Below are 57,671 nucleotides of genomic sequence, written 5' to 3' on the forward strand. Positions count from 1 at the left end.
ACTTAATGTATCTCTTTAGCAAACTATGTGACGCTTGTATGAGGTCGGTAGTAGATTCATGACCATGACGCATGGCTCTAATAGACTGACTAGTAAGAAATATTAGCATTGCATAACAGTACGTTTGATAATATATTGTTATCAATAATTAAGTATGCCATAACCTATAGGTCGGATTTTAACATGTTATAGTGGCGCTTAACGCTGCTAAAAACGACTGGCTTGTATACTGACTTGTTTACAGATTGTTGTAGACATTATCTGTTTTTGGACTTGTTTATAAGGGAAGTGTATAGTTAGGCTAGTTTTGAGGCGATTTACTAAATTTAAATAATGACGATGTCAATGTCTCTATATAATAGATTCATTGCATTTTTTATTATTATACGAATCATTAATTATAAGGATTATATTATGTCAGACCGTTATGGTGATTTTGTTCAATCTTCTATTGGCAAAAAAGTAGCAAAAAACTTAGGTTTGCCAATGCCAACGACGCTTGATCGTTTCGAAAGCGGTGAGCGTTTGGTGCGTGGTAGCGTATTGGTTGGCCGTGCTACTGGTGATGACAAGAGTGTCAGTGAATCTGTTGCCCGTATCCTGTCAGATGTCCATGCTGAAGTATATGTAAACAGCAGCGATGATATCAAAGACGCACTTGCTGATGCAGGCGTAGAGGCAAAAGCCAACACGGGCGGCGATGATCAATTCAAAGTACTGCTTTTTGATGCCAGTAATATTAGCAATGCTGAACAGCTAAAAGAGCTTTATGAGTTTTTCCATACAGTTGCACGCCGCGTAGAAAAATCAGGCCGTGTGGTCGTGGTTGGTCGTACGCCAGAGAACATCACTGATATTGAATCTGCAATGGCTCAACGCTCGCTTGAAGGTTTTGTGAAGTCAGTGGGCAAAGAGTTTAAGCGCGGTATCACAGCGCAGCTGATTTATGTTGAAGAAGGCGCAGAGCAAAACCTAGATTCAACCTTACGCTTTTTTACCTCAGCTCGTTCAGCTTACGTATCAGGACAAGTAGTACGTGTCAGTAAAGGCAGCTCGGTCGATGTTGACTGGAACCAGCCTTTGGGCGGCAAGACTATGCTAGTGACTGGCGCAAGTCGCGGTATTGGCGAAGCTATCGCTCGCGTGTTGGCTCGTGAAGGGGCTCATGTTATCTGTCTAGATGTACCACAGCAGCAAGCTGACCTACAAAAAGTTGCTAGCGAAATCAGTGGCTCTGCTTTGACGGTAGATATCACTAGTGAAAACGCTGGTGCAGAAATCGCTGACGCTGCCCAAAAACGTGGTGGTCTAGATTCAATCATCCATAATGCTGGCGTGACTCGTGATAAGACATTGGCTAAGATGGATGAGAAAAAATGGAACATGGTCATTGATATCAACTTAGGCAGTATCGCTAGATTGAATCGCTACTTGTTGGACAATGATGTACTGAAAGAAAACGCACGTATCGTATGTGTGTCTTCAATTTCAGGTATCGCGGGCAACATGGGTCAGACCAACTATGCCACTTCTAAAGCTGGGGTAATTGGTTTGGTTAACGCAACTGCCAAGCAATTAGAAGACAATGCTAAAGGCATGACGATCAATGCAGTCGCTCCTGGTTTCATCGAAACCCAAATGACAGAAGCCATTCCGTTTGCTATTCGTGAAGCTGGTCGCCGCATGAATTCAATGAGCCAAGGCGGTTTGCCAGTAGATGTGGCTGAGACTATCGCATGGTTCGCGTCACCTGCGTCTGGCGGTCTAAATGGCAACACGGTTCGCGTCTGTGGTCAAAGCTTACTTGGTGCGTAATGTTGATTAATTGACAGGTATATGTGAGAAATAAGGTGCAGATAGAGACAGTAGTTGTATCATATGGCCTATTATTTCTCGTTTGTATCACATATGCTTACGAAATAATCTCTGATAAAGTGTAATAAAGCTGCCCAAGGGTGGCTTTTTTATGATAAAAACACAAGAACCAATAGCCAAACTATTTTTTGCTATTAAAGATACTCATGAGGTTGATTAAATTTAATGCTTATTAGATGATTTAATAGTAGGCTTTAGTCAATGACTGCAGATTGTATTTATATACGTTAAAGAACTTGTTCAAGCCACACTTAGGATGTACTTATGTCAGACAAACATTATGATGCGTTGCCAAAAGCGCACACCACTTATGCCAATATTGTCAAAAGCTTATTGCCTATCGGTAATGGTGGCAAGGTCAGTAGAGACCAGTTGCCACAATCTACTTACTATGTAGATGACTTGCATATCGATCAAGAAAACCTAGATGACTATCGCAAAATTTGCGGTTTTGCTGATGATGGTAAAGTGCCAGCAACTTACTTTTCAGTATTGTCACAGACGCTGCAAATGAACATGATGGTCAAAGAGCCATTCCCATTTGCCATGTTGGGTCTTGTCCATGTCGATAATAGCGTCACCCAGTATCGCCCGATTGGGGAGCGTGAAACGGTAGCAATGTCGGTCACTTTTGATAACCTGCGCGATCATGCCCAAGGTCAGCAGTTTGACTTCGTGACTATCGTAAAGTCAGAAGATGAAGTTATCTGGGAAGGTACATCGACTTATTTATCACGTAGCAAAAAACCTAGCAGTAAAGATAAGAAGAGCGCGCCGCGTCCGGTCATGGTCAAGCCTGAAGTAAACGAAGCAGGTGTTCATAGCATTTTTGAAGTGCCAGAAGATATCGGTCGTCGTTATGCCTTTGTCTCAGGCGACTTTAACTTGATTCATTTGCATCCACTATCAGCACGCGCGTTTGGTTTTCCTAAAGCGATTGCGCACGGTATGTGGTCAAAAGCTAAGTGTCTTGCTCTAATGGGTGACTTGCCTGATGCTTACACGATTGATGTCGCATTTAAGCTGCCTATCTTTTTGCCAGCTGAAGTAGAGCTGATTGCTGAGCCAGTAGCCCAACTTACAAACATAGATGATACTTGTGAGTTTGGATTGTATAGCTCTAAAAACAATAAACCGCATTTGGCGGGTGTTATGACCTTAAAGAGCGACAGCAAGTAATATAAACATCATAAAGCTTCTATTTTAATAGCCATATTTAACGTACATATTTATTATTATGACTTCACAAAACATGCCTTCAGAAGAAAACGCGATAGACGTAGATCAAACAGATAGCTCGATAACGACTGATACGGTCGCTGCTAATGATAGCGGCGCTAACATTCATGTTAGTGCTGATAATGGCATTGATTTGGCCGATATCTTTGAGCCTTATTTTCGTCCAGACGCAAACACTATCGTATGCGGTGCATTAGATGACGAAAAAGTCGCGGCTTTAGCGAAAGCGGGCGTCGAGCTGGTCATCAACCTGCAGCCTGATGACGAATTAAGCTTTGATGAGGCATCGGCGGTTGAGCAAGCAGGTATGCACTACGAACAGCTGCCTATCAGCGGTGCCAAAGAGCTAAAGCAGCTTAAGATATTGGCATTTGATAATGTATTACGCCAACATCATGGCAAAAAAGTCGCTATGCACTGTGGGTCGGGCAATAGAGTAGGAGCTGCAATAGCGCTACGGGCAGGATGGTTGCGTGGACGTAAGATGGATACGGCTATGGAACGTGGTCGCAGCCATGGTTTGACTAAGCTTGAACAAGAAGTTCATAACCGTTTACTAGTACCGCGTTAACTAGATTTGTGGCATTGAATATTATTGCTGTCTTAGACGTTAGCAAAATTTAAAAATGTTATCGGAATAAATAATAAAAAAGGCGACCAATAGGTGGCCTTTTTTATTGGCTCACAATTCATTTATACTGGTTCAAATATTTTATATAGTCAAAGAACTACTTGTGCAATCTGTAATCGGCTACCTTGTATTCGTTTTAGCCCTCTTTGACTATAGCTTACATATAGCTATCATTTTAAAAATAGAATAATTCATATCACTGGAGTAAGGTAATAATAATGGATCATAATACAGAAAATTCTAATACATCTATAAACGCTGACTTTCAAAAAAACTTACAGCAATTACTGACAGATTTACAGCTTGATGATGCACCTGCTGGCGGGGCTGTGGCCGTGTATCAAGCAGGTCAATGCATTGCGCAAGCCAGTACAGGTATGGCGCGTCCCGATATGTCGTGGCTACCCGATACGTTGGCAATTAACTTTTCTACTGGTAAAGGGGTATTGGCAACGTTGGTTCATGTGCTGGTTTCGCAGCAACTGATCGAATATGACAAACCTATTGCCCATTATTGGCCAGAATTTGCTGCAAACGGCAAAGACCAAATTACGTTGCGACAAATCATGTCACATCAGGCTGATTTGTTTTCGATTCAAAGTATCGATGTCGATAGCGAGACGGTACTCGATTGGAATACGATGCTGCGTCACATTGCAGCGATGCCTATTACCTCTCCCGAAGATGCGCCCAAATATGACAGCGCTTATAGTGCATTGATCTATGGTTGGATATTGGGCGGCGTAGTAGATGCGGTCACGAATCTATCATTCGCTGAAGCACTGCGCCAGTATCTAACAGAGCCTCTGGGTATTGCCGACAGCTGCTATTTTGGTGTGCCAGATAGCAAAGTAGATCAGGTGGCAAAATTGGCCAAAGATTTTGAAGAAACAGAGGATACGAGCTCCCAATTAAAATCGAGACGCCAAAAACCAACCTTAAAAGTAGACTCTCAAGAGACTTTACGTACTTATACAAGCTTACCTAGTTATCATTACTGGCAACAGAAAATGCTAAATGACAAGCGTGCAGCTGAGACGCAAAGTAACCTTGATGACAGTCTAAATAACCCTGATACTGACAGCATACAACCTATCTTGAATACGGCGCGTATCAATAGCTTATATTTCAATACCAGTCAGCTCAATCTAAAAAACTATAAGGCGGCGCTGATACCTGCTGGCAAGCACGCGCTTGATTATCATAAGCGTCAAACATTACAGGCGGTCATTCCAGCGGCAAATGGTGTCGCTTCCGCTAAAGCACTGGCAACGATTTACGCAATGCTCGCTAATGGCGGTGTATGGCAAGGAAAAACGCTGATTGATAGTGCTACTTTTGAGCAGTTATCTACGCCGCAGGTCGAGGGTTTAGATGCGGTTATGCCAGCGGCTATGAAATGGCGATTGGGATACCATAGATTATTTAGCTTGTATGCTAACAACGATGATACGGATAAGAGAATGAGTCCTGCATTATCAGGATTTGGGCATATGGGATATAACGGTTCGGTTGCTTGGTGTGACCCTGAGCGCCAATTATCATTTGCTTTTATCCATAATTTTGATGCCACTATGCTCAATGACGTTCGTCAGTTTGCGCTGACAGAAGCCGTCTTGAGCTGGGTAGAAGAGATACTTTAATAATGCTAGTTTTAATCGCGAATTGATTCTGTTTCAAATAAAAGCAGCATTAATTTTAATGCTGCTTTTTTGGTGTCATTTTAAGCAATCTTGATGCGCTGAGACCATGGATAAAGATAGAAGTCAAAATAACAATCGAACAGACAATCCATAGTTTAAGCGCATCTTCATCTGCGAAGAAACTTTGATTGAGCGCATAGGACAGATAATACAAAGTACCGATACCGCGAATACCCAAAGCTGATATTGCGTATTTCTCGGTATGGGGTAGGTTCAATCCTGATAAGGCAATAAATCCACCAATTGGACGTATAAGTAATAAGAAGGTAAAGCTGACGATATAGACGCGCCATGTCAACTCGACACCTGCCTGCAGCCCTTGACCGAGGAACATGCCGAAGATAACCAGCACTAATGACATTAATAAGCCTTCTGATTGCTCAGCGAAATCATGCAGTTTTTGATGATAGGTATGCTCACACTCCGAGCGACGAAACGCAAATGCGGCCACAAATACAGCGATAAAGCCATAGCTGTGTACATACTCGGCAAGACCATAGGCTAGTAGCGTCAATGCAATAACCACATAACCTTGCGAGATGGTAGTCTCGCGAGTGTGTCTAGAAAACACGATTTTGGCCAATATTTTACCAACCAGTACACCTACCACTACGCCTGCGCCAATCTTCCATAAGACATCATGAGTAAACCACGACCATAGCATCTCGTAAGTAAAGGCTTTGCCTTCACTGAATGCTTCCGCAATTTTAATCGCTAAATACACAAACGGAAAAGCCAGGCCATCGTTCAACCCTGCCTCTGACGTCAAGGTAAAGCGCGGTGTGTCTTCTCCTCCTGTATTGGGAGGTCCCACCTGAATGCTAGAAGCCAACACGGGATCAGTGGGCGCTAACACTGCACCTAATAAGATAGCTGCACCAAGGCTCAAACCAAACGCGTAATACCCCAAGACTGCCATCGCAAAAATACCAATAGGCATGGTAATAAGTAGTAGCCTTACTGTTGGTCGCCACAATCGCCAAGACAGCTCTGTATCGATTTTAATACCAGCACCAACCAATGAGACCAGTACAACAATCTCAGTCAGTTTTTCGATGAGTAAACCGTTATCAAGTGGGTCTAAAAAGGATAAAGACGTCCACCAGTAGCCCATCATCAGACCGAAGCTGACTTGGAGCATCGGTAATGAGATAGAGGTGCGCTTAAAAATAACAGGAAACAAGGCCCCGAGTAAAAAGGCAATCCCGCAGATTAATAAGAATAAGTTATATTTTTCAATCATAAGGTTTACGCACGTCGTTATGTTTTAAGGGTCGATTTTAAAAAAGTAGTTTTAGATATCGATGATAATTAATAGCAATAGTTGATAGTCAGTCACTGATACTCTTTATCATGACGTCAAAATAAAATAATTACCGCAAAAAATAGTTATCAAAACGACAGCTACGTTGTTTTTTGGTGAAAAAAAAGCCTGCATTGCGCAGGCTTAATATGTTTTTATCAGTATGTTTGAAATATCAATAGTATATGGATTAACGCTCCACTTGGCTCACGTCACGTACGGCACCAGTATCAGCACTGGTGGTCATAGCCGCATAAGCACGTAATGCTGGCGAGACATGACGATCACGACTGACGGGTTTCCATGCATCACGACCACGCGCTTCCATAGCTTCTCGGCGAGCGGCTAAGTCTGCATCACTCACTTTCATGTTGATGGTACGGTTTGGGATATCGATATGAATACTATCGCCTTCTTCGACCAAACCAATCGCCCCGCCTTCAGCAGCTTCTGGGCTAGCATGGCCAATTGATAGACCTGATGTACCACCAGAGAAGCGACCATCAGTCAGTAGGGCGCATTCTTTACCCAATCCTTTTGACTTCAGATAAGTCGTTGGGTATAGCATCTCTTGCATACCAGGGCCGCCTTTAGGGCCTTCGTAGCGAATGATGACCACATCGCCTGCAACGATTTGATCAGCCAATACCGCAGCAACCGCATCGTCTTGTGATTCAAATAGACGTGCACGACCAGTAAAGGTCAAGATGCTTTCATCAACGCCTGCGGTTTTGACCACGCAGCCACGCTCGGCGATATTGCCATATAGTACGGCTAAGCCGCCATCTGTAGAGTAGGCGTGTTTGGCACTACGGATACAGCCTGACTCACGGTTGACGTCGAGGTTTGACCACTCTTTTGATTGTGAGAACGCTTCTGTGGTACGTACGCCACCAGGTGCTGCAAGGAAGCGTGCGCGAGCTTCATGGTTGTCAGGGTTCATGATGTCCCACTTACCGATCGCTTCTTTCATCGTTGCGCTATGGATAGTCGGTACATCAGTTTTTAGTAACTCGGCGCGATCAAGTTCAGCAAGTAATGCAAAGACACCGCCAGCACGATGCACATCTTCCATATGGTATTTCTGTGAGGCAGGGGCTACTTTTGCCAGACAAGGTACACCGCGACTTAGACGGTCAATGTCAGCCATCTTAAAGTCAATCTCTGCTTCATTGGCCGCAGCAAGTAGATGCAAGATGGTATTGGTAGAACCACCCATGGCGATATCTAAGCTCATGGCGTTTTCAAAAGCAGCTTTGGTAGCGATAGAGCGTGGTAGTACAGAGTCATCATCTTGCTCATAACGACGCTTGGCTAATGAGACAATCGTACGACCCGCTTCTAAGAATAGCTCGCGGCGCAATGAATGAGTAGCTAGTAGTGAGCCGTTACCTGGTAAAGCTAGACCTAAAGCTTCGGTCAAGCAGTTCATCGAGTTTGCTGTGAACATACCAGAGCATGAGCCACAAGTAGGGCAGGCTGAAGCTTCGATAGCGGCGACGTCTTCATCACTGATGCTATCATCAGCAGCGTCCATCATCGCATCGACAAGGTCAAGTTTGCGAACAGCACTGCTGTCACTACTATCGGTATTGTGGCTCTTACCAACGGTACTGGCTAAGATTTTGCCCGCTTCCATTGGACCACCTGAAATAAACACCACTGGAATGTTAAGGCGCATGGCGGCCATCAGCATACCCGGAGTGATTTTGTCGCAGTTAGAAATACAAACTAGTGCATCTGCACAGTGGGCATTGACCATATACTCGACAGAGTCAGCGATCAAATCGCGGCTTGGTAGCGAGTACAACATACCGCTATGGCCCATCGCAATACCATCATCGACCGCAATGGTATTGAATTCTTTTGCAACGCCGCCTGCTTGCTCAATCTCACGGGCGACCAGTTGTCCAAGGTCTTTTAGATGCACATGGCCGGGTACAAACTGGGTAAAAGAGTTAGCAATCGCAATGATTGGTTTGCCAAAGTCGCCGTCAGTCATGCCGGTTGCACGCCATAATGCGCGCGCGCCTGCCATATTACGACCGCCGGTAGAGGTTTTTGAGCGATAATCCATGTGATATTCCTTACAAATAGGCGGGGTTGTTAAAATGTGCACCCTTAGTTTTAATAGGGATAGTGTGCTTTTTATAGAGAGTGAGTACTAGTGAATAATACTAATTCGTTACCATACCATTAGATATGAATAACTAAAAACAATATGCTAATAACAGTGAATTAATAATAACGAATTAATAACCACAAGCGATGAGCGAAAAAACCGTTATTCAAAATATCTATTCAATACGTTCTAATATGGCTTTGTCAAACCAAGGAAGATCGGCTTTGTCTGCTTCTAATTTTACAATGGCTGCAAGCGCATGAGTAGCCAGTAGCTGTTGATAATCGCCGCTAGCTTCAATCGTCAACAGTGACTCGGCAGGTAGTGCTTGCGTGTTAGGGTTTAGCTCGTCAATACTAATTAATATTTGCTTATTGTTTTTATAAAGGACGTCTACACGACCAAAAAACTGCCAGTCTTTAAAAGCGGCAATAATAGCGTCGGCAGCATCCTTGGTATATACCTGCTGCGTCTCTTTACCCGTATTGGTCCAATGTAGCCGTACGGCCAATTGTAATGCCTCACTAAATACGACCAACGAGCCAATAATTTTCACATGCCAAGGACTGGTCAGCAGTTCCTCGTCAATGCCAATTAACTTGGCAGCCTCATGAGCCGACATGGGTGTATTGAATTGAAGCAGTAACTCAGGAGTGAGCGGGTGCGTTTGTTTGATCGCATCATCTAAACTGTCATAGTGATACAAAAAAGGCAATGGCAAATCTTGCGTAACAGTCTTCTTTATAATTTTACAATTATGTATCTGCCAGCTGATGGCTTTATCAGTCAATGCTTCTGCTAATATGATAGCGTTTGGATCGATGGTTTGAGTACCACTTTCCCTCTCAATATCAGAGTATTCTTCCTGATTATCAAGGGTTACAGCAGTATTATCCATATCTGGTTGAGTTGGCAAAGTAGGCAAATCCATAAGCATAGCGTTATTAAAATAGAGGGTTAATATAACATTTTAAGGGTACGGCCTGCCAATAAATTAGTGAGCTAGCATGGTTGGAATATGGCTTGATATTTTTCAAATTCGATTGTCATACTGACTTGTACTAAAACTATATTTCGTCCACTATATGACAGACACTTTTATCTATTTTTGATAGCTATTAAGCTATTAATTAACTAATAATAAAACTCTTAAAGGAAGAAATAATGACTGAAGTAAATCCACAAACTGCTTATGATGACAATAACATTTTTGCCAAAATGCTAGATGGTGATATTCCATATCACAAAGTATATGAAGATGATAAAACGCTCGCCTTTATGGATATCATGCCACAAGCAGAAGGCCATGTATTGGTCATACCAAAACAGAAAGCCGTTGATTTGGCGGATCTTGAGCCTGAATATGCTGCTGCGGTGCTAATGACGTCTAAAAAAGTTATGCAAGCTCAGCGCCAAGTATTTGAGCGTGAAGGCGTTATCCAAATGCAGTTGAATGGCTCACAAGCAGGTCAAACAGTCTTTCATTATCATGTACATCTCATTCCATCAAGTATCCATGAATTGGGTCGTCATGCAGTAACCCAAGCTGATAATAATGATTTGGCAAATATTGCGCAGAAGTTGGCGGCAGTGATTGATGCTTAGTTAGGAAACAGATTGCTTCTGTTTAGGTACAACAAATACTGGTATTTATGAATTAGCGAGCATTTATAGATTATAAATTACCAAAGTAGAGTACATATACAATCCAAAGGCAGCTAGCAAGCTGCCTTTTTTATTTTCTTGGTAATAGTCATGTAACATTCGTTAAAGTCATGTTACGAGTTGAACGCTTGTCTAGGGTTTTGGAAAAGAGTGTGATAATTATTATAACCATTCACACACATTTTCTAATCTTTGCCTTAATTAAAAATTTTCATAAAAAGGCATCGTCAACTTTTGAGGATATTATCTTTCATGAGTAAATTACCTCGTTCGACTATTTTATTACCAGTCTTTGTACCTGCAGCCATTATTATGCTGCTATTGGTCATTGGTACGGCTATTAATCCTGAAGCAGCGGGTGCTCTGTTTAGTGATGTGCTTAGTTTTACGACTGAGACATTCGGCTGGTTTTATATGCTGGCAGTGGCACTGTTTTTGATGTTCATTATTGTACTGGCGTTTTCGTCTTATGGCAGTATCAAGCTGGGCCCTGATCATGCTGAGGCGGAGTACGGATTCCTTGAATGGTTTGCCATGCTGTTTTCGGCAGGTTACGGGATTGCGCTACTGTTTTATGGGGTAGCGGAACCAGTAATGCACTTTTCTAGTCCGCCAATGTCGGATCCGCAGACTATCGCCGCGGCAAAAGAAGCGATGCAAATTGCGTATTTCCATTGGGGTTTTCATATTTGGGCAATTTATGGTGTCGTTGGTTTATCACTAGCTTATTTTGCGTTTCGTCATGGTTTACCACTATCAATACGCTCGACGCTATACCCGATTATCGGTGACAGGATTCATGGCCCTATCGGTCATACGGTTGATGTGTTTGCGATATTAGGTACGATGTTTGGTATTGCTACCAGTCTTGGCTTATCAGTGTCGCAAATCAATGCGGGACTCAATTATCTATTGCCAGATATCATTCCAGTGAATACGACTGTACAGGTGATTGCCATTGCTTTGGTGACCGCCGCGGCATTGGTATCGGTGTTGGCAGGGATGGATAAGGGTGTAAAACGTTTATCTATTTTAAATATGCTGTTGGCAACTGCGTTGATGCTGTTCGTATTTGTTGTCGGTCCGACCATTTTTATCTTGAATGCCTTTATGGAAAATACAGGTAGTTATTTGGGTAATATCGTTGAACGTACCTTTAGCTTGCAGGCATACGAGAATAGCAATTGGATCGGCAGCTGGACTTTATTTATTTTTGCATGGACGATTGCATGGGCACCTTTTGTAGGTCTGTTTATCGCTAAGATTAGCCGTGGTCGTACTATTCGTGAGTTCGTATTGGGTGTGATGCTAGTACCGACTTTCTTTACGTTCTTCTGGTTTTCGGTGTTTGGTGATACCGCGCTACATATGATTATGGTCGATGGTTATACCTCATTAATCAGTGAAGTACAAAACAACCAAGCGATTGCTTTGTTTAAATTATTAGAGCGGTTACCGTTTACCGAATTTGTGTCGTCATTGACTATTTTGTTGATTATTACGTTTTTTGTGACGTCATCAGATTCTGGCTCATTGGTAATCGACTCGCTAGCGGCAGGTGGTCGCAGTGATACGCCATGGTGGCAGCGTAGCTTTTGGGTAGTGACTGAAGGTGCTGTCGCAGCAGTATTACTACTTGCAGGTGGTTTAGAAGCCCTACAAACAGCGGCTATCGTTAGTGCGTTACCATTTGCGATTATTATTCTTATTTCAATGTTTGGTATGTGGCGTGCGCTGCGTATCGAAGGACATCGTAATCAGAGCCTTGGTAATGACAACAGACTGCCGCCGCATTTACTCAAACCGTCTGCATGGCGCGAGCGTATTGATTATATGACCGATAAGCCAACGCGTGACAAGGTCTTAAGTTATATCAAAGAAGTGGTTATGCCTTCGATGATGGAGGTGTCGTCTAAATTTGCAGAAACCGGCTGGACGACTGAGGTCAATTATGATGCGGTCAATAACCGAGCTGTATTAGAGCTACAGCGCGGTGACGATGTCGAGTTTTGGTATGAAGTTCGCTTATCTGAACATGATGCGCCTGATTATTATACTGAAGACAGCGCAGATACCTTGCCACAAGAGCATCATCATCGCGCTGAGGTGTATCTACGCCGTGGTGGTCAGACCTATGACTTATACGGCTACAAATCTGAATCAGTGATTAATGACATCATTGATCAGTTTGAGAAGTATTTACATTTCCTCAATATATCGCCTGATAGTCTACCGTGGCGCATGCAAGAGCATGATGATGACATCACACTAGAGCAGGGCAGTGTGCTTGATAAATAATGCATGAAATGTATCAAAAATGACCAATGCTTATGCAAGCTATTCACGTGAATAGCTTGCAATAAACGCAGGAATCCTTAGAATAACGGCTTGTTTTCCTTACAAATCAAGCCGTTTTTTATGTCTACTGATTCTCCCGCTTTTCCTTCGTCCTCGACTTTGTCTGATCATCCGCTATTACAGCCATTAAATATCGGTGGCCTGACGATTGAAAATCGTTTGATGGTCGCACCGATGGCAGGCGTGACGGACAACCCTTTTCGTCGATTGTGCAAATCATTTGGCGCAGGTCATGCGGTCAGTGAAATGATCATCGCTGATACGGCCCTTTATGCGCGCAAAAAATCCTTATACCGTGCCAATTTTGACAATGAGATTGCGCCTATTTCGGCACAGATAGCAGGTGCTGAGCCGGACAAACTGGCTGAAGCGGCACGATATCAGATTGATAATGGTGCACAGATTATCGATATCAATATGGGCTGTCCGGCCAAAAAAGTTTGTCGTAAGCTGGCAGGCTCTGCATTGTTGCAAGATGAGGATTTGGTCGCGCGATTACTAGATGCAACGGTCAATGCCGTTGATGCACCTGTCACGCTAAAGACACGTCTGGGTTTTGAAAACGGTCGTGAAAACATCTTACGAGTCGCCAAGCGTGCTGAGCAGGCCGGCATTGCAGCAATTGCTATTCATGGACGTACGCGTGAAGACATGTACACAGGCAGTGCACGCTATGAGCTAATACGCGAAGTCAAAGAAAGCATTAGCATTCCTGTTATTGCCAATGGCGATATCGATAGCGCACAAAAAGCTCAACACGTGTATGAGATGACTGGCTGTGATGCGGTGATGATTGGGCGTGCTGCACAAGGTCAGCCGTGGATATTTCGTGATATTGAGCATTTTTTGCGTACTGGCGAGCGCCTAGAGGCACCGAGCGTTAGTGAGATAAAAGAGATCGTACTGGCCCATTTGCAAGAGCTTTATGATTTCTACGGGGAGTACTCAGGCTGCCGCATCGCTCGCAAACATATCGCTTGGTATACGACAGGCATTCCAAATTCTAACGCCTTTAGACAGGCGATGTATGGTGAAGAAAGTACGGTTGGGCAATTTAAAGTGGTCGAGACTTTTTTGCAGGCGCACGAATAGCAAGAAAAAACGGTCAGTTTAAGCAATACACTTGATAATAAATACCTAACTGCTAATATTCATGATATTAAATGCATTTTACGGCTTATTTATTAACTTCAATCCAATTATATTTGTTATGCTTTAGGCGAACATTAACGGAAGTATCATTTACGAAAAGGATCTTTTATGGCCAATCCCTCAAAAAAAGCAATCAGCAAAGCAGTCAAAGATAAGCATGTTATTATCACAGGGGCATCAAGTGGTATTGGTGAGCGTACGGCCTATTTGCTCAGTGAATGCGGTGCTCATGTGATTTTGTTGGCACGTACTGAAGACAAATTAAAAGCCGTGAAAGACAGTATCGAGGAGCTTGGTGGTAGAGCTACTTATTACCCTTGTGATCTGACCAATATGGATGATATAGAAAAAGTCAGCGCGCAAATTTTGGCAGATTTCGGTCATGTAGATGTCTTGGTTAATAACGCTGGTCGCTCAATTCGCCGCTCGGTACACGAGTCTATAGATCGCTTCCATGATTTTGAGCGTACCATGGATATCAATTACTTTGGCGCGGTTAAAATAGTGCTTGGATTTTTGCCGACGATGATTGAACGTCAGACTGGTCAAATTGTTAATATATCATCGATTGGTGTGCTGGCGAATAGCCCGCGCTTTGCCGCTTATGTCGCTTCAAAATCGGCATTGGATGCCTTTAGTCGCTGCTTGGCTGCTGAAGTAAAAGGCGATAATGTCACGATTACCAATATCTTTATGCCGTTGGTGCGTACGCCGATGATTGAGCCAACTAAGTTATACCGCTACATGCCTGCGCTTATGCCGGATGAGGCGGCGATGATGGTTGCCAAAGCGATTGTCCATAAACCAAACAGTATTGCCAGTAACATGGGCAAATTTGCCTCAGCGACTTATTCATTAGCACCAGCTATTAACGTTGGTATTCAATCGATGGGTTATCGTATTTTCCCAAGTACTCGTGCTGGATTGACGAGTGATAAAAAACCAAATATTGCTCAGCGTGCCTTTGCTAGAATTTTACCGGGTGAGCATCACTAGAATCGATTTATTATTAGCTTTGAATACGATGAAAAAGGATACTACGGTATCCTTTTTTTATGCCTCAAATACTCTTAAGCAGTATAAAAGCCTTCTTCGCCGCCAGTATGGGAAGGGGTTAGTTATACGTTAAATGAATTCTCAAAACTTCTGCTATTCAATTTCCTTTATATATCTAATTTTCAGGAAGATGAATGAAATTCATCTTATGTTTAAATTGTATCGTTTTTATTCATGTTTAGATTTCGGTATGATTCACCTCATACAAAGATTTGGTTTTATCTCAGATAAATAAGGTAGCGGATCACCATGAGTAAAGAATTCAATTGTTCAATTAAGCACATTCGTTTTGACGAAAACTATCAGCCTGCAGATAGCACGCGTTTGACGACTAACTTTGCAAATTTGGCACGCGGCGAGCACCGCCAAGAGAACTTACGCAAAACGTTAACCATGATCAATAACCGCTTTAATGCATTGGCGCATTGGGACAATCTGACAGCAGATCGTTATTCTGTTGAAGTTGATATCATCTCTGTCGATCTAGATGTTAAAGGCAGTGGTCAGACGTTTCCTATTATCGAAACGCTAAAAACAACGATTGTGGATCACAAAGAAAACAAGCGTATCGACGGTATGGTTGGCAACAGTTTCTCATCTTATGTGCGTGATTATGACTTTAGTATTGTGTTACCAGAGCATCGTGACAAAAACCTAGCATCCATAACGCCAGATAATTTTGGTGAGTTGCATGGCAAATTATTTCAGTATTTATTAAATTCAGAGGCTTACAACGCTCATTTTCACAAAAAACCAGTGATTTGCCTGAGCGTGTCAACCAGCAAGACTTACTATCGTACTGTCAATCAGCATCCTGTATTAGGTATTGAATACAAGCAAGATGAATACTCGTTGACCGACGACTATTTTTATAAAATGGGCTTAACGGTACGTTATTTTAAGCCTGAAGGTAGCGCCGCGCCATTAGCCTTTTATTTTGCAGGGGACTTGCTCAGTGATTACACCGATCTTGAGCTGATTAGTGCAATCAGTACCATGGAGACCTTTCAGAAGATCTACCGTCCTGAGATTTACAATGCCAACTCAAGCGCTGGACAAGTGTATCAACCTAGCCTAAATTACCAAGATTATTCATTGACTCAAGTAGTCTATGACCGCGCCGAACGCAGTCAAATGGCAGTGACTCAAGGCAGATTTACTGAGACACATTTTATTAAGCCGTATCAAACCATCCTTGAAGAATGGGCTGCAAGCTATGATGTAACAGGCGATACTGCTCAAAAAGAAGCCGCTGACAAGAAAACGGCTAGGAAGCAAGCTGCTTAACTGAGCATCACTCATCAACATAATAAAAAATAAATTAATCAGAAGATAAATCGTATGAAACTACTATTACCGACGTCTACCGCTGGCAGCTTACCAAAACCTTCTTGGCTAGCAGAACCCGAGAAAATTTGGTCACCTTGGGCGTTAGAGGGCGAGCAGTTGCTTGAAGCCAAGCAAGATGCGCTGCGTGTATCATTGCAAGAACAGCAGCATGCAGGGATTGATATTGTGAGTGATGGCGAGCAGACTCGTCAGCATTTTGTGACGACATTCATCGAACACCTTGATGGTGTCGACTTTGAGAAGCGTGAGACGGTCAAAATCCGTAATCGCTACGATGCGAGCGTGCCATCAGTCATTGGTGCGGTGAGCCGTCCAAAGTCCGTGTTCGTTGATGATGCCAAGTTTTTACGTCAGCAAACCGATCAGCCAATTAAATGGGCGCTGCCAGGGCCGATGACGATGATTGATACGTTATATGACGGTCATTATAAAAGCCGTGAAAAATTGGCTTGGGAATTTGCTAAAATCCTGAACCAAGAAGCAAAAGAATTAGAGGCGGTTGGCGTTGATATTATCCAGTTTGATGAGCCAGCATTTAACGTGTTCTTTGATGATGTGAACGACTGGGGTATTGCAACTTTAGAGCGTGCCATTGAAGGTCTAAAATGTGAGACAGCTGTGCATATTTGCTATGGCTACGGCATCAAAGCCAATACCGATTGGAAAAAGACACTGGGCTCAGAGTGGCGCGAATACGAAAAAGCGTTCCCTAAACTGCAACAATCAAAAATCGATATTATCTCACTGGAGTGTCAAAACTCACGTGTACCCATGGATCTGATTGAGTTGATTCGTGGTAAAAAAGTGATGGTCGGTGCCATTGATGTGGCAACCAACACTATTGAGACATCAGAAGAAGTGGCAGATACGCTACGCAAAGCGCTACAATTTGTCGATGCTGATAAGCTATATCCTGCGACCAACTGCGGCATGGCACCTTTATCTCGCCAAGTCGCACGTGGTAAGCTCGCGGCATTAAGCGCTGGTGCTCAAATCGTTCGTCAAGAACTGACTGCTTAGAGTTTAGCCGTTTAGGAAATTCTATTTAAAGAATTTCCTTTGCAAAACTAAAATTGAAGCACAATTTTTTAACGTTATTTTTTAACGTTTCTCGGGATTGAAGCAATGATTAAAGATAGGATTGACGCGACCGACTTTAGAGATGCCATGTCTTTGCTAACGACTGCGGTCAATGTGGTGACCACATCAGGCGCGACGGGCATACATGGGTTTACAGCATCGGCAGTATGTAGTGTCACAGACACACCGCCGACCTTGCTTGTCTGTATGAATCAAACGTCTCGGTCACATGGCTACTTTCTGGAAAATAAGATTCTAAGTGTCAATGTGTTAGGCGCGCAACATGAGCAGCTATCCAATGCTTTTGCCTCTAAACTGTGTTCAGAAGAACGGTTCGAATATGGTTCTTGGACACAATTACAAACAGGCGCTCCTGTATTGGAGGATGCCTTGGTCAGCTTTGATTGTGAGATTGAACAAATTCAAGAAGTCGGCACGCATAGCGTCTTTATGTGCCGCGTTGTCGCAATCAATCAGGCTGAGCCACAAGGCGGAACTGATGAAGGGTTGGTTTACTTTAACCGTGCCTATTCTAGAGTTGGGCAAGTGGAACTTATTTAATCCAGTATTTATAGTCCAACCCCTGAGCCTATGGGCTATTGCTCGTTCAACATTAAGCAGTCGTTTAACTATAATTATCATCTCATTAAATCTAAATAAGAAGTAACTATCCTGTGGAATTAATAACTTTTTTAGTAATAGGGGCGCTAGCAGGATTTGCTGCGGGGCTATTTGGAGTGGGCGGTGGGACTATTATCGTACCACTGCTATTTATTGTCTTTACGCAAATGGGTTACAGTCCTGACAGTATTATGCACTTGGCCTTGGGTACTTCACTGGCAACCATTATTGTCACGTCCATAAGCTCGCTCATGGCGCATAATAAGAAAGGCGCAGTCATGTGGCCTGTCTTTAAAAATCTGACGCCAGGCTTAGCAATAGGCTGCTTTTTAGGAGCAGGGATCGCAGGACAGATATCTGGTTTATATCTGCAGTTGATTGTTGGTGTGTTTTTGCTTTGGGTCGCTTATAAAATGTTTATGGGTGGTAAAAAGAAAGCAAATAGCGATGCTGGTAATGTTCATATAGCTTTGCCTTCAAAACCTAAGCAATTAGCAGCAGGGGCTGGCATCGGTATCGCTTCTGCTATTTTTGGGATTGGCGGTGGTAGCTTAACCGTACCTTATCTCACACGTTACGGTGTGGTTATGCAAAAAGCAGTTGGAACCTCAGCCGCATGTGGATTGCCGATCGCCATTGCAGGCGCGCTAGGGTTTATGTTCTTTGGCATGCAAGCTCAAGTCGACGTACCCAATACGATTGGCTTTGTTCACATCTATGCTTTTTTAGGCATTAGCATTATGAGCTTCTTTACCGCCAAGCTAGGCGCAAAAGTCGCTCACGCATTATCGCCGCAGTTGCTGAAAAAATGCTTTGCAGTACTGTTGACCGTCGTAGGCTGTTACTTCTTATATAAAGGATTGCTCTAAGTAATTTGAGATTAATTGACACTTGAAAGGATTCAAAGGCAGGTTTTCAATGAACTATTCGACTAGCTACATTCTTAAATTATAGCTAGTCGGTATGTGGCTATATGGGGAATATGTTGAGCCAGTTTCTTATTTAGCTAAATCACTTAACCAAATACTCGCCACAATATCCAAAATATTCCTATCATCAAGACAGCGATCGCGAGTAATCGTTTTAGCCAATAAGGCAGTAGAGGTTTCTTGTAGCCTAAGTCATTTAGCTGACTATCGACACCGTCTTGCAGCCCCTTAAACCCTTGACTCTGTTTGGTGGTTTTAACACGATTTTTTACCAATGGTCCAGGCTCGTCTTCCTCTTGCTCTCTATCAAAGCTGATGGCTTGATTTGGAATGCCTTGTTTACTAGCGATGATGTTGAGCTTCTGTTGTTGCTTTACTTTCAGCTGGGTCTCATAAGCATCAATTCTACTTTTGGCTTCATCCATACTGATGTTTTCGTCTGCTGCCAAAGTTTTAATAGCCATTACTAGGTTGTTTTTTTCGACCATCATAATGACGTCTCTTGGCAACTTGGTATTGACCGTTTTTGCGCTAGGGTCGGGGTTAAACATGACTGTCCTTATTACGGCGTATAAGTGTGAATGAGTGATATGCTCATTATAACCATGTTAGATAAGCAATGTTCAAGCAAAAAAATACCGCGGCCACTATGGTGACTGCGGTATTTTATTATTTATCGTTACTGGCATTTTTGCCAATATTTGATAATTATAGATCTTTCCAGCGTTGGATAGACTCTTTGATGACTTCTTTCGCTTCTGCGACATCGCCCCAAGATTCAACAACCGTCGTACCAGCTTTTTTCAAGTCTTTATAATGACTGAAATGGAACTCTAACTGGTTGATCAACTGCTTTGGTAGGTCTTCTAAGCTGTTGTAAGCATTGCCTGTGTCACGGTCATCAGCAGGTACGACAACGATTTTGTCATCTACTTCGCCATCATCGACAAACTTCATCACACCGATAACTTTGGCTTTTAAGAAAATACCAGTCGGTAGTGGCTGCTCAGTCAATAGCAATACGTCAAGCTCATCGCCGTCTTCGTCAAGTGTTTGTGGGATGAAACCATAGTTACAAGGTTTGGCAAAAATCTGTGGATCAATACGGTCAAGCTCAAATACTGCTAATTCGCGATTCCACTCAATTTTATGGCTGCTACCAGCTGGGATCTCTACTACTACGTTGATGATGCCGCCGTCTACGTCGCCTGCGTCCAAAATTTTGTTAAAATCTGCCATAAAATGCTCCAATTTGCTTTTGTTTTAAATGTTTGAATAAGGGGTTGAGCTAGGGAGACAGCGAGGATAGTTGCTGCGTCCAATTTGTACTGCATGCGATTATAGCAAGTTTGTACTGAATTTTCTCTTAATGCTTAAGTCTAAGCGTGCAAGATATTATGCAAAAAAAGATTATGCAAAAACGGACTCAAAATTTACTTGGGCGCGATAGCTCGCAACTCAATCAACCCAGCATGACGCTTGGCGATGTTATCAATAAGTTTTTGAGTGACTGTCTCATAGCTGAATGAATCGCTCATTTGCTGCTCGGTCTGCGCCTCTGGCTCTGTTTGCTCTGAATCTGTCTGCATGGCTACAAAGTCAGACAATCGCAACATTTGCATGCCAGCATAGCCACAAGGATTAATGGCGTTAAATGAAGACAAGTCACAATTTAAATTAATCGCAATACCATGGTAGCTAAAGCCATGCTTAATCTTAAAGCCTAGCGAGGCCATTTTGCCAAGCATAATCTTATTATCAAGGGAGTTGTCATCTGTAGAGGTGCTGTCATCTGTTGCAGCAGTATCTGCATATAAGTAGACACCAGGGGCATCGCGGCGCGCATGAGCACTGATATTGTCACTATTAGATGGTGAGCTACGCAAACAGTCATTGATGACGTCTTCTATCGCTTGCTCAGCATGGGAGACGAGATTGCGTACACTCCATTTGAGACTGTCCAAGTCAAACAACCAATAGAGCACTAACTGTCCATGACCGTGCCATGTCACCTGACCACCGCGATCGGTCTTAATGATAGGAGTGTCAGTGCGCTGTAATATATGCTCTTCTTTGCCTGCCTGTCCAAGCGTGTAGACATCGTTATGATCAACAATCCACAATTCATCAGGCGTACGCAGCCCTTGTTGTTTTTTTAGATCGATACGTTCAAGGGTGCGTGCCAGCATCGCATCGAGAGTAGGGACATAATCGGCCGCTGAGAGAGATTTTCTGACAAGCGTGCCATTAAGGGGTTGTGTGTCATTTTGCATGAGAGTATCTGTCTTATTATTATCAAGTTTAAAATAAATAATGCTCATCGGTAGTGTAGCAGTTTTGGCGACTATCGCCCAAAATTATATACTGTTGTAATGTCTGCAAGTGGCGTAAATGCTAATAGCAATCAGCTAACAATGGACGAAGAAGTAACTGGTATAGAACAGTGGTAAGTCGCTTATAAAGGTACTGCTAGTACAGACGCAGTAGTCAACCAAAGATGCTGTTCATTGCTCAGTCGATGCGCTACATTAAAGTATGATGAATGGAATCTGATGAAATTTATAGTCAGAGTAGGTTATCAAAGAGCGCACCTGACTAGAAAGATAGAGCCTCTAACCCAATATAATGTAGTGACTACAAACCTTATGACTATTACTATGATTATGACAAGGAAGACAAATGACAGATAGCAACCAAAGCGCCCATGAGCAGCCAGTGACCGAGACCGGTTTTGCGCTGCAGCGTGTGCCTGAAGCCCTAAGTACGGCGACGACTATCGATGAGATGAAAGCGCAATTTTCACGCTTGCAAATGTTAAGCCGTACCCAGCCAATCAATGATTGGGGCACTCGTACGACGCAGCTAGACAATCTAGAAGTGATGCTTAGCGATAACCAAGAGAGTTTTGCAAAGGCGATTAGTGCAGATTTTGGCTATCGTAGCCAGTCAGAGACGCAGTTTGCTGAGTTATTTCCTAGCTTTACCGGTATTAGCCATGCCAAAAAACACGGCAAAAAATGGATGAAAGCACATCGTGCGCCGATTTCAGCGCTGTATATGCCAGCCCATAATGAAATCCAGCCTCAGCCATTGGGTGTGGTCGGTATTATGGTGCCTTGGAACTATCCGTTATTTTTAGCAATTGGCCCGATGATTGATGCAATCACCGCAGGTAACCGCATTATGGTCAAAATGAGTGAGGCCGCGCCGCAATTTGCTCAGACGTTTGCTGACGCCATTGCTCGTTATTTTTCGCCAGATATGATCTGTGTGGTGCTCGGTGAAGTTGAGATTGCCGCCGCCTTTAGTGAGCTACCATTTGACCATCTTCTATATACCGGATCGACTGCGGTGGGCAAAAAAGTCATGGCTGCCGCTGCACCAAATCTAACGCCAGTGACGCTTGAGCTTGGTGGCAAATCACCAGTGATCGTACTAGATGATGCCAATCTAGAGTCTGTCGTCAATCGAGTGATGATGGGTAAGACACTAAATGCTGGACAGACGTGTATTGCGCCAGATTATGTCTTGATTCAGCGCCAATACCATGACCAGTTTATCCAACTCGCAAAAGAGTGGATGACCAAGCATTATCCTAATATTGAAGAAAACCCAGATTACTCTCGCATTATTAATGGTGAGCAGTTCAAACGGGTAAAAGGCTATCTAGATGCGCTAACAGGTGGCGAGGTACATGCGTTAACTGGCGCCGAACCCAATATAGAGACCCGTCTCATGCCGCCAGTCATCGTCAGCGAGCCTGCGACTGACAGCGACCTCATGCAAAATGAAATTTTTGCTCCGATATTGCCGCTGATGCATTATGAGACGCTTGATGATGCCATTTACTTTGTGAACTCGCGTCCACGCCCATTGGCGCTATATGTGTTCAGTGATAACTACAGCAGTATCGAAAACGTGCGTAATAATACGGTCTCGGGTGGCTTATGTATCAACGAAGTTTTGATACATGTGGCTCAGCACGATTTGCCGTTTGGTGGTGTGGGTGACTCTGGTACTGGCGCGTATCACGGTAAGGCTGGTTTTGAACGTCTCAGCCATATGAAGCCAATTTTTGTACAAACCAAGCTCAATGGTCTGAATTTATTATTGCCGCCTTATGGTGGACTGTTTAAAAAGGCGATGGCGCTGTTTTTAAAATAACTGTTCTTGAAATAAAGGTCTTTAAAATAACCGCTCTTAAAAGAGTTGTCTTTAAAGTAACTATTCTTGAAGTAGACGTTTTATAGTAGCTATAGAAAGTAATAGTGACCTTTTTTAATCGATACCATAACCAATAGCACCTACCCAGATAGGTGCTATTTTTTTGTCTAAAATATGAATTTATAAACATGGATTTCTAAAATTAAGAGCGACTTATCTTAAGAGCTTTATCAAAATTATCGTAAATTTATCTAATGCGTTAATCGACAAATAAGCGTTTGTCATCACTTCTATAAATCGCTACACTTTGTAGTAAGTCTAAACAACAGTAGATAGTAGCTGAATGGTCTATGGCTAGCCTTGGTAAACTTGTTATAGCGACGTTCAGCTTTTTTAGCTCTATTGTTTTAATAGTGATTTCATGCCGATACAACATAATAATAGGAAAGAGTATGCGCCAATGGATTGCATTAAGCTTACTGTGGATGAGCGCGATACTACTGCCTGTATCGGCGTCAGCGGCATGTGAATCACCGATCAAATTTGGGGCACTGACATGGGAGAGTGGACAATTTACCTCCAGCGTACTCAGACATATCGTAGAAGATGGGTACGGCTGCACAGTAGAGGAAGTACCAGGAGCAGGGCCTGCACTTGATACAGCGCTCTCACAGAATGACATTCAGGTCATCGGGGAGCAGTGGGTTGGTCGCTCGCCAATCATGGAAAAAGCCATTGAGCAAAATAAAGTAGCCATCATCGGCGATACGCTAAAAGGTGGTGCAACTCAAGGCTGGTACGTCCCGCGATACGTCTTGGAAGAGAATCCAGGACTTCGCAGCTATCAAGATTTGCCTAAATATACTGAGCTATTTAAAGACCCTGAAGATCCTGGTAAATCTCGCTTTATGAACTGCCCCTCTGGTTGGACGTGTGAGATTTTTAACACACGTTTGCTAAAAACCACCGGTCTAGACAGCCTTTTCAACAACGCACATCCTGGTACGGGTGCTGCTCTCGATGCCGAAATTGCCTCTGCTTTTGAACAGCATAAGCCACTGTTGTTTTACTACTGGCAACCCACTGGGCTAATGGCAAAATATGACCTTGCGCCATTAGAGTTTCCAGCTTATGAGGATGCTTGTTGGCAAAATCTGCTGCTCGCTGATGGTAAGATGGATTGCGTGTCAGGATTCCCAGTATCGCCGTTAGGTATTGCCGTTTCTACCCCATTTATCGAATCCAATCCTGAACTAGCAGCTGTCTTTGAAAAGGTGCAATTTACCTCTGATGAGCTAAACGGTGCTATCTTGGAGATGAGCGAAAGTAAACGCACTGGCGATGAGCAAGCCATGGTGTTTTTGCGTGACAACCCAGAGGTTTGGCAAGCATGGTTATCCGATGAGGCTGCTACCAATCTCGCTACCAAGTTAGGTCTTAGCTCAACGGGTGCTATTTCTACAGAAGCAACTGCATCTAGTATCAATGTGTCAGCGCTCGCCTCAAGCTTTCCTTCATGGTCGCTTGAGACCCCACTCAATAATGCTTTAGCAAATTTGGTCCAAAACTATGGTGATGTATTTCGTACTATTAGCACGATGGCGCTTACTTATCTGCTACTACCTATTGAACGATTATTAACGGTTATCCCACCTTGGCTGATTATTGCATTTGTGACTGTGCTTGGCTGGTTCGGTGTCCGTAAGATTTGGTTCGCGCTGGCATGTGGTGCAGGGTTGTTTTTGATTGGTGCTTTTGGCTTATGGGGCGCATTAATTGACACTCTAGCGCTGCTTATCGTATCGGTACTGGTCACGGTGGTGATTGGTATTCCTATTGGTATCGCTATGTCAGGTAGCAAACTGCTACGCAAGACTGTGACGCCAGTGCTAGATATCATGCAGACCATGCCGAGTTTTGTATATCTTATACCAGTGCTGATGTTGTTTGGTATTGGTAAAGTGCCTGCGTTATTCGCGACTGTGATTTATGCACTGCCACCCTTGATTCGTCTGACGACATTGGGGATTACGCAAGTCAATCATGAAATGGTCGAAGCAGGACGATCCTTTGGTAGTACCCACCTACAGCTGCTCCTTTGGATTAAATTGCCACAAGCGTTGCCCAGTATTATGGCAGGTATCAATCAGGCCGTAATGATGTCACTTGCCATGGTGGTATTGGCCTCAATGATTGGTGCTCCTGGGCTTGGTGAAGATGTATTGCAGTCTATCCAAACGCTCAATATCGGTCAGGGTCTACAAGCAGGTACGGCCATCGTTATCGTTGCTATTATCATTGACCGTATCACGCAAGCATTCGGTCAAGGTAAGCGTACCCGTCAAAAAACCATCGAAGCAGGCAGACGTCCGATTGGATAGAAAATTATCTAGTGGTATACGATTGAACCCATGGTAATTGACCGAAGCCCTGATAATAAAAACTACGTGAATAGTGAGAGCACCGATGAATCATATTCAATTAAAAAATATCAGTAAGATTTATAATGCCAATAGCACGCAGGCACAGTCTGCATTGGCATTGCTGGCTGAGGGTATGGATAGCATCAAAGTAAAAGAGCAAACGGGCTATTCAGTTGGTCTTTATGATATCAATCTAGATATCAAGGTAGGCGAGTTGCATTGTATTATGGGGCTATCAGGCTCTGGCAAGTCAACGCTGATACGTCATATTAACCGCTTGATAGATCCAACCAGTGGCGAGATATGGGTAGATACTGTTCTGAATAGAGAACATGCGAGTCATACAATGACTGGTAGGCAATCAGCGACAGCTAATACAAGTACGGTAGTAGAAGAGAGTTCTGCTACGGCTATTAATATTTTAGCGCTCAACGATAAGCAGTTGCAGTATTATCGTCAGCAGACAGTCAGTATGGTTTTTCAGCATTTCGGCTTAGTGCCACACATGACGGTCATACAAAACGTCGCTTATGGGCTGCGTGTCCGAAAAATGAGCGCAAACGAGCGACACGAAACGGCTCGACATTGGCTGAATGAAGTCGGTCTATCCAATTTGGAAAACAGCTACCCTGATGAGCTCTCAGGGGGTATGCAGCAGCGCGTTGGTTTGGCTCGTGCCTTAGCGACGGATAATCCAATTTTGCTAATGGATGAAGCGTTCTCTGCACTTGATCCGCTCATTCGCGCTCAACTGCAAGACCAATTACTCGAATTGCAAGAGCGATTGAACAAAACCATTGTATTTATTACCCATGATATTGATGAAGCTGTCAAAGTAGGTCAGCGTATCAGTATGCTAAATGGTGGTCGACTCATACAAACGGGGACACCAAACGAGTTGCGGCATAATCCTGCTGATGATTATGTGGAGCAGTTTATGAGTGCGAAAGCGTAAGCCGTGTTAACCATCCATGAATAGGTTGTCTGGATAGACTGATACGATGTTTTTATGAATGGTCTGAGTAATTGTTTTATTGGAATTTTACTGTTCTTTTTCGGCAATCAAAAGTGAACTCTGAAATAAATACCAAACTTCGTTATACTGAACGGTTTATCGATGGCTCATAATGAATGAGCGTGTATTGTTTATCGTCCACATATGATGTCGCTTTGTCTATCAAATGACGTTTGTTTCTTATTTTGCACTTTTAAGGCCATAGCATGACTGTTTCTTATGCACCTATTATTACTTCATTGCTTGATAATGATTTGTACAAATTTACGATGTTACAAGCCATGCTGCATCAGTTCCCGCAAACTCATGGTGTTTATCGCTTTCGCTGCCGTAATAACAAAGATGCCGCCTATCCATTGGCTGATATCCAAAAAGATCTAGAGCAGCAACTAGACAGCTTATGCGAATTGCGCTTTTTGCCAGATGAGCTAGAGTACTTACGTAGCTTACGCTTTATTCGCTCAGATTTCGTTGATTATCTAGAATTATTTAAGCTAAAACGCCGCTTCATTACGGTAAGTACAGACGATAAAGGTCGCCTGTTTATCGACATCGAAGGGCCAATGATTCAAGCGATGTTCTTTGAAGTATTTGTACTAGCCATTGTCAATGAGCTGTATTTTAATGCGCTATCTAATGACAGCGTGATTGAAGAAGGACAACGTCGCCTCGATGCAAAAGTAGCGCTATTACATCAGTATGCCGAAGAGCAAACCCAGTACGATCAGGATACACCGCCATTTATCGTCGCTGATTTTGGCACGCGTAGACGTTTTAGTCGACGCTGGCAGGCACATGTAGTGGAGACGCTACATAAAGCCGAGCCAAAGATAGTCGGTGGTACATCTAACGTGTATTTGGCCAAGCAATTAGGGATGACGCCAATAGGCACCATGGCACATGAGTTTATGCAGGCGTTTCAGGCATTAGATGTGCGTCTGCGTGATTCACAAAAAGCCGCACTTGAAGCGTGGGTGCATGAGTATCGTGGCGACTTAGGTATTGCATTGACAGATGTAGTCGGCATGGATGCGTTCTTACGTGATTTCGACTTGTATTTTGCTAAGCTATTCGACGGTCTGCGTCATGATAGTGGCGACCCTTACATCTGGGGCGATAAGGCGATTGCCCATTATGAGAAGTTAAAAATAGATCCAAAAACCAAGATTCTAACTTTTAGCGATGGCTTAAATTTAGAGAAGGCGTGGGAGCTGCATCAATACTTTAAAGGTCGCATCAGAACCAGTTTTGGTATTGGCACCAATCTGACCAATGATATGGGCATTACGCCGATTAATATCGTGCTTAAATTGGTAGAGTGCAATGGTCAGCCAGTCGCCAAGCTGTCTGATAGCCCAGGCAAGACCATGATCAATAACGACACGTATCTTGCCTATCTGCGCCAAGTCTTTGAGGTTGACGAACCAGAGTAAACCGAATGTCAAACTGTTGCGTTGTCAAATGTGCCAAATGAGATTGATGCGCTTGGTTTGGCCAAACAGCTGCTATTTAGTGGCTGTTTTTTTAACTATCAACACTGCTGGTAGATTTTTCTTCGGCAAAGGCCGCATCTAGTGCTTGCTGTACAGCATTGATACGAGTCTCGCAAACGCGATAAGCGGCAATAGATTCTTCGACCGTTGTCATTAGATTATCAATATCAGGCTCATCCTGTTGCTGTAGTTCAGCCGCATTGGTTTTTAAGATATCGTAAGCCGCCTTAAAGGTTTTTGGGGCGGCTTTTTTGCGTCTGCGAGTAGGGGTAGTCATAAAATTTCCTAATTTTTAAAGGTAAGTAGATGAGTAATCTGTAGATATTATTATGTGGTTAAGTTGGAGTGTCTGAGTTTTTCGTCGCTTCTTTATCCATATTGACATCGATAATCTGTGCTTTTGCATTGCCATCTTTTAAAATAATATTGACGGTTTGCTCAGGATACAGTTGGGTACTACTAGTGAGTATTTGCTTGTTTTGAGCATCCGTGAGCATGGTATAGCCCTGCTTGAGCACGCGAGAGGGGCGATGTAATAGCACGATGTCACGTAGATGTTCGCTATCGCGCTGTGCTTGCACAATTTGCTGCTGCGCGTTCTGCATGATCGATTCTTGATGACTTTTGCTATTAGTCGCGGCTTTTGCGAGCTGTTGATGCGCTAAGGTTTGCGTTTTTGTGTATCGCTCAGCCGTCAGTCTGACTGCTTGCTTTACTTGGCGCTGGGCACTTTGTTGAATACTGCGCCATGCATAATCACTGTCTTTTCGTAGAGCGGTCAGTTGCCCAATCGTTTGCGACTGCATTTGGCTTAACTGGCGTGCGGTTTGTTGCTCAGAAGTATTCAATTGGCGCTGAGCCGCTTGCTTGATTTGCGCTTGATATTGTAGCGTCTGAGTGACGAGCTGGGCCAAGTGGCTATGGATAGCAGCAATTACTTTTGAAGGTGTATCAAAACTGGTATGTGCCACTTCATCTAAGATGACTTTGTCACGCTCATGACCGATGCCCACCCAGACAGGGACAGGCTGCTCAGCAACCAGAGCGGCCAACTCATAATCGTTGAGATAAGCCAAATCCCCAACCGCACCGCCGCCGCGAATAATGACCAACAAGTCTGGTAGACGCTGATAAGTATCGTAAAACTGCTGCTGGGCATTAACGATGGCTTGACGGATTTCAGCGGGCGCATGATTGCCCTGAAAAGTCGCATTATGGTAGTGGAAGTGACACGCACCTGTACTGGCTAAGCGATCCGCATCTGCTTGAAAATCACCCAATCCAGCCGCCTTTTCAGGAGCGATGACCAGCACATGCTCGATATCAAAAGGAGCGGGTAGCTGCTGATTAAGATGTAATAGCCCTTCACCTGTTAGGCGGTCAACCATTTCTGCATATTGCCGTGCCAAGTCGCCTAGCGTATAACTAGGGTCGATATCTTCAATCGTGATTGAAAAGCCGTACTGGGCATGGAACCCTGCCGATACTTTGAGGAGTACGGTCAAATCACGCTCAAGCGGCATGCCAGTTGCACGTTCAAACTTAGCTAATACACGAGCAGCTTTAAAGCGCCAGAGATTGCCACGACAACTGGCGACAACCTTGCCATCGTCATCTTTTTCGGCCAGTTCAAAATAGTAATGACCACCTTTGCTCGACAGATTACGAATTTCAGCTTTTACCCAGACACGGTGGTCAAAAGTTTGTTTGATGACCATCTCAACCGCTGACAAATAATCACTTAGGCGTAGGACCGTATCCTCTAGATGGTCTTCCTGCTCAGCGAGTTCCGCTTCCAAGGTAGCCAAATCTTTGGCAGGTGCTAATACTTTGGCCTGTTTAATACTTGAAAGATTGGGTTTGCGCATAATATTAGACCAAAGATAATGAAAATATAAAGACTGACGAGGATGTGCTGAATACGATAGCGGATAGTTTAACTTAAAAAGAAGAGTACAAAAAGCGAAGCCAACAAGCTTTGATTGATATATTATCTATATCGCAGTTTGTTGGCTGTTTAATCAGAGAAAGATTGTATGTCACTTAATGTTAGCGGTTAGATCGTAAACCTGTTTGCGTCTAAAAGAGATTGTCGTGTAGAGAAAATTAGATAGATATTTTTAGCTAGATATAGTCGGTTCAAGATAATTCAGATACAAGGAAGGCAAGTGAAAGTGCTACAAATAATAGACTGAGTGAGCCTGACACTGTATCTAATTTATATGGTATTGACGATATTTATTGGCAACGGAAGTTAATGGTGTATTCGTAATCATCGCTGCGTGACAAATCTGGTGTACCCGTGCCAAATATCGAGCCAACAACAGCACCTACTTGACCAACCATACGGCCAGTACGCTCGTTTAAGATGCCATTATATTTTACATTATCATCAACGATAATCACTTGCTTGCTTCGACAGGTTTTTTGAGCACTGTCGATCGCATTTTGTTGTGCCTTGACCTTGGTATCAGCGATACCGGTTGTCTCATAGATAGAGTTGGCACGCTGGATCACTGGTGAAGAAGGTGTGCTTTGACAGGCGCTCAAAGCAAGTACAGCGGCTAACGTTGCCGTTAAACTGGCAGTTTTATTAAAAGTATTCATAAATAATTCCTGATTTATATAAGCAGAACGTCTTAGCTATAGGCAAAGCTTTATGAATGTAGCTTATCTAGATATTACCTGTCTAGACAGTTATTGTGTGCTGTATTACGGGTATATTGCCGATGAACATTGCCCTAGATATAAATCAATTTAAAACTTCAAGAACAGCAATATTGCAAAACTGTAGCTAACCGTTACTGACAAAAAATAAACAAGTCGCATCCGTACACAGCAAATCACTTGAAATATAAATTGTATCTAGGATAATTGAGCCATTCATTTTTTATTAATAAGTAATACTATGCAATTGATTCCTGCTCCTGCTGGCGTGCTCGAGGTTGACGCACTGTGGCAAAATGACAATCCCAATGATCCAAATACAGACACGGTTGCGCTGCTGTGCCATCCCAATCCGTTGTTTGATGGTACGATGAATAACAAGGTGGTCACCACCATGTATCGCTTTGCCCGTGATAATGGTATGCATGTGGTGCGCTTTAACTTTCGCGGCGTTGGCCAATCGACAGGCGAGCATGATTACGCGGAAGGTGAAGTGGTCGATGCAATGACCGTGCTACAATGGATTGCTGAACAAACCAATGCTCGAAAGCTATGGCTGGGTGGTTTTTCTTTTGGTGGTTATGTCACGGCACGCGTTGCTGAGCAAGTGCTTGAAGCCGCGCATATATGGGGATTGGGTGACTTTGAAGTAACGAAAATTGCCCTGATCGCACCATCAGTCGAAAAAAACGACAGTACTGATATTAGTTTGCCTGCGGATAGAACTTTTGAGATTTATGGTAATGCGGATGAAGTAATTGAACCTGATAATATGCAGGCATTTGCAGACCGATTAGGCATTGAAGTCAGCGTGGTCGATGGCGCGGGTCATTTCTTCCATGGTCGCTTATCAGAGCTCAAAGGCTTATTAGACAAGCATAGCTTTGGGTAGGATAGCTAATTTATTTGCTACCTAGCTCAGCTTGATAGCTTCTGCTTTGATATGGTTTAGCATGGCTTGCTTGGCAGCACCAGCATTATGCTAAATTATCCTACTATTTTGATATTTATTTAATCCAACGATGAGTCGTATTATGAGTTTATCTCCATTGCAACGTTACGAGAAAGCCGTCAGTACAGATGAGTTTACTCGGGATGAGCAGCAATTTCAGGCCATGAGCTATCTTGATGAGATATACCATCAGCTCATTAATAGTGCTCCGCAAAAAAAAGGTTTTTTTGGCTTTTTAAAATCCAAGCCAGTCGCGCCAACGGGTCTTTATATGTGGGGCGGTGTCGGCCGCGGCAAAACATGGATGATGGACATGTTTTATGACTCGTTGACCATCGAGCGCAAGATGCGTCTGCATTTCCATCATTTTATGCAGCGTGTCCATAGAGAGCTTAACAAACTACAAGGTGAGAGCGATCCGTTAGAGAAAGTCGCTGATATTATTTATAAAGAAGCGGTTATCATCTGTTTTGACGAGTTTTTTGTTTCTAATGTCTCTGATGCCATGATATTGGGCGATTTGTTCACTATGCTGTTCAACCGCGGCATTACTTTGGTTGCCACCTCAAACATTGAGCCAGCTGGACTGTATAAAGATGGCTTACATCGTGACCGTTTTATGCCTGCCATTGCGGAAGTTGAGCGTCATACGACGGTAATGAATATTGACTCGGGAATTGATTATCGTCTGCGCGTATTGCAACAAGCTGAGTTATACGAAGCGCCGCTTACTAAGGCGAACTATCATTGGTTAGCCAACCGTTTTGCGAGCTTGTCGAATAATCAGAAAATCAGTAAAGAGCCCATTACTATCAATGGACGAGAAGTAAAAATCAACGCTTGTACCGAAGATATCCTATTCTGTGACTTCCGTCATCTCTGTATGGCGCCGCGATCAGCCGCTGATTTTATTGAGCTTGCCAAACGATTTAGTACTGTTTTAGTTGACTCCGTGCCAGCGCTAGATGACGACTTGCGTGATCCAACGCGCCGTTTCATTTATCTCGTCGATGAATTTTATGATCGCCGTGTAAAACTATTGGTACGGGCAGAGCAGCCGATTCTAGACTTGTACCAAGGAGAAAAATTGGCGTTTGAGATTGAACGTACTCGCTCACGTCTGCTTGAGATGCAGTCAGAGGACTATCTACGCATGGACCACCGAGTCGAAGATGTTGCGTAGTTTATCGCTGAGTTGAGACTGCCTATGTGTAGCTCTCAACTGCTCTATAGCGGTTAAAAAATAAGAAAGTGATATTATAAATAATAAGTAGTGATAGATAATAATAAATAAGGATAAAACAATGACTACATCTGATAATGAAAGCCAAGAAATAGAAGACAAAAAACTGTCCGTGAAGAACGTAGCAGCGAATGATATCTCATCTACCAGTGACGAGCTGATAGGTTGGATCAATTCAAGACGCAGTATGGGCAATCTAGATGAGCCAGCACCAACGCGTGCGCAGATTGAATCTGCCATTGAATGTGCGGCAACTGCGCCAGATCATAAAAAATTGCGTCCGTGGCGCTTCATCGTGACGCAAGGTAAGGCACGCCATGAATTAGGCCGTGCCTTGCTCGAAGCTGCCCAAGCAAAAGCGCTACAAGATGGCGAAGAGTTGTCTGAAAAGACCATCACTAAAACTAAAAATATGCCGCTGCGAGCGCCGCTGATCATAACGGCTGTGACTCAAATGCAAGAACACAAAAAAGTGCCACCTTTTGAGCAGATGCTCAGTGCGGGTGCTGCTGTACAAAATCTAATCTTGGCATTAAAAGCTCAAGGATTTAGTACGGTTTGGCGCACTGGGCTGCTATGTAATGAGCCTGCGGTAAAAGCGTATTTCGGTGTAGGCGCAGATGATTATGTGACCGCTTTTGTTTATACTGGCACAAGCCCCAAGGATGAGTCCAAACGCAAACCTATTGATATCGAATCGCTAGTTCGCTTCGAGTCGTAATGTAGCTCAGTACTGTCTATTAATAAGATTATAATTTCACAAAGTTGTAATTTAAAGATAATGAGGCCAGTAGCTGAGCACGATAGATTCTATTGATAATACGTCAGTCAACACGGATAAAAGAACATGACAAGCCCTAACAATAGTAATAAAAACAACAGCAGTGCTAATAATGAAACGGACAAAGAGTCGTCTGAAAAGCAGAACGGTATGCTTGCAGGTATTTTTGAGCGGGCAACCAAGTCAAGTCTCGGCCGTAAAAAGTCAAATCCTAGTCCTGTTGAATCAGCTGTGGCAAAGGATATGGCTGACATTCATAGTAATCCAACCAAGCTGCGTTTGGCGTTTTTAGGTGGTGGTAGCTTTGGTACGGCAATGGCAAATTTAGCTGCACGTAATGGCTGTGATACCACGCTGTGGGTACGTAATAAGCGTACGGTAAAAGCGATGGCGAAAACACAGACCAATAAAAAGTATCTACCAGGCTATAAGCTTGATGATCGACTGAAATACAGCCATGATTTGGCGGCAAGCGTCAAAGACAAAGACATTATTTTTATTGCTGTGCCAGGTTTGGCCTTTCGTGAAACGCTAAAAAACATCGCGCCTTTTATCAGCGGTCAGTCTATTGTATCGTTGACTAAAGGTATGGAAAAAGACACCTTTGCGATGATGAGTGATATCATCAAAGAAGTGTTGCCAGAAGTGAACTTTGGCGTTATGTCAGGGCCGAACCTCGCTATAGAAATCATGAAAAATATGCCGTCTGCTACGGTTATCGCAAGTGAGTCGGAACCGTTGCGTCATGCCGTGCAAGCAGCATTGCACAGTGCTTTCTTTAGAGTATTTGCTAGTGATGATATACGCGGCGTCGAGCTTGGCGGCGCGCTAAAAAACATCTACGCAATTGCCATGGGTATGGCGGCAGCTTATGAAGTAGGTGAGAATACGAAGGCGATGATTCTTACTCGTGCTTTGGCAGAAATGAGTCGTTTTGGTGTTGAAGAAGGCGCCAATCCGCTCACTTTCTTGGGCTTATCTGGCGTAGGCGATTTATATGCTACTTGTAGCTCAGAGCTAAGTCGTAACTATCGTATCGGTAATATGCTCGGTCGTGGTATGAGCATTGATGCCGCGGTCAAAAAGCTTGGCCAAACTGCTGAAGGGGTAAATACCATTCAGCAAGTACATGAAAAGGCGACCAAAGCGGGTATCTATATGCCAATTACCCATGCGCTCTATGCGGTCATTTATGAGGACAAGGCTGCTTTAGGCGTTGCGCTACATCTGATGGAAGCTGGGTTCCGTAGCGATGTTGAGTTTGTCATGGCGCATGATCATAGCAATGCTGCGCTTACGGCTCATATGAAAACCTCGGGCAGTAATACCAAAAGCAAAGATGGCGATGCTGATAAGTAAGACACACCATTAAAAATCAGTATTAAGAAAGTCGAACTCAGCGCTCCAAGGAAGGTTATGAAAATTATATTAGTACGTCATGGTCAAGCAGAAGACGAGACACGTCCAGATAGCGCACGTCAGCTGACGGACTTTGGTCAGCAGCAGGCAGCACAAACGGCAGAATATGTGACCACTCACTATAGCCCAGATCGTTTTGTGGTCAGCCCTTATACGAGAGCGCGGCAGACATTATCTGCGTTCCAGTCGCGAGCGCCGCAAGTCGCCTCATCTGTGCAGGACAATATCACGCCCTCTGATGATGCGCGCCAAGCTCTGATAGATATTGCCAATATTGAAGCTGAGTGTTTGGTCGTTGTTTGTCATATGTCGATCGTCGCCTATATCGCGGGATTGCTTACAGGCGATTATCCAGAGTCGTTCTCTCTAGCGGAAGCCAGAGTGTTTGATATGGAATTTGTGATGACTGGCATGGCAACGGAAGTTGATCGTTTTGTTCCTGATCAGCCTTATTAGACTAGACTTCTAATATCTTGCTTATATGTAACTTGTTAGAGCATAGTTGATTGAATATAACGGATTTGAAATGGTATTTGCGAGAAGCATGCCAGTTATTAATCGTATAAAATCATCCATTTCTTTCAAAAACCGCATCAATCCTTAACGATATTTTGATAACCGCAGCAATAATTGAGGACACGTTTAGTGTTACATGTTTGGTTACGAGCGCAGCATAGCCCGCTAGCTGTTTGGCACGAAGATGTACAGCAATGGCAAATGGTTGACGGTTGGCAACAGCTGCAAACAATCTATGGTAACTATAAGTCCAATAGCCAAAAGGCACTTTGTCTATATTTTCCCTCAAGTCATGCATTGCAAGTGGACACGGCGCTCAATGCTGCTCAGCTTAAACAGCTGGGTAATAGCGGCAAGCAGTACTTATTTGAAGAAACGTCATTAACGCCTATTGAGCAATTGAACATCCGTCAATTGAGCCATGCTGATACGACGCAACTGTATGCACTGGCACAAAACGATATTGAGTCGTGGCAACAAAGCGCGCAGCTAGCCGGTATGAATATAGTAGCGTTACTGCCAGATTTTTTATTGTTGCCACCGCCAGAAGAGGGCGCAGGTCAACAAGTAATCCTTTATCAAGATTCGCAGACTATGCTGCTGCGCCAATCATTGCGTCAGGGTATGGCCGTCAGCTATTTGCCGTTAATGTTTGAGCGTTTCCCGCATTTAAGTGAGGTAATGGTGTTGCCTTCTATTGAGGCAGCTATTGACGTATCGCTTGACTCGCTAGATTCCTCATCGACGCTAGAGTTAGTGGCGCAAACTAAAACGTTGATCGCTGATCATCAGCTATTGCTGACGACCCTACCTACAGTACCTAAGCCAATTGACAGTCCCGAACGTCACGCGCTTAATTTCTTTATGAAATCTACTGACTCACAATTATCACCATACCTACGGGTGGCGATGATGGTTGCGCTATCAGCGTTAGTACTGCAAATGGCAACCGATGGTGTGCAGTGGTACAAGTATAATGAAGCGACCGCAGCAACCAAGACTGCAATTGCGGCACAGTATCAATCTTGGTTCGCCGATGAGCCACTGAGTACGCGCACCAAACTGCAAGTACAGCTGCAACCAAAACTGCGTAGTGATAGCCAAGCGCCTGCATCACATATGGCCGCACTGTCGCGCATATCACCATTGATTAAACAGTCCTCATTGCATGCACAGTCACTGGTCATGCAGCCATCAGCGCTCAGTTTCACCTTGATTGCCCCAGATCGCGGTAGTCTTGATAAATTTACGAGTACACTGGTAGCACAAGGCTTAAATGCCAAACTTGCGCAAGTGAATAGTAATGAGCAAGGTCAGTTTAGTGGTCAAGTCACCGTCAATGTGGTAGAAAACAATATTGTAGAAAGCAGCGACATGGCAAATAATGCGGCAGCGTCGTAACTCATCAAGGTATTGGTAATAAAGGTCAAAACATGAAACGATTACAACGCCGTACCAAACGTAATGCAGCTGTCTCTGCAACCAGTACTAAGGCTCATGTATTCTCAGAGCGTATGAATAATTATCAAAATATACTCACGACGCGTTGGCAAGCATTACCTCCACGTGATCAGCTAGCATTAGCTATATTGTCTATATTTTTACTGTTGTTTATAGGCGGCTATGGTGGCTATAGCGTTCATCAAGCAGCGAGCGATAGTAAAAACGACTATCAGGAGCAAGTGGCGGATTATTTTTGGTTGCGTGCTCAAGCAGGTAATATTGATAATAGTGCATTGAATTCTGGGAATAACGCTACTGGAGAGGCTGATATGCCACCCGCTAGTCGTATCAATGCGCTGCTCAATAACTCAGGTATAGCAGGTGCTCAAGTGGTTGCGACTGGCGATGCAGTGCAATTAAGCTTTACGCATCCTAGTCAAGCGGTTGTCAGCACTGCACTGGGTAAGCTTGAACAGCAAGGTTGGCAATTTACACAGCTATCTATGCAGCAAGACCTGACCAATAAATCTATTCAGGTACAAGCAACGGTTACTTCTTAAAACGTGTCAGACTGTGATAGCAATTTTAGATACTTATAACACTGTGTGTCTAGTATTCGACACTCAAACCTCGACAGCAAAATAATGCTTTATCATTGGTATCATTGAAAAGCCATTTATCCGGCTCCATTAAATAGTTAATCATATGACTATTGAATAAAAATATTACCAGTAAGGAAAACCTCACATAATGCGGGACAGTATGAGCAACGATAAGCGCCGTTCGTTAATTACTTATAACCACATCACTTATTTCTTATATGTGATCAGCTACTTTACTGCGGGTTTACTGTGGATTGTGCCGATTGTCATGAATTATGCCAAGCGCCATGATGCTAATGGGTCATGGTTAGCCACGCATTTCGATTGGCAAATCAAGACCTTTTGGTACAGTATCGTTTGGTTCGTCATTGGCATTATTTTGATTACCTTCGCACTAGGCGGCTTTGGCGTTAGCGTATTGGCGGATAGTGGCAATATCGCTATTGGCTCAATATTATTAGCTGGTCTTGGTTTACTGATTATGACCTTCACCTTTATCTGGCATTTATATCGCATTATACGTGGTTGGATTGCGTTAACTGATGGACGTCCAGTACCGTAGACGTTTAATAGTACCTTTGTGCTATGTCTTTAGCTTAGAAAGCGGCAGCTTATCGTTATGTAGCAGAGACTCATCAGTATTGGTTACTGCTTAAATGTAGAAATTTAGCGACTGAAACTTTGCTCTTATTTCTGTTAAGCTGATATAATCGCTGCGCCCGATTTCATTCGCATTTTTTATTCACTATTTCTTCCAAGCAGGGTCTGCCATCACTATGTCTTATGCCTTACTTCGTCCTTTTTTGTTTAATATGGATCCTGAACACGCTCATGAGATGACACTATCTTTATTGGATAAGGCGCATAAAGCGCGTGTTTTAGGCTTGGCGTATGGTCAGTCAATGCAACCAACAGACTGTATGGGTTTGCAGTTTTCTAATCCAGTTGGTCTGGCAGCAGGCTTGGATAAAAACGGCGATTATATTGACGCGCTGGCTGAGCTAGGGTTTGGTTTTATAGAAGTAGGAACCGTCACGCCAAGACCGCAAGTAGGCAACGACAAGCCAAGGCTGTTTAGAATCAAGCAAGCAGACGCGATTATCAATCGTATGGGCTTTAACAATGAAGGCGTTGATTATCTAATCGACAATGTTAAACGCTGTAAATATAAAGGCAATATTGGTATTAATGTTGGTAAAAATGCCGCTACGCCGGTAGAGCAAGCCGCCGATGATTACGTGTATTGCTTAGAGCGTGTGTATCCGCATGCCTCATACATCACGGTCAACATCTCATCGCCAAACACCAAAAACTTACGTGATTTGCAAAGTGGTGAAGCACTGACTCAGTTAATGGATACGATTAAAAACCGTCACAGTCAGTTAGCTACTGAATATGGTTTTTATGTCCCATTAGTGCTTAAGGTTGCTCCAGATTTAGAGCCATTACAAGTTGATTATATCTCGCAGCAATTAATAGACTTTGAGATTGATGGTTTGATTGCGACCAATACAACACTAAGCCGTGTAGGTGTCGAAGACTTGCGTGATGGCGACCAAATGGGCGGCTTATCTGGTCGTCCTGTGAGTCATATTAGTACTCAGATTTTGCAACAGTTCTCTGATCAGTTAGATGGTAAAGTCGCTTTGATAGGCGTGGGTGGTATCGATAGTGGTGCCAAAGCCGTCAAAAAAATCGAAGCAGGCGCAGACATGGTACAGCTCTATACGGGGCTTATTTATCGTGGTCCTGGGCTAGTGCAGTCTTGCATTCAGGCAATCGGTGGCTATTACGATGCCATGGAAAGTTAATCCACTAAATAAGGTAATAAGGCGTAAAGCATGAGTGGTTTAGATATTGTGATTGCTATCGTTGTCTTGATTGGCTTATGGCGCGGCTTTCAAGTAGGACTGATTAAAACAGCAATAGGCTTGGTAGGTTGGTTTATCGCCCTTATCGCTGCTACTAGGCTGGCAGGAGTAGTGTCGCCCCAATTAACGGGTATCGTGCAAAACCCTGTGTTACAGATGGCAATGGCCTTTTTATTGGTAGTGATTGCCATATTGGCAATCATGCATCTGATGGCTTTTGTATTCTCAGGCGTGCTCAAAACCTTACGTTTGGGCGTCTTGGACAAAATGGCAGGCGGCGTACTGGGTGCTGCCAAAAACGTACTAATGGTCTTGGTTGTATTGAGCGTCAGTGCGCCATTGCTAGTGCAGATGCCGCAGTGGCAAACCTCCGTACTAGCGCCAGAGCTAATGCCATATGCACCGATGGGCAAGGCGTTGGTATCAGATATATTAGGCATGGCTTGGGATCAGGTCAATCAGTCGTAATTGTTTAATTGCCTATTATTTTATCTGACTGTCTATTATTTTACTTCTTTTTATACTTCTAAATTTTTGCACGTGTCACTGATAATCAAACATAGATTATCGAAAAATCTCGTTAAGTTTCTTACAATATCATCAGGTTAGCGGCGTGCGACAGTGAATGATTTTAGCAAGATACTGTCGTTAAGTTTGCCGTTATTGTCGTACTAATGTATGAGTCAAAATAGGATATAGCTATTATGTGTGGAGTCATTGGAGTTGCAGCTCACGAACCAGTCAATCAGATTCTTTATGACGGTTTGACGATGCTACAGCATCGCGGGCAAGATGCAGCAGGTATTGTCACTTTGCAAGATGGGCGACTCTATCTACGTAAAGAAAATGGCATGGTACGTGACGTATTTATGAATCGTCATATGATGAAACTGGTTGGTAAGTTTGGTATCGGTCACGTTCGTTACCCGACAGCTGGTACTTCTAGCAGCGCTGAAGCTCAGCCATTTTATGTCAATTCACCTTATGGTATTACCCTTGCGCACAATGGTAACTTGACCAATGCTGAGAGTTTGGCCAAATCTTTGTACATCGAAGATCGACGCCACCTTAATACTGACTCAGATTCTGAAGTACTGTTAAACGTACTGGCACATGAGATGCAGAATCTAGGCAAAACGCATCCAACGGCTGATGATATCTTTGAAGCAGTAAAAGCTGTATATAAACGCTGTGAAGGCGCTTATGGCGTGGTCGCTCTGATCACGGGTCATGGCTTACTTGCATTCCGCGATCCAAATGGTATCCGTCCACTTATCTTTGGTAAACGTATGGCACCGAATGGCGGCACTGAGTATATGGTTGCCTCTGAATCAGTTGCATTGACAGGTTCTGGCTTTACTATCGTTCGTGATGTAAAACCAGGCGAAGCGATTTTTATCGATTTAAACCATAAGCTGCATACGCATCAATGCGTCGAGCAAAAAGAATACACGCCTTGTATCTTTGAATATGTGTACTTTGCTCGTCCAGATTCGATTATGGACAATATCTCAGTTTATAAATCACGCCTACGCATGGGTGAAAAACTGGCAGATAAAATCCTTGCTGAATGGGGTGAGGATCATGATATCGACGTGGTCATTCCAATTCCGGATACGTCACGTACTTCAGCGATGGAGCTGGCGTTAAAAATGAACGTTAAGTACCGTGAAGGGTTCATGAAAAACCGTTACATCGGTCGTACGTTTATTATGCCAGGTCAGCAGCAGCGTAAAAAATCAGTTCGCCAAAAGCTGAGCGCTGTGCCACTAGAGTTCAAAGGCAAAAATGTACTGTTGGTTGATGATTCTATCGTTCGTGGTACGACCTGTCATGAAATCATTCAAATGGCACGAGATGCTGGTGCTAACAAGGTGTTTTTTGCCAGCGCTGCGCCACCGGTGAAATTTCCAAACGTATATGGCATTGATATGCCAGTACGTAGCGAGCTTATTGCTTCGGGCAATAGTGTTGAAGAAGTGCGTGATATCATCGGCGCAGATCGTTTGATCTTCCAAGATTTGGATGATTTGATCGACGCAGTAAAAGATACCAAACATAGCCGAGTGGAAGGTTTTGATTGTGCGGTATTTAACGGCTGCTACATCACTGGTCAGATCAATGAAGCGTATCTTGATCACTTGCAAGAGCAGCGTAATGATACTGCCAAAACTGGTAAAAAAGGCGTACAAATAGTGGCTGATACCCCAGTTGATATGATGGGTGTAGAAGAACTTTAAGTAGTATTGAAGTCATTATTTTCAGATAACAAAAAGCTAGATTCTATTTAGAATCTAGCTTTTTTATGTTTAAGGTATAGCTAAGAGTACTGACGTTTATATAAATGGTCAAAACAGTTTTAGCCTAGAAAACTGCTAAATAACCAAAACAGACCATTGATTGCTGCTATACCAACAACCATACTTACCAAAAGCTGACGGCTGATATGATAAATAAATAATACCAAAATAAGTGCGCCGATTTGTGCCATTAATAGATGTAATTCAGTGTCGCTTAAAGTAACAGTCGTCGATATGTCTTGATAGGAAAGGCTAGTCAAAATTAGCAGCACCATCACTGATAATGGCAAGCTCTCATTTAACCGATGTAGCCAAGGTGTGTCTAGTAGCTTTCTAGGTATCAGCGCGGGTAGCGCACGAGTGATAAAGGTCACTGCTGCCATGGCCAGCGTAGCAAAAATAAGATAACTACTGGTCATAATGTTCTCCAGTCTTTTGACGCTCTATCCAAAACCCACGTACCAAAATCATAAACATACAGATAGTGATGGCTACTAGTAACAACCAGTCACTGGTAAATAGCGAGGCAATGATTAAGCCAAGCACGGCAATACCAATCGGGAAGTAGCGTTTGATACTTTGAAACTGCTCATAAGCAAGAATCGCAAACAGACAAACCAACGCAAAATCTAAATTTGGCACCAAATCACTGAGCGTACTACCAATCATTACGCCAACCGTACTCGCGAGCACCCACCAGCTTTGGTTAAATAGGCTGATAGGAAGTATCAGCGCTCGTCGCGACTCATTTGGTAAGCTGGTCATGATCGAAAAAGTCTCGTCGGTCAAAGCAAACAGACAATACGTCTTGGCCAGCTTATTTTTCGGTAAATACTGTAATAACGGCATACCATAGAATACATGACGTAGATTAATCGCGGCAATATTGGTGGCGATATTACCAATCGGTAGACCAGCGCTCAGCATTGGTAGACAAGCGTATTGAGCTGCACCAGCATAGAGAACGATACTGAGCATAATCGTTGCCCATATCGGGATACCTGCTACCTGTGCGAGTACACCAAAGGCAATACCGGCAGGCAGATATCCCATAGCAACTGGCAAGCTTTTTTTAAAGCCCTCAGCCCAGTGGTAGCGGTTTGCATGTTGATGGCTTAATTCATTTGAATGAGTATTCACATGACATCCTAAATTTTTCTTATGATATTTTTATAAATCTATCGATATAAAAATTATTGATTCAAACGGTATTGCTGCAAAATTAAAAAGTAAAAAACGAGCTTAATAAAAACGTTCTATCGAAAATTGATAGAGCAAATATAATATAAAATTAACTAAGCTTCAGGTTGTAGTTTCTCATAACTGCCAGTCTGATTAGCACAGTACAAAAACCCGCCTAGGATGACTAGTCTCAATAATAATAGACACCACACGCTAAGCCAAATACCAGTCATATCCCATTGTTGATAGAGCAGCCAGCTTAACGGGAAGAAAATAGCAGCCAGTATCAGCGCTGCATTGCGGATCACGCTACCAGCCGTTAAACCAAAAAATATCCCATCTAGCCAATAGGCACCAACGCCGACAAGAGGCAATAATACAGCATATAAATGGTAGTCATAGGCGAGGGCAAACACTGACTCAATGTTAGTCATAAATCCCAAATACGTAGGCATTGCAAGCCACCAAATGGCGCTCAACATGATAGCAAGGCCATAACTAACCACGCCTGTACGCTTTATGATAATACGAAAACGTGGCCAATCACGTCGCCCTGCAGCTTGTCCACTTAGCGTTTCAGCAGAGACAGCGACGCCGTCCAGAGCGAAGGCAGATATACTTAATACTTGCAATAAAATAGCATTGGCAGCCAATATGACATCACCGCTTTGAGCAGAAAGTCGAGTAATCCAAGCAAAGCTTAGCGTTAAGATAAGAGTACGTACAAAGATATCTTTGTTTAAAGAAAATAGCCTAAGCATTTTTTCTTTCGTAAAATACTGTCGATCCGCTTTGAATAATGCTGTCCATGATATTTTTAAATGTTGGCGGCTCAACCACAATGCCATCAGTATTCCAAACCAAAATGCGATAGTCGTTCCCAGTGCGACACCAGCCAATCCCATTTGCATTGCAAATACAAAAAACAGAGTCAGTACGATATTAAGTACAGCAATAAAGCTTTGCTGATACAGCATGTAACGGGTCTTGCCTTGTCCTGCAAACCAACCGATAAATGCAAAGTTCATCAGCTCCGCAATCACGCCCCAAAAGCGTACGTCTAAATAGGTTTTCGCCGCGCGTCCACTCTCAGGATTGGCTGATAGTGCTTGTAAGCCAAAATCAATCAGCCATGGCTTTGCCAGTAGCAATATCGCTCCGATCACAAATGCTAATAACAAAGCACGCTGCAAAATAGACAGCAAAGGTGTGGGCACTGTTACGGCTGATGCATTGCTAGTATTATTCGCCAGTTGTCCCAATGCCTGCGCAGCAAGCCCAGATGATGCATACTGCAAAAAGTTAAAGCTAACAAGCAATAGCGACAGCAGTTGTATGGCCAAACCCATACCAGCAAGTTTCGCTGTGTCATTCATGTTGCCTACAATGGCCGTATCAATAACGCTCTGCAATGGCATAGCCAAATTGGCTAGCAGTACAGGCAGCGCAATCGCGACAATACGTTTATAGCTTGTATCAATAGGTGGCATCGCGTGAGAAGTTGCTGAATTAGCTGACATGGGTGACTCGTTTATACGTGAACGATAAAGAGGTATATTCGTTAAATGGTAATAGAATTGTAAGGCAGTACATTTAATATAAGAGACAAAATAGCTATAAAGACAAAAGCACCTAGACTCATTATTCATGAGTCAGGTGCTCTTATTTAAACGTTGTAGCTGTACAATCAGTAATTATATAAAGTGTGATAACACGCTAGTTCAACGTATCAATCCATCTAATATACCTTACTAGACGTTGTCTTGCTCAAACATTTTTGGATCATTGAAAGTAACGATTTCTTCTTCAAACTCTGGTTTTACTTTTACGATAAAGTCATCACGCGACAGACCCATGCGCAGCGGAATCGAGCTGGCAATATAAGTCGATGAGTAAGTACCCGCAAGCAAACCAATAAACAGAGCTACTGAGAACCAGTACAATCCATCACCGCCCAAGAAGAGCATAGCTAGTACGACCAACAAAACAGTTGAGATGGTCATAATCGTACGGCGTAGTGTCTCGGTCAATGACAAATCAATCGTCTGTTCTGGTGTAATTCCGCGAACACGGCGGAAGTTTTCACGGATACGGTCATAGACAACAATCGTATCGTTCAATGAATAACCAATCAATGCCAATACCGCAGCCAATACCGTCAGGTCAAATGGGAAGCCAAACAATGCAAATACACCGATGGTTACGACAGCATCATGAAATAGTGACAGTACGGCACCTAGAGACAGTTTGAACTGGAAGCGTAAGGCAACATAGCCAAGCATGCATACCAGTGCCAATACCAATGCCATGACTGAGTTTAGATAAACCTCATTACCAACTTGGCTACCGATGATATTAACGTTGCTAATCGTAGCGGTGTTGCCAGGTAGGGCCAATGCTTGCGTCAGATTTGCGCTTAGCCCATCGACGTTATCAGACTGAGGAGGCAAACGTACCAATAGCTCTTCACGCGTACCTAAGTACTGTACAACCGCATCATCGAAACCATTGTCTGCCAGCGCTTGTACAACAGCAACTTGCTCAACAGGCTGCTCATAACGGACATCAGCAGAGACACCACCAGTAAAGTCTAGTCCTAAGTTCAGACCATTTACCGCGATAGCAATGATACTACCGATCACCATAAATAAAGACAGTAGTGCCATCGGCTTTTCTATCTTCATAAATGGAATGATACGCTGGTTACCAACCGCTTTGATGCCACCTTCAGCAACAGCTGCGGCATCATCAGCGGCGTCACCTGATATTACGTCAGAATCAACAGCGGTAGACAGCGCTTGACTGTCTTTGGTATTTTGACCTTTACCGCCGCGACGACTAGGGCTTTTGCCTGACTTTGCGGTAGTAGGGTTATTGGTTTTAGTATTGCTACCTTTACCATCACGACGCGGTTTGTTACGGCGACGCGTACTTGCATTGGTCGTGTCACCGTTTGAGCCATTTCGATCAGGATTATTCTGCTGTTCTAAAGGGTTGTTATTATCGATCGCCATAATATTCTCCTAACCGATGCTCAGACTTTTGATGGATTTACGCTTACCATAAGCAATTTGTACCAGTGCACGTGTCACCAAAATTGCAGTGAATAGTGAGCTGACAATACCAATAGCTAGCGTAATCGCAAAGCCTTTAATCGGACCAGTACCAATCGCAAATAGGATAAACGCGACCAATAAGGTTGTAATGTTGGCATCAAAAATACTACTAAATGCCCGATCAAAACCTGCCACGATGGCTGATTTTGGCCGTACGCCATTGGCAATCTCTTCTCGTATTCGCTCAAAAATCAGTACGTTGGCATCAACGGCCATACCGATGGTCAAAACGATACCTGCGATACCAGGTAGGGTAAGTGATGAACCCAAAATTGACATAATGGCAATGATAATAATAACGTTAACGGCTAGCGCAACGTTGGCAATCACACCAAACAAGCGATAGAAGATAATCATAAACGCGAAGACTAGTAGATAGCCGACCTGCGTAGAGAATAACCCTTTATCAATGTTTTCTTGACCAAGTGAAGGACCAATAGTGCGCTCTTCTACGAAGTACATCGGTGCAGCAAGTGCGCCTGAACGTAACAGTAGGGCAAGCTCAGCTGCTTCAGCACTACTATCTAGACCAGTAATACGGAATGATGAACCCAGTACCGCTTGAATGTTGGCGCGGTTGATGACCTTTGTTTCAGCGTAAGGTGTGCGTACTTCAGTTGTCTCACCGGTTGCTGGATCTTCTTCGTAAGTGATTCTCTGTTTGTTTTCAATGAACAATACAGCCATCTGTTGACCAACAGCTGTACGTGTGGCGTTCTGCATGAGCTTGCCGCCAGCACTGTCCAAGGTAATACTTACTTCAGGTAAACCACTTTCATCCAAGCCAGTTTGCGCGTTGGTTACTTTGTCCCCAGTGACGATCGCTTGACGATCTAACAATACAGGAGGACCATCAAGAGTTTCGAATGGGAATGCTTCTGTGCCTGCTGGAGGTATGCCGCCAGTATAGGTATCAGCATCTTCTGCTACCATACGGAACTCAAGGTTTGCAGTACGACCAAGTACACGTTTCGCTTCAGCAGTATCTTGTACACCAGGTAGCTCAACGACGATACGGCTAGCACCTTGCGACTGTACCAAAGCTTCGGTAACACCCAGCTCAGCAATACGGTTACGTAGAGTCGTTAAGTTCTGGTTGACCGCGTAGCTATTGATTTCGTCAAGTGTCGCATCGTTATACGATAAGACCAATGCAGGACCTTGATCATCAATAGAAGACTGCAAGTTAAACGTATTGCTCATTGAGCCTTGTAATACGTTCTGGGCACGGTTACGGGTATCAGTATCAGCAAAATGCAATACCACGCCGCGATCTTCGGTTTTGATACCTTTGATTGCTACTCGCTCAGCACGTAGCTCACGTCGCATATCACGACTGGCACTGGTCAAACGCTGTTCAAGCGCCTTGTCCATATCGACTTCGAGTACAAAGCGTACACCACCACGTAAATCGAGACCAAGCTTCATCGGTCTTGCACCGATATCGCGTAGCCACTGCGGGGTCGTCTGTGCTAGGTTAAGGGCAACAACATAGTCTTCGCCCAAGTTTTGACGTAGCACTTCTTGCGCTTTTAGCTGATCGACTGGGTTGTTGAGGCGTACCAGCGCGCTGTTGCCCTCAAACGTACCATCGTGGTTATCTAGACCTGCCTCTTCGAGTAAGCTTTGAGACTCGGTTAAGATGCCTTCAGATAGCTGAGTTCCTGCGGCTGCGCTCGTAATCTGCACAGCAGGTTCGTCAGGGTAAAGGTTGGGGGCAGCATATAGACCGGCAACGAGTAGCACGACGGCAATTAGTAAGTATTTCCAAGCGGGATATTGCATAATCACTTCTTTAAGTTGATAAACGACTGGCGACGTAGGCCACAAGTTAGCAGATGGGAAGTTAGCGATAGCAACGGTCGAGTGCTATGTTCAGCAGCCGTCATCATGCACCATTGCGATCATCCGCGATGATAGTAACGCATAAAACAGTAAAGCAAATAAGATGTCTGTTTATCTGGTCACCAAAAATCATATGGCTGACTTGGATAAAGATAGGACATCTAAACAGTAAGCCTAATTTATATAGCAATTTTACCTTACTGCGTTAATAGCGAAAAATGACCGTAAATCATATACGGTCATTTTTTAGTCATTACATTCATTAATGTGACGACTATCGAATGTTCACTAATAAATGTTCACTAATAAAAAATAGTGAACATTCTAATTAGACGCTTTCGATCGTGCCAGCAGGCAATACTGAAATAACAGAAGCACGTTGTACTTTCACGTCAGTATTGTTGTTTAGGCTCACAACGGCATAATCGCCTTCGATTGCTTTGATACGACCCATTAAACCACCAGCGAAAATAATTTCACTACCCACGGTTAATGCGTTAACCATGGCACGGTGCTCTTTGGTGCGCTTAGACTGCGGGCGAATGACCAAGAAGTAAAAAATCGCAAAAAACGCAACAGGCAGTAAAATCTGACCGAATAGACCTGCAGCACCTGCAGTCTCTGGTGCAGCATGGGCAGCTTGAATAAATAAGCTCATAATATCTCTCAGTAAGTCATAGACAATAATAAAATTAGACGCATAGTAACAAAAAATCCCAGACTTGGTAACTGTTAATCATAGGCTGAGTGTGTTTTTCTTAGCGCAAGGCATACTATCAGCCAACGAATAGGACAACAATGATTTTACTATATTCAGATAATCCATATAAAGCCTCAGGCTAAATAGCTGTCATGAATTGGCTAGTAAAGATGTCGTCATACAACCGTTAATAGTAGGGTAATAAAAGTCATCAAAAAACAAAAACTTAAAAATGGTGACTTATTGTGAAATGGTATCATCAATGCTACTATCAAATGGCCATGATTGCCTGTATTTAGTATGCTATATCTTGAACCATATTACGGATTTTTAAAGCGTAGTATGGCTTTGAAATAGCGATTAAATCAGCTAAATCAGCTTTGAGTAACTATTTATACAATAGACAGATTCATTCTATTGCTTTATTAATAGTAATCTGAAAATCGATATAAATTACTCATGACATTATCTTCCTTTTTCTCTTTTTAGGTTACCTAACTTGTTCACCACTTTTATGTTTGTACCTCGTTTATGTCGTCCGCGCGCTCATCGTAAAGACGCATCTGCAGAACCTCCCCCGAGAATGACTACTAGTTCTCGATTTGGTTATACTTCTTTTTCAGCACTATCTGCATTGGCAATTCTTATGCTACCGCAGGCAGTGTGGGCAGCTGGTGCTGTATCAACATCCAGCGAGGCGGCAGCACCAACTGCGCTTAGCGTTTCTTTATTGATATTTTTTGTCTTACTCGCCATTGGCGTTTCTTTTGTCTGTTCATTAGCAGAGTCTGTTTTGCTGAGCATGACGCCATCGTTTATTGCGGATGTACAAGAAACCAGTCCCAAAAAAGCAGAAATGCTTAAAAGCCTTAAAGTGGACAATATTGACCAGTCACTAGCCGCTATTTTAACGTTAAATACCGTTGCTCATACACTTGGCTCTATCGGTGCGGGTGCACAGGCCACGATCGTCTTTGGTAGTGCGTGGTTTGGTCTGTTTTCTGCCCTCATGACGCTTGCTATCTTATTCTTGTCTGAGATTATCCCAAAAACTTTGGGTACAGTTTACTGGCGTCAACTAAGTGGTCTGGTTGCTTACTTCGTTCGCGGCATCATCATGCTGCTATACCCGTTAATCTGGTTCTCAGAGCGTCTGACGAAACTATTAGTACGCGGTAAAGAGCCGCAAACATTTAGCCGCCGTGAGTTTGCTGCTCTTGCTAGTATCGGTGAAGAGTCAGGACAAATTGACCCACTAGAGTCGCGTATCATTCGTAACTTGCTCGCGTTTGGCGCTATTAAAGTCGAAGATATCATGACACCGCGCTCGGTGATGCTCGCATTCGAAGAGAATAAGACCGTCGCTGAGCTATTGGTTGATCGTCCAAAGCTGACGTTTTCTCGCTTGCCAATCTATGATGGTGATTTGGATAACATTACAGGTTTTGTCCTAAAAACCGACATGCTACTGGCTAAAGTTAACCATGCTATGCACAAGCCGTTGACGCAATTTCAGCGCGACATCACTTTTGTCTTCTCTAAGATGAAGCTGTTTGACTTGTTAGAGTTGATGCTAAAAAATCGTATTCATATTGCGATTACAGTCGGTGAATATGGTGAAGTTAAAGGCTTGGTCACGTTAGAAGATGTGTTTGAGACATTGTTAGGTCTTGAGATTGTTGATGAGATAGACCGCGTCGAAGACATGCAGGCCTTGGCTCGTCAGATGATGGATAGACGGGTAGAGCGTTTAGGCATGAAGCTCAGCGATGATGAACAGTATGAAGACAGTAACAGCGAACCTAAGTCCTAACGAAGCTTTAACGATGCCTTCATGAAGCCAAACTATAACGTTGATAGCTTAAACATAAGTATTGTCGGTTCTAAAGATTGTGGTTTAACAATGGTCAGCTCATTATGGGCTGACTATCAAGCTAGAGCTACAAAGCATCTGACCGTTTGAGCTAGAATCTGCAGCATAAAATGTTAAGAGTATTTGATTTGATAGCCTGTGTTTTTATTCGCAATAATTACACAGGGTGTCACATGGCTGTGAGAATTCGATGATAGGCTCGGCATATGATATGAGTATACTTATATAGATATATCTATACAGATACACTGCCAAAATAAATGATAAAAGAGCGTTAATCGTCAATATATGACACTAACGAAAAAAAATATCGCTAAGGATTATCATGAAAAAATTATTGGGAAATAGGCTATTAGCTCTATTGGTGAAAAGCGCCAGCATCACTGCAATCGTAGCAGTAGCCAGCACCATCAGTATCAATGCACAAGCGGCAACTATGACCGAAGATTTGGTCCAGAACTATGCCGCCGCAATGAAAGCATCAGCGAATAGCCAAAGTATTAATCAGGTATCGCGCCTTGTATCAGATGACGCGCTTATTTCTTTATCTAGAAAAGGTAAATCTACCAGTTTAGACAAAGATGCGTACTTAAAGCTGCTTCAAAACAGCTGGAATGATACGTCTAATTATCGCTATGATATTTCGGTAGATAATGTGGTAATTACTGGTTCACAAGCCAAAGCTAATGTGACGACCAATGAGAGCTGGGTAAAAAATGGTCAGCAAGTATCATTTGTTACCACATCTCGTGTGACCTTGACTTTATCTACTGGTAATGCAGTGCTCTTGCGCGCTGTATCACAAGTGGCTATTAATTAAGTCATTATCGAGCAAGCAAGACTCAAAATATAATAGGTAACATAAACAATAGCTGATTGAGCTAGCTGCAATTTCGACCTATAGAAAGTCTTAGCTGGCTAACAATAGTCATTACTTAGTTTTATAGGCTACTTGAGCGTCTATTATTATCTTTTATATTAGGCTAGTCTTTGCTTTACATTGCATACTATACTATCCATCAACTTTATCTTATTAATTTCTGTCGTTAGGAAACCTCCAATATCATGTCTACTGTGCTATCACACTCTCGCTCATTTATTGCGTTGCCATTGACGCTTGCGGTATCCACTTTACTGATTAGTGCGTGTAGCAATACATCAGCGGTAAAAAACAAAGGTGCGATCAATAGCTCATCTGTCATCACCAAAAGTCCTGCCAATCAAGGGACTAATACAGGTAGTACAGACTACTCAACTGCGTTTTTAGATGCAGAGAGTTTGGATGAGTTGGCTGACTTGTTAGAAGCCACTGACATGACCATGGTAGAAGGTAACCAGCTTGCTATTCAGCAATATGGTGATTTGTGGAATCGTCTACGCGCAGGCTACCGCATGAATGGTGGTAAGCCAATCTACAATCAGCGTATTGAAGGTCAAAAAAGCTGGTTTACCAGTAGACAGGATTATTTAAATCGTCTAACTGCACGTGCCAGTCGCTATATCTATCATACGGTACGAGAGGCGGAGCGTCGCAATATCCCAACAGAGCTTGCCTTGTTACCAGTTATCGAGAGTTCCTACGATCCAAGTGGTACGAGTAGTGCGGCAGCCGCGGGCTTATGGCAGTTTATTCCAAGTACGGGCCGTATTTATGGCTTGAACCAAAGCAGTACTTATGATGGTCGTCGCGATGTTATTGAATCGACACGTGCTGCCTATGACTTTTTGACAGCACTGCACAACCAGTTTGGTAGTTGGGAGCTAGCATTGGCTGCTTATAACGCTGGCCCTGGTCGTGTACAGAAAGCAATCGATGCCAACGCAGCGCGCGGACTACCAACAGACTATTGGTCACTTCAATTACCGACTGAAACGATGAACTATGTGCCACGTTTCTTAGCTGTAGCCGAAATCGTTGCCAAGCCTGAGCAGTATGGTGTGTATCTACCAGCTATCGCTAACCGTCAGCATTTCCGCAGTGTACCTGTTAACTATGGTGTGAGCTTGGCAGAAGTATCGCAGTTAACTGGAGTCAGCTATGATGAGCTAGAGCGTCTAAATACTGCACTGACATCAGGCCGTGTTGATTCTTCAGGTCCGCAGCGTGTCATCATTCCTAACGACGTCAGCCTCAATGCCGATGCCAAATTAAGTGGGCTCAGAGGTAATGGTACAGGCAATGTGCTTGCATCAAGCAACGCAGGTAGCTCAAGCACGACAGCGACTACGCCAAGCTACAATAACAAACCATATACTGCCTCATCACTGCCGTCTACTGGTAGCGCATTGGCTGATTATGCCGCTAGTGCAAGTGTACCTCAGCAGACCACCAGCTACATTTCACCGTCTGCGACACCGACTAGCAGCTCGGTATACAGTGGTAATTCCTCAGCTCGCACTGAGCCACCACTGACCACCGCAGAGACTAACAAGATCAATGCTGAGCTTAAGAGCAGTAACAGTCTACCGACTACCTCAGCTCAAATTACTCAGAACAATACGATTGTCCAAGAGCCACCGCTTAGCAAAGAAGAGCGTGATTTCATCGCCAATCAAATCCGGAGAAATACCTCTGAGACCAATGTCATCAATGCGGATGGCAACATTAATCTATCAGCCGTACAGACGCAGCAATCTATCTTAGAAGCGAGCGGCGCAGAGAAGAAACTTAGCTTTGCTAAAACCTCGGTAAGTAAGCCAAAACCTCAAGGCACTCGTACCACTTATACGGTAAAACGTGGCGATACGCTCTCGAACATTGCGAGTCGAGCAGGGGTTAGCTGGCGTGATATCGCAGAATGGAACCAGATAGATGCCAGTGCCAATTTGCTCTCTGGCAGTACGTTATATCTATATAATGCCAAGACTATCGAGCCATTGAGTACTGCTAATAACGCCGCCACTAGTCAGCCTGACAGTTACGTCGTACAAGGCGGTGATACGCTTATCGGTACGGCCAATCGTTTTGGCTTATCGGTCACTCAGCTAGCCAGCTATAACAACCTGAGCAGCCGTGCTGATCTGCTCAAAGGTCAGAAACTATGGCTCATACCGGGTAAAGTGACTACACCTGCGACGACACCTGCAGCGCCTTCTACCAAGCCGAGTAAATCAAGCACTGCGACCAAAAACTATAAAGTAAAAGCAGGGGACGGATTAATTGCATTGGCACGTCAATTCAATGTGTCGACAGATACTTTAGCCAGTCTCAACGGTATCAACAGCACAAGTTCGCTATATGTTGGTCAGACACTTAAAGTGCCAGCCAGTGTTGATTTCGATGCTACAAGTACGACAAGTGCTAGTAGTAGTAACAGCTCAAGCTCGGTCGCGACCACCAATTACAAAGTAAAATCAGGTGATACGCTGATTGGTATTGCGAACAGCATCGGAGTGAGTGCAACGGAGCTGGCTGCAGTAAACAGCAATTTTGATGCAAAGGCTCGCTTGCAACGTGGTCAAACGATTAAAGTTCCTGCTACTAAAGAGTTGGTTGACCGTCAGCTGAATGACAAAGCGGTCAGCTACAAAGTAAAATCAGGTGATACGCTAACGGGTGTCGCTAAACGTTACAATATTGGCTTAAGTGATTTGGCATCAGCGAATAACTTGAATACCAACTCGAATCTGATATTGGGCCGTACTATTACCATCCCTGCTAGCGGCAGTGTGGCAAGTGCATCTAGTAGCAGCCAAAGCAGCAGCTCTGCTAGTAGCAGCAGTAGTAGCTCAGCAAGTAGTGGTACGAAATTAGATAATACTGAAAGCTACAAAGTTAAATCTGGCGATGGCCTAATTGCTCTAGCACGTCAGTTTGGCATATCGGTAGAGGATTTGGCAGCGACCAATGATCTAGCGACCAATGCACAACTACAACGCGGCCAAACGCTTAAAGTACCAAAAGCGACAGTAAGCTACACGGTTGGCTCGGGTGATAGCTTGATTGGTTTAGCACGCAAATATGGTGTCTCAACACAAGAGCTGGCTGATATGAACAATATCGCCGCTGATACGATGTTGCAGCGTGGTCAGCGTCTGACAGTTCCAAATCGTTAATGAATAAGATATTAATGGATACCGTTTACATAAGGCGTCATTAATATTAATCATTAATCGTATCGCACAAAAAAGCTGCTCTTTATAAGAGCAGCTTTAAGAGCAGCTTTTTTTATTTAACAAGAATAAATAACTGTGAAAGTTTAGCTTGCAAATTGCCTAGTAATATTTACAGACTAGACAGTCTGAGTTTTAATAGTCTCAAGATAGCTTCTGATGTTACTGACATAGTGCATGGCTTGACCATAGCGGCTATTCGAGGCTCTATTATCTGCTAAATAAGCATAGACGTTCGCCCAGCTCTTATCATCGATACCTTGAGCTCGTAGTTCGCGCTGGATTCTTTTTACCGCATTGGGACCCATGTTATAACCTGCAAGGGCAAACCAGATACGGTCAGTTTTTGGCACATCAGAGAAGTCTGCTTTTACTTGCTCTAGATAGCGTGCACCGCCGCCAATGCTTTGGTACGGATCGACACGGTCTGAGACGCCCATCGCTTTTGCAGTGTTATTGGTCAGCATCATTAATCCGCGTACACCAGTCGGCGACACAGCGTTGGCATCAAGATGCGACTCTTGGTAACCCATCGCGACCAGCAATTCCCAATCGTGATTATAATTGCGTGCTTGCTCTTCAAACGAAGATTGATAGTCCGGTAACTTTTCCGTCAACGTTCTCTGGAAATGATCCTGACTATAGGCATCTTTAAGCAAGTTTTGATTGTAGAACGCAGCAAGTTTTTGTGTGTTTTGTAGCTTGATGCTGTCGCACAAAAAGTAACTGGCCTTTCTTGATAGTGGATCATTGGATGAGCTAAACGTCCAACTTACCTTAGGATGTAGACCATTCTTAGTCAGACTAGAGTCATAACCACAGCTGACATTGATAGACGATAGGTTCAGCTGGCTTTTTAGCTTGGTGCTAGCCGTAGTCAATGCCATGTCAGCGTTGCCGGTTCTTAGTGCTTTTAGTGCCGCTTCTTCACTGGCGTAGGCTTTTAGATTGATATCGACACCGAGCTCGTCGGCATAAGTGCGCACCAGATCAAACCCAAAACCATGTTGGAAGCCATCGGTAGCAAAGTAAGTGCTATCGCCTGGTACCGCAGCAATGGTCAAGGTATTTTCCAGCATGACATTGTCATAGGCTGGTACCGATGTGTTCATGGTCGTCAAACTCTCAGCGGGCAACGAGAGTAGAGCGATGCTAGAGATTTGTGCCAGCTTCTTGGTTCTGGCAAAACGATTAGACGCAATAGGGGTAACGGATGAAACGATGTTACTTTTGGTGTTCAGTAGGCGTTTAGATGGACGCAGTAAATAAGAAATACGGCGTTTGGCCCCTTGCGCAGATACTTTTACACGATAAGTAATACGCTGCATGGATGTCTCCTGATTTTAGCCATCCTTCTTACCGCAAAAACACGTATAAATATATGTGCATAATATTGACATATATCGATATCGTATCTTAAATAGAGTGGCATTTTTAATAGGATGAATGCCACTCTATCTTGTTTGACTATAGCGCCACTAGCGTACTCTCTCTAAGAGTTAGTGGGATAGTTTGTCGTCAGCCAGCTATCGATATGTCATAAAAGCGTTCTAAACAGTGTTTATAAGTACTGGTTTAAAATACTGAACGCACAACGACGCGAAGGATATAAATCAGATGATTCCTTCATCGATAACTAAATATGGCTAGTGGCCAAACAACTATATATCAAACATAGGTAAGGTCATGATTAAGTTATTGAGACAAAGACATAGCTTGAAACATTGATGTAAGGTTTTGCCAATGAGGCAAATACATTCATCTGTTTTAACTATGCTAACTTTGATGGCTGGCTATACTTTGAATCACTAATATTAAGTTACTAGTAATAGGATAGCTGGCTACTAAAGTTGTTTGTCCAGCAATGAAGGTAAGCAAAATAACCAGAATGGATAGTTTATAGCTGTCTATCAAACTGACTATGTCATACCGTCATCGCGACACCAAAAATAAAAAAATACCATGCTGCTAACATATATAGTGCAAACATAGTATTTCAATGGGTAGCGGCTTAAAAACTTATCGCTGATATAGCATGATAAAGTCTTAAACAACTACCAGCATTATTTTAGTGCCATAACCGGAAGCTGTAATAAATGGGAAGTTTCATGACAAAACGTTCTTTCTTCAAGTACCAATATGCGGTTATATCGTAGATTATTCAAGTTAAGTTAAGAAAAGAGCGATAAAACTTAACAATTAGGCTATAGACGGTAAGAAATCCACTCGTTATCGCTACATTCGCTAAAGTTTTATTAACATACGTAACAGACTGAATATCGTTTATTCGAATGAGTGCACTGTTTTGCTCATCTTTATAATGACTAATCGTAATGACTAAGACTAAGTGTAATGACTGATTGTAAAAGCTAGGCTGGATTATCAATATCAATAAATGTTACTGGTAGTCCAAATTGCTGAGCAATGATATCGCCTAATGCTTGAATGCCACCACGTTCAGTTGCGTGATGACCACAAGCAAAATAATCAATGCCCAGCTCACGCGCGATATGCGTGGTACGCTCGGATATTTCACCAGAAATAAAAGCATCACAACCCATCAAGGCCGCTTGCTCAATCATGTCTTGCGCGCCGCCTGTGCAAATGCCCACACGCTCGATAAGCCTATCGTTCGGTCGCTCATCATCAGTATTGGTAGCGGTTTTATAGTTGGCCGAAATATGTAAGGGTATACGCCCTAATGCCTTGGTAATTTGAGCAATAAGACTTTGAGCATTCTGTGGCTCACAAATCGCAATATTACCAACAGGGTGCGCCTCATGAGGATAAAGGGGCCCAATAACTGTCATATCGAGCAAGTCGGCAAGTTTTGCGTTGTTGCCAATAACTGGATGGGCATCTAGGGGTA

General features: G+C 43.4%; 48 protein-coding genes (1 of these 48 running past the window's edge). 30 read left to right on the plus strand and 18 right to left on the minus strand.

Annotation, left to right across the window (positions count from 1 at the left end; all coding sequences use genetic code 11):
- Positions 1–414 precede the first annotated feature (414 nt).
- The 4 genes from CXF61_RS04335 (at position 415) to CXF61_RS04350 (ending at position 5,388) form a co-directional block, all read left to right on the plus strand.
- A complete protein-coding gene (locus CXF61_RS04335; protein WP_165597289.1) occupies positions 415–1,815 on the plus strand; it encodes a 3-oxoacyl-ACP reductase in 1,401 nt (466 codons plus the stop codon).
- A 324-nt stretch (positions 1,816–2,139) separates the two neighbouring features.
- A complete protein-coding gene (locus CXF61_RS04340; RefSeq protein ID WP_165597290.1) occupies positions 2,140–3,054 on the plus strand; it encodes a MaoC family dehydratase in 915 nt (304 codons plus the stop codon).
- 58 nt (positions 3,055–3,112) lie between these two features.
- Positions 3,113–3,685: a protein tyrosine phosphatase family protein gene (locus tag CXF61_RS04345; protein WP_227526595.1), complete on the plus strand. Its 573-nt coding sequence runs from the start codon at positions 3,113–3,115 to the stop codon at positions 3,683–3,685.
- Positions 3,686–3,963: 278 nt separating this feature from the next.
- On the plus strand, positions 3,964–5,388 hold the full coding sequence (locus CXF61_RS04350) for a serine hydrolase domain-containing protein (protein WP_165597291.1): 1,425 nt from the start codon (positions 3,964–3,966) through the stop codon (positions 5,386–5,388).
- 55 nt (positions 5,389–5,443) lie between these two features.
- Here the strand turns inward: CXF61_RS04350 and CXF61_RS04355 are convergent, their stop codons facing one another.
- The 3 genes from CXF61_RS04355 to CXF61_RS04365 form a co-directional block, all read right to left on the minus strand.
- Positions 5,444–6,691, minus strand: a complete 1,248-nt coding sequence (locus CXF61_RS04355; protein WP_165597292.1) for a cation:proton antiporter — start codon at positions 6,689–6,691, stop codon at positions 5,444–5,446.
- A 250-nt stretch (positions 6,692–6,941) separates the two neighbouring features.
- Positions 6,942–8,828, minus strand: coding sequence for a dihydroxy-acid dehydratase (gene ilvD, locus CXF61_RS04360; RefSeq protein WP_165597293.1), 1,887 nt, complete (start codon positions 8,826–8,828; stop codon positions 6,942–6,944).
- Between the two features lie 220 nt (positions 8,829–9,048).
- Positions 9,049–9,804 (minus strand): hypothetical protein, encoded by a 756-nt coding sequence (locus CXF61_RS04365; protein WP_165597294.1) that lies wholly within the window; start codon positions 9,802–9,804, stop codon positions 9,049–9,051.
- A 233-nt stretch (positions 9,805–10,037) separates the two neighbouring features.
- Here CXF61_RS04365 and CXF61_RS04370 point away from each other — a divergent pair, with 233 nt between their 5' ends.
- The 8 genes from CXF61_RS04370 (at position 10,038) to CXF61_RS04405 (ending at position 19,024) form a co-directional block, all read left to right on the plus strand.
- Entirely contained in the window at positions 10,038–10,478 is a 441-nt protein-coding gene (locus CXF61_RS04370; RefSeq protein ID WP_160020871.1) for an HIT family protein, read from the plus strand.
- 312 nt (positions 10,479–10,790) lie between these two features.
- Positions 10,791–12,836, plus strand: coding sequence for a BCCT family transporter (locus CXF61_RS04375; RefSeq protein ID WP_165597295.1), 2,046 nt, complete (start codon positions 10,791–10,793; stop codon positions 12,834–12,836).
- Between the two features lie 120 nt (positions 12,837–12,956).
- On the plus strand, positions 12,957–13,988 hold the full coding sequence (gene dusB / locus CXF61_RS04380) for a tRNA dihydrouridine synthase DusB (RefSeq protein WP_165597296.1): 1,032 nt from the start codon (positions 12,957–12,959) through the stop codon (positions 13,986–13,988).
- A 168-nt stretch (positions 13,989–14,156) separates the two neighbouring features.
- The gene (locus CXF61_RS04385) at positions 14,157–15,044 is read left to right on the plus strand and encodes an SDR family NAD(P)-dependent oxidoreductase (protein ID WP_165597297.1); all 888 of its coding nucleotides are present in this window, start codon (positions 14,157–14,159) and stop codon (positions 15,042–15,044) included.
- Between the two features lie 309 nt (positions 15,045–15,353).
- A complete protein-coding gene (locus CXF61_RS04390; RefSeq protein WP_165597298.1) occupies positions 15,354–16,391 on the plus strand; it encodes a DUF1852 domain-containing protein in 1,038 nt (345 codons plus the stop codon).
- 54 nt (positions 16,392–16,445) lie between these two features.
- On the plus strand, positions 16,446–17,474 hold the full coding sequence (locus CXF61_RS04395) for a methionine synthase (protein WP_165597299.1): 1,029 nt from the start codon (positions 16,446–16,448) through the stop codon (positions 17,472–17,474).
- Positions 17,475–17,579: 105 nt separating this feature from the next.
- Complete coding sequence (locus tag CXF61_RS04400; RefSeq protein WP_165597300.1) at positions 17,580–18,095, plus strand: flavin reductase; 516 nt, start codon at positions 17,580–17,582, stop codon at positions 18,093–18,095.
- A gap of 113 nt (positions 18,096–18,208) precedes the next feature.
- Positions 18,209–19,024 (plus strand): sulfite exporter TauE/SafE family protein, encoded by an 816-nt coding sequence (locus CXF61_RS04405; RefSeq protein ID WP_165597301.1) that lies wholly within the window; start codon positions 18,209–18,211, stop codon positions 19,022–19,024.
- A gap of 146 nt (positions 19,025–19,170) precedes the next feature.
- On the opposite strand, the gene CXF61_RS04410 is transcribed toward CXF61_RS04405, so the two are convergent.
- The 3 genes from CXF61_RS04410 to lipB all read right to left on the minus strand — a co-directional run bounded on the left by CXF61_RS04410 (position 19,171) and on the right by lipB (position 21,357).
- Positions 19,171–19,635 carry a hypothetical protein gene (locus tag CXF61_RS04410; protein ID WP_165597302.1) on the minus strand — a complete coding sequence of 155 codons (465 nt, stop codon included), beginning with the start codon at positions 19,633–19,635 and terminating at the stop codon, positions 19,171–19,173.
- A gap of 157 nt (positions 19,636–19,792) precedes the next feature.
- Entirely contained in the window at positions 19,793–20,323 is a 531-nt protein-coding gene (locus tag CXF61_RS04415; protein WP_057759479.1) for an inorganic diphosphatase, read from the minus strand.
- Between the two features lie 194 nt (positions 20,324–20,517).
- Entirely contained in the window at positions 20,518–21,357 is an 840-nt protein-coding gene (lipB, locus tag CXF61_RS04420) for a lipoyl(octanoyl) transferase LipB (protein WP_165597303.1), read from the minus strand.
- Positions 21,358–21,763: 406 nt separating this feature from the next.
- Here lipB and CXF61_RS04425 point away from each other — a divergent pair, with 406 nt between their 5' ends.
- The 4 genes from CXF61_RS04425 (at position 21,764) to pncB (ending at position 28,119) form a co-directional block, all read left to right on the plus strand.
- Entirely contained in the window at positions 21,764–23,248 is a 1,485-nt protein-coding gene (locus CXF61_RS04425; protein WP_165597304.1) for a coniferyl aldehyde dehydrogenase, read from the plus strand.
- Positions 23,249–23,700: 452 nt separating this feature from the next.
- A complete protein-coding gene (locus CXF61_RS04430; protein WP_165597305.1) occupies positions 23,701–25,629 on the plus strand; it encodes a glycine betaine ABC transporter substrate-binding protein in 1,929 nt (642 codons plus the stop codon).
- A gap of 85 nt (positions 25,630–25,714) precedes the next feature.
- The gene (locus CXF61_RS04435) at positions 25,715–26,626 is read left to right on the plus strand and encodes an ATP-binding cassette domain-containing protein (protein WP_165597306.1); all 912 of its coding nucleotides are present in this window, start codon (positions 25,715–25,717) and stop codon (positions 26,624–26,626) included.
- A 266-nt stretch (positions 26,627–26,892) separates the two neighbouring features.
- Positions 26,893–28,119 (plus strand): nicotinate phosphoribosyltransferase, encoded by a 1,227-nt coding sequence (gene pncB / locus CXF61_RS04440; RefSeq protein WP_165597307.1) that lies wholly within the window; start codon positions 26,893–26,895, stop codon positions 28,117–28,119.
- A gap of 91 nt (positions 28,120–28,210) precedes the next feature.
- Here the strand turns inward: pncB and xseB are convergent, their stop codons facing one another.
- From xseB to CXF61_RS04455, 3 genes are all read right to left on the minus strand, one after another.
- A complete protein-coding gene (gene xseB / locus CXF61_RS04445) occupies positions 28,211–28,456 on the minus strand; it encodes an exodeoxyribonuclease VII small subunit (protein ID WP_101205385.1) in 246 nt (81 codons plus the stop codon).
- A 58-nt stretch (positions 28,457–28,514) separates the two neighbouring features.
- Positions 28,515–30,047, minus strand: a complete 1,533-nt coding sequence (gene xseA / locus CXF61_RS04450; RefSeq protein ID WP_165597308.1) for an exodeoxyribonuclease VII large subunit — start codon at positions 30,045–30,047, stop codon at positions 28,515–28,517.
- 370 nt (positions 30,048–30,417) lie between these two features.
- Positions 30,418–30,786 (minus strand): hypothetical protein, encoded by a 369-nt coding sequence (locus CXF61_RS04455; protein ID WP_165597309.1) that lies wholly within the window; start codon positions 30,784–30,786, stop codon positions 30,418–30,420.
- 301 nt (positions 30,787–31,087) lie between these two features.
- On the opposite strand from CXF61_RS04455, the gene CXF61_RS04460 reads away from it, so the two are divergent.
- The 11 genes from CXF61_RS04460 (at position 31,088) to purF (ending at position 41,913) form a co-directional block, all read left to right on the plus strand.
- Positions 31,088–31,738, plus strand: coding sequence for an alpha/beta hydrolase (locus CXF61_RS04460; RefSeq protein ID WP_165597310.1), 651 nt, complete (start codon positions 31,088–31,090; stop codon positions 31,736–31,738).
- 142 nt (positions 31,739–31,880) lie between these two features.
- Positions 31,881–32,981, plus strand: coding sequence for a cell division protein ZapE (zapE, locus tag CXF61_RS04465; protein ID WP_057759500.1), 1,101 nt, complete (start codon positions 31,881–31,883; stop codon positions 32,979–32,981).
- 121 nt (positions 32,982–33,102) lie between these two features.
- Complete coding sequence (locus CXF61_RS04470; protein WP_134292513.1) at positions 33,103–33,762, plus strand: nitroreductase family protein; 660 nt, start codon at positions 33,103–33,105, stop codon at positions 33,760–33,762.
- Positions 33,763–33,888: 126 nt separating this feature from the next.
- Positions 33,889–35,181 carry an NAD(P)H-dependent glycerol-3-phosphate dehydrogenase gene (locus tag CXF61_RS04475; RefSeq protein WP_165597311.1) on the plus strand — a complete coding sequence of 431 codons (1,293 nt, stop codon included), beginning with the start codon at positions 33,889–33,891 and terminating at the stop codon, positions 35,179–35,181.
- A 57-nt stretch (positions 35,182–35,238) separates the two neighbouring features.
- Positions 35,239–35,697, plus strand: coding sequence for a SixA phosphatase family protein (locus tag CXF61_RS04480; protein ID WP_165597312.1), 459 nt, complete (start codon positions 35,239–35,241; stop codon positions 35,695–35,697).
- A gap of 189 nt (positions 35,698–35,886) precedes the next feature.
- A complete protein-coding gene (gspL, locus tag CXF61_RS04485; RefSeq protein WP_165597313.1) occupies positions 35,887–37,158 on the plus strand; it encodes a type II secretion system protein GspL in 1,272 nt (423 codons plus the stop codon).
- 32 nt (positions 37,159–37,190) lie between these two features.
- Positions 37,191–37,760, plus strand: coding sequence for a type II secretion system protein GspM (gene gspM, locus CXF61_RS04490; RefSeq protein ID WP_165597314.1), 570 nt, complete (start codon positions 37,191–37,193; stop codon positions 37,758–37,760).
- A 202-nt stretch (positions 37,761–37,962) separates the two neighbouring features.
- Entirely contained in the window at positions 37,963–38,364 is a 402-nt protein-coding gene (locus tag CXF61_RS04495; protein ID WP_227526596.1) for a DUF4870 family protein, read from the plus strand.
- A gap of 214 nt (positions 38,365–38,578) precedes the next feature.
- Positions 38,579–39,613: a quinone-dependent dihydroorotate dehydrogenase gene (locus tag CXF61_RS04500; protein ID WP_165597316.1), complete on the plus strand. Its 1,035-nt coding sequence runs from the start codon at positions 38,579–38,581 to the stop codon at positions 39,611–39,613.
- A gap of 30 nt (positions 39,614–39,643) precedes the next feature.
- Positions 39,644–40,141, plus strand: coding sequence for a CvpA family protein (locus CXF61_RS04505; RefSeq protein WP_165597317.1), 498 nt, complete (start codon positions 39,644–39,646; stop codon positions 40,139–40,141).
- A gap of 236 nt (positions 40,142–40,377) precedes the next feature.
- The gene (gene purF, locus CXF61_RS04510; protein WP_101205374.1) at positions 40,378–41,913 is read left to right on the plus strand and encodes an amidophosphoribosyltransferase; all 1,536 of its coding nucleotides are present in this window, start codon (positions 40,378–40,380) and stop codon (positions 41,911–41,913) included.
- Positions 41,914–42,032: 119 nt separating this feature from the next.
- Here purF and CXF61_RS04515 read toward each other — a convergent pair whose 3' ends face one another.
- From CXF61_RS04515 to CXF61_RS14310, 7 genes are all read right to left on the minus strand, one after another.
- The gene (locus tag CXF61_RS04515; protein WP_165597318.1) at positions 42,033–42,392 is read right to left on the minus strand and encodes an AzlD domain-containing protein; all 360 of its coding nucleotides are present in this window, start codon (positions 42,390–42,392) and stop codon (positions 42,033–42,035) included.
- Positions 42,382–43,113, minus strand: a complete 732-nt coding sequence (locus tag CXF61_RS04520) for an AzlC family ABC transporter permease (RefSeq protein WP_165597319.1) — start codon at positions 43,111–43,113, stop codon at positions 42,382–42,384. Before CXF61_RS04520 ends, CXF61_RS04515 begins: the two co-directional genes overlap by 11 nt.
- Before the next feature lie 155 nt (positions 43,114–43,268).
- Positions 43,269–44,675 (minus strand): MATE family efflux transporter, encoded by a 1,407-nt coding sequence (locus tag CXF61_RS04525; RefSeq protein WP_193834180.1) that lies wholly within the window; start codon positions 44,673–44,675, stop codon positions 43,269–43,271.
- Between the two features lie 231 nt (positions 44,676–44,906).
- A complete protein-coding gene (gene secF, locus CXF61_RS04530) occupies positions 44,907–46,169 on the minus strand; it encodes a protein translocase subunit SecF (RefSeq protein WP_165597320.1) in 1,263 nt (420 codons plus the stop codon).
- A 9-nt stretch (positions 46,170–46,178) separates the two neighbouring features.
- Positions 46,179–48,056, minus strand: a complete 1,878-nt coding sequence (secD, locus tag CXF61_RS04535) for a protein translocase subunit SecD (RefSeq protein ID WP_101205370.1) — start codon at positions 48,054–48,056, stop codon at positions 46,179–46,181.
- 388 nt (positions 48,057–48,444) lie between these two features.
- The gene (gene yajC, locus CXF61_RS04540; protein ID WP_057759529.1) at positions 48,445–48,774 is read right to left on the minus strand and encodes a preprotein translocase subunit YajC; all 330 of its coding nucleotides are present in this window, start codon (positions 48,772–48,774) and stop codon (positions 48,445–48,447) included.
- Positions 48,775–49,422: 648 nt separating this feature from the next.
- Positions 49,423–49,620: a hypothetical protein gene (locus tag CXF61_RS14310; protein WP_413775324.1), complete on the minus strand. Its 198-nt coding sequence runs from the start codon at positions 49,618–49,620 to the stop codon at positions 49,423–49,425.
- On the opposite strand from CXF61_RS14310, the gene CXF61_RS04545 reads away from it, so the two are divergent.
- From CXF61_RS04545 to CXF61_RS04555, 3 genes are all read left to right on the plus strand, one after another.
- Positions 49,619–50,629: a CNNM domain-containing protein gene (locus CXF61_RS04545; protein ID WP_323969959.1), complete on the plus strand. Its 1,011-nt coding sequence runs from the start codon at positions 49,619–49,621 to the stop codon at positions 50,627–50,629. The two genes, CXF61_RS14310 and CXF61_RS04545, sit on opposite strands and share 2 nt — an antisense overlap.
- A 385-nt stretch (positions 50,630–51,014) precedes the next feature.
- A complete protein-coding gene (locus tag CXF61_RS04550) occupies positions 51,015–51,509 on the plus strand; it encodes a hypothetical protein (protein ID WP_101205368.1) in 495 nt (164 codons plus the stop codon).
- Positions 51,510–51,754: 245 nt separating this feature from the next.
- Entirely contained in the window at positions 51,755–54,745 is a 2,991-nt protein-coding gene (locus CXF61_RS04555) for a LysM peptidoglycan-binding domain-containing protein (RefSeq protein ID WP_165597321.1), read from the plus strand.
- A gap of 176 nt (positions 54,746–54,921) precedes the next feature.
- On the opposite strand, the gene CXF61_RS04560 is transcribed toward CXF61_RS04555, so the two are convergent.
- Both CXF61_RS04560 and CXF61_RS04565 read right to left on the minus strand, forming a co-directional pair.
- The gene (locus CXF61_RS04560; RefSeq protein ID WP_102077942.1) at positions 54,922–56,130 is read right to left on the minus strand and encodes a transglycosylase SLT domain-containing protein; all 1,209 of its coding nucleotides are present in this window, start codon (positions 56,128–56,130) and stop codon (positions 54,922–54,924) included.
- 1,041 nt (positions 56,131–57,171) lie between these two features.
- Positions 57,172–57,671, minus strand: partial view of a Nif3-like dinuclear metal center hexameric protein gene (locus CXF61_RS04565; RefSeq protein WP_165597322.1) — the 3' portion only. The gene runs 334 nt beyond the window's last position; 500 of the gene's 834 nt are visible here — the last part of the coding sequence; its start codon lies beyond the right edge, outside the window; it ends in the stop codon at positions 57,172–57,174.

Origin of the sequence: Psychrobacter sp. 4Dc (assembly GCF_002836715.1) — a bacterium.
Classification (GTDB): domain Bacteria; phylum Pseudomonadota; class Gammaproteobacteria; order Pseudomonadales; family Moraxellaceae; genus Psychrobacter.

Coding starts and splice junctions, on each gene's coding strand:
- CXF61_RS04335 (WP_165597289.1), top strand. CDS start 415: ATGTCAGACCGTTATGGTGATTTTGTTCAATCTTCTATTGGCAAAAAA.
- CXF61_RS04340 (WP_165597290.1), top strand. CDS start 2,140: ATGTCAGACAAACATTATGATGCGTTGCCAAAAGCGCACACCACTTAT.
- CXF61_RS04345 (WP_227526595.1), top strand. CDS start 3,113: ATGACTTCACAAAACATGCCTTCAGAAGAAAACGCGATAGACGTAGAT.
- CXF61_RS04350 (WP_165597291.1), top strand. CDS start 3,964: ATGGATCATAATACAGAAAATTCTAATACATCTATAAACGCTGACTTT.
- CXF61_RS04355 (WP_165597292.1), bottom strand. CDS start 6,691: ATGATTGAAAAATATAACTTATTCTTATTAATCTGCGGGATTGCCTTT.
- ilvD (WP_165597293.1), bottom strand. CDS start 8,828: ATGGATTATCGCTCAAAAACCTCTACCGGCGGTCGTAATATGGCAGGC.
- CXF61_RS04365 (WP_165597294.1), bottom strand. CDS start 9,804: ATGGATTTGCCTACTTTGCCAACTCAACCAGATATGGATAATACTGCT.
- CXF61_RS04370 (WP_160020871.1), top strand. CDS start 10,038: ATGACTGAAGTAAATCCACAAACTGCTTATGATGACAATAACATTTTT.
- CXF61_RS04375 (WP_165597295.1), top strand. CDS start 10,791: ATGAGTAAATTACCTCGTTCGACTATTTTATTACCAGTCTTTGTACCT.
- dusB (WP_165597296.1), top strand. CDS start 12,957: ATGTCTACTGATTCTCCCGCTTTTCCTTCGTCCTCGACTTTGTCTGAT.
- CXF61_RS04385 (WP_165597297.1), top strand. CDS start 14,157: ATGGCCAATCCCTCAAAAAAAGCAATCAGCAAAGCAGTCAAAGATAAG.
- CXF61_RS04390 (WP_165597298.1), top strand. CDS start 15,354: ATGAGTAAAGAATTCAATTGTTCAATTAAGCACATTCGTTTTGACGAA.
- CXF61_RS04395 (WP_165597299.1), top strand. CDS start 16,446: ATGAAACTACTATTACCGACGTCTACCGCTGGCAGCTTACCAAAACCT.
- CXF61_RS04400 (WP_165597300.1), top strand. CDS start 17,580: ATGATTAAAGATAGGATTGACGCGACCGACTTTAGAGATGCCATGTCT.
- CXF61_RS04410 (WP_165597302.1), bottom strand. CDS start 19,635: ATGTTTAACCCCGACCCTAGCGCAAAAACGGTCAATACCAAGTTGCCA.
- CXF61_RS04415 (WP_057759479.1), bottom strand. CDS start 20,323: ATGGCAGATTTTAACAAAATTTTGGACGCAGGCGACGTAGACGGCGGC.
- lipB (WP_165597303.1), bottom strand. CDS start 21,357: ATGCAAAATGACACACAACCCCTTAATGGCACGCTTGTCAGAAAATCT.
- CXF61_RS04425 (WP_165597304.1), top strand. CDS start 21,764: ATGACAGATAGCAACCAAAGCGCCCATGAGCAGCCAGTGACCGAGACC.
- CXF61_RS04430 (WP_165597305.1), top strand. CDS start 23,701: ATGCGCCAATGGATTGCATTAAGCTTACTGTGGATGAGCGCGATACTA.
- CXF61_RS04435 (WP_165597306.1), top strand. CDS start 25,715: ATGAATCATATTCAATTAAAAAATATCAGTAAGATTTATAATGCCAAT.
- pncB (WP_165597307.1), top strand. CDS start 26,893: ATGACTGTTTCTTATGCACCTATTATTACTTCATTGCTTGATAATGAT.
- xseB (WP_101205385.1), bottom strand. CDS start 28,456: ATGACTACCCCTACTCGCAGACGCAAAAAAGCCGCCCCAAAAACCTTT.
- xseA (WP_165597308.1), bottom strand. CDS start 30,047: ATGCGCAAACCCAATCTTTCAAGTATTAAACAGGCCAAAGTATTAGCA.
- CXF61_RS04455 (WP_165597309.1), bottom strand. CDS start 30,786: ATGAATACTTTTAATAAAACTGCCAGTTTAACGGCAACGTTAGCCGCT.
- CXF61_RS04460 (WP_165597310.1), top strand. CDS start 31,088: ATGCAATTGATTCCTGCTCCTGCTGGCGTGCTCGAGGTTGACGCACTG.
- zapE (WP_057759500.1), top strand. CDS start 31,881: ATGAGTTTATCTCCATTGCAACGTTACGAGAAAGCCGTCAGTACAGAT.
- CXF61_RS04470 (WP_134292513.1), top strand. CDS start 33,103: ATGACTACATCTGATAATGAAAGCCAAGAAATAGAAGACAAAAAACTG.
- CXF61_RS04475 (WP_165597311.1), top strand. CDS start 33,889: ATGACAAGCCCTAACAATAGTAATAAAAACAACAGCAGTGCTAATAAT.
- CXF61_RS04480 (WP_165597312.1), top strand. CDS start 35,239: ATGAAAATTATATTAGTACGTCATGGTCAAGCAGAAGACGAGACACGT.
- gspM (WP_165597314.1), top strand. CDS start 37,191: ATGAAACGATTACAACGCCGTACCAAACGTAATGCAGCTGTCTCTGCA.
- CXF61_RS04495 (WP_227526596.1), top strand. CDS start 37,963: ATGAGCAACGATAAGCGCCGTTCGTTAATTACTTATAACCACATCACT.
- CXF61_RS04500 (WP_165597316.1), top strand. CDS start 38,579: ATGTCTTATGCCTTACTTCGTCCTTTTTTGTTTAATATGGATCCTGAA.
- CXF61_RS04505 (WP_165597317.1), top strand. CDS start 39,644: ATGAGTGGTTTAGATATTGTGATTGCTATCGTTGTCTTGATTGGCTTA.
- purF (WP_101205374.1), top strand. CDS start 40,378: ATGTGTGGAGTCATTGGAGTTGCAGCTCACGAACCAGTCAATCAGATT.
- CXF61_RS04515 (WP_165597318.1), bottom strand. CDS start 42,392: ATGACCAGTAGTTATCTTATTTTTGCTACGCTGGCCATGGCAGCAGTG.
- CXF61_RS04525 (WP_193834180.1), bottom strand. CDS start 44,675: ATGTCAGCTAATTCAGCAACTTCTCACGCGATGCCACCTATTGATACA.
- secF (WP_165597320.1), bottom strand. CDS start 46,169: ATGGCGATCGATAATAACAACCCTTTAGAACAGCAGAATAATCCTGAT.
- secD (WP_101205370.1), bottom strand. CDS start 48,056: ATGCAATATCCCGCTTGGAAATACTTACTAATTGCCGTCGTGCTACTC.
- yajC (WP_057759529.1), bottom strand. CDS start 48,774: ATGAGCTTATTTATTCAAGCTGCCCATGCTGCACCAGAGACTGCAGGT.
- CXF61_RS04545 (WP_323969959.1), top strand. CDS start 49,619: ATGACGCCATCGTTTATTGCGGATGTACAAGAAACCAGTCCCAAAAAA.
- CXF61_RS14310 (WP_413775324.1), bottom strand. CDS start 49,620: ATGCTCAGCAAAACAGACTCTGCTAATGAACAGACAAAAGAAACGCCA.
- CXF61_RS04550 (WP_101205368.1), top strand. CDS start 51,015: ATGAAAAAATTATTGGGAAATAGGCTATTAGCTCTATTGGTGAAAAGC.
- CXF61_RS04555 (WP_165597321.1), top strand. CDS start 51,755: ATGTCTACTGTGCTATCACACTCTCGCTCATTTATTGCGTTGCCATTG.
- CXF61_RS04560 (WP_102077942.1), bottom strand. CDS start 56,130: ATGCAGCGTATTACTTATCGTGTAAAAGTATCTGCGCAAGGGGCCAAA.